Origin of the sequence: Nocardia sp. NPDC051756, assembly GCF_040681495.1 — a bacterium.
Classification (GTDB): domain Bacteria; phylum Actinomycetota; class Actinomycetes; order Mycobacteriales; family Mycobacteriaceae; genus Nocardia.
Window position 1 is genome coordinate 56,563 of the sequence record NZ_JBFAYV010000002.1, and the last position, 57,250, is coordinate 113,812.

At 68.4% G+C, this 57,250-nt stretch carries 56 protein-coding genes (2 of these 56 running past the window's edge); 25 read left to right on the plus strand and 31 right to left on the minus strand.

Translation table 11 applies throughout. From position 1 onward, the window contains the following. From AB0M22_RS06260 to mtnC, 8 genes are all read left to right on the plus strand, one after another. Positions 1 to 1,237, plus strand: the 3' portion of a protein-coding gene (locus tag AB0M22_RS06260) for an NTP transferase domain-containing protein (RefSeq protein ID WP_364721841.1). Its footprint begins 503 nt before the window's first position; 1,237 of the gene's 1,740 nt are visible here — the last part of the coding sequence; the start codon falls outside the window, past its left edge; it ends in the stop codon at positions 1,235 to 1,237. A 44-nt stretch (positions 1,238 to 1,281) separates the two neighbouring features. Continuing rightward, entirely contained in the window at positions 1,282 to 2,040 is a 759-nt protein-coding gene (locus tag AB0M22_RS06265; RefSeq protein ID WP_364721843.1) for a class I SAM-dependent methyltransferase, read from the plus strand. Between the two features lie 145 nt (positions 2,041 to 2,185). Continuing rightward, a complete protein-coding gene (locus AB0M22_RS06270; RefSeq protein WP_150402509.1) occupies positions 2,186 to 2,386 on the plus strand; it encodes a hypothetical protein in 201 nt (66 codons plus the stop codon). A gap of 128 nt (positions 2,387 to 2,514) precedes the next feature. Further along, complete coding sequence (locus tag AB0M22_RS06275; RefSeq protein WP_364721846.1) at positions 2,515 to 4,827, plus strand: arylsulfatase; 2,313 nt, start codon at positions 2,515 to 2,517, stop codon at positions 4,825 to 4,827. Positions 4,828 to 4,931: 104 nt separating this feature from the next. Further along, entirely contained in the window at positions 4,932 to 5,279 is a 348-nt protein-coding gene (locus tag AB0M22_RS06280; RefSeq protein WP_364721848.1) for a DUF1330 domain-containing protein, read from the plus strand. 91 nt (positions 5,280 to 5,370) lie between these two features. After that, the gene (gene mtnA / locus AB0M22_RS06285; protein WP_364721850.1) at positions 5,371 to 7,044 is read left to right on the plus strand and encodes an S-methyl-5-thioribose-1-phosphate isomerase; all 1,674 of its coding nucleotides are present in this window, start codon (positions 5,371 to 5,373) and stop codon (positions 7,042 to 7,044) included. Continuing rightward, entirely contained in the window at positions 7,041 to 7,616 is a 576-nt protein-coding gene (locus tag AB0M22_RS06290) for a cupin (RefSeq protein ID WP_364721852.1), read from the plus strand. The genes mtnA and AB0M22_RS06290 overlap by 4 nt, the downstream gene beginning before the upstream one ends. Beyond that, positions 7,613 to 8,302, plus strand: a complete 690-nt coding sequence (mtnC, locus tag AB0M22_RS06295; protein WP_364721854.1) for an acireductone synthase — start codon at positions 7,613 to 7,615, stop codon at positions 8,300 to 8,302. Before AB0M22_RS06290 ends, mtnC begins: the two co-directional genes overlap by 4 nt. A gap of 4 nt (positions 8,303 to 8,306) precedes the next feature. Here mtnC and AB0M22_RS06300 read toward each other — a convergent pair whose 3' ends face one another. From AB0M22_RS06300 to AB0M22_RS06320, 5 genes are all read right to left on the minus strand, one after another. Next, positions 8,307 to 8,741, minus strand: coding sequence for a YdeI/OmpD-associated family protein (locus tag AB0M22_RS06300; RefSeq protein ID WP_364721856.1), 435 nt, complete (start codon positions 8,739 to 8,741; stop codon positions 8,307 to 8,309). A 19-nt stretch (positions 8,742 to 8,760) separates the two neighbouring features. After that, a complete protein-coding gene (locus AB0M22_RS06305; RefSeq protein WP_364721858.1) occupies positions 8,761 to 9,216 on the minus strand; it encodes a VOC family protein in 456 nt (151 codons plus the stop codon). 219 nt (positions 9,217 to 9,435) lie between these two features. Then, entirely contained in the window at positions 9,436 to 9,693 is a 258-nt protein-coding gene (locus AB0M22_RS06310) for a hypothetical protein (protein ID WP_364721860.1), read from the minus strand. After that, positions 9,693 to 10,112 carry a hypothetical protein gene (locus AB0M22_RS06315; RefSeq protein WP_364721862.1) on the minus strand — a complete coding sequence of 140 codons (420 nt, stop codon included), beginning with the start codon at positions 10,110 to 10,112 and terminating at the stop codon, positions 9,693 to 9,695. Before AB0M22_RS06315 ends, AB0M22_RS06310 begins: the two co-directional genes overlap by 1 nt. Positions 10,113 to 10,298: 186 nt before the next feature. Continuing rightward, positions 10,299 to 10,745, minus strand: a complete 447-nt coding sequence (locus tag AB0M22_RS06320; protein ID WP_364721864.1) for a cupin domain-containing protein — start codon at positions 10,743 to 10,745, stop codon at positions 10,299 to 10,301. Between the two features lie 149 nt (positions 10,746 to 10,894). Between AB0M22_RS06320 and AB0M22_RS06325 the strand changes: the two genes are divergently transcribed. Continuing rightward, on the plus strand, positions 10,895 to 12,598 hold the full coding sequence (locus AB0M22_RS06325) for a metallophosphoesterase (protein ID WP_364721866.1): 1,704 nt from the start codon (positions 10,895 to 10,897) through the stop codon (positions 12,596 to 12,598). A 10-nt stretch (positions 12,599 to 12,608) separates the two neighbouring features. On the opposite strand, the gene AB0M22_RS06330 is transcribed toward AB0M22_RS06325, so the two are convergent. The 9 genes from AB0M22_RS06330 to AB0M22_RS06370 form a co-directional block, all read right to left on the minus strand. Beyond that, positions 12,609 to 12,950, minus strand: a complete 342-nt coding sequence (locus AB0M22_RS06330) for a TfoX/Sxy family protein (protein ID WP_364721868.1) — start codon at positions 12,948 to 12,950, stop codon at positions 12,609 to 12,611. Positions 12,951 to 12,986: 36 nt separating this feature from the next. Then, positions 12,987 to 13,964, minus strand: a complete 978-nt coding sequence (locus AB0M22_RS06335) for an alpha/beta hydrolase family protein (protein ID WP_364721870.1) — start codon at positions 13,962 to 13,964, stop codon at positions 12,987 to 12,989. A 40-nt stretch (positions 13,965 to 14,004) separates the two neighbouring features. Further along, positions 14,005 to 14,718 (minus strand): DUF6875 domain-containing protein, encoded by a 714-nt coding sequence (locus AB0M22_RS06340; protein ID WP_364721872.1) that lies wholly within the window; start codon positions 14,716 to 14,718, stop codon positions 14,005 to 14,007. Next, complete coding sequence (locus tag AB0M22_RS06345) at positions 14,715 to 18,917, minus strand: amino acid adenylation domain-containing protein (RefSeq protein ID WP_364721874.1); 4,203 nt, start codon at positions 18,915 to 18,917, stop codon at positions 14,715 to 14,717. Before AB0M22_RS06345 ends, AB0M22_RS06340 begins: the two co-directional genes overlap by 4 nt. Before the next feature lie 227 nt (positions 18,918 to 19,144). Beyond that, positions 19,145 to 19,906, minus strand: a complete 762-nt coding sequence (locus AB0M22_RS06350; protein WP_364721876.1) for a sirohydrochlorin chelatase — start codon at positions 19,904 to 19,906, stop codon at positions 19,145 to 19,147. After that, positions 19,903 to 21,123, minus strand: a complete 1,221-nt coding sequence (locus tag AB0M22_RS06355) for a uroporphyrinogen-III synthase (protein WP_364721878.1) — start codon at positions 21,121 to 21,123, stop codon at positions 19,903 to 19,905. Before AB0M22_RS06355 ends, AB0M22_RS06350 begins: the two co-directional genes overlap by 4 nt. A 5-nt stretch (positions 21,124 to 21,128) precedes the next feature. Next, positions 21,129 to 21,530, minus strand: coding sequence for a nitrite reductase small subunit NirD (gene nirD, locus AB0M22_RS06360; RefSeq protein WP_364721880.1), 402 nt, complete (start codon positions 21,528 to 21,530; stop codon positions 21,129 to 21,131). 64 nt (positions 21,531 to 21,594) lie between these two features. Continuing rightward, positions 21,595 to 24,141: a nitrite reductase large subunit NirB gene (nirB, locus tag AB0M22_RS06365; protein WP_364721882.1), complete on the minus strand. Its 2,547-nt coding sequence runs from the start codon at positions 24,139 to 24,141 to the stop codon at positions 21,595 to 21,597. Between the two features lie 301 nt (positions 24,142 to 24,442). Beyond that, entirely contained in the window at positions 24,443 to 25,696 is a 1,254-nt protein-coding gene (locus AB0M22_RS06370; RefSeq protein WP_364721884.1) for an MFS transporter, read from the minus strand. A 65-nt stretch (positions 25,697 to 25,761) separates the two neighbouring features. Here AB0M22_RS06370 and AB0M22_RS06375 point away from each other — a divergent pair, with 65 nt between their 5' ends. Together AB0M22_RS06375 and AB0M22_RS06380 are read left to right on the plus strand one after the other, a co-directional pair. Beyond that, positions 25,762 to 26,433 (plus strand): FCD domain-containing protein, encoded by a 672-nt coding sequence (locus tag AB0M22_RS06375; RefSeq protein ID WP_150402492.1) that lies wholly within the window; start codon positions 25,762 to 25,764, stop codon positions 26,431 to 26,433. A gap of 214 nt (positions 26,434 to 26,647) precedes the next feature. Further along, a complete protein-coding gene (locus AB0M22_RS06380) occupies positions 26,648 to 28,159 on the plus strand; it encodes an MFS transporter (RefSeq protein WP_364721887.1) in 1,512 nt (503 codons plus the stop codon). A 76-nt stretch (positions 28,160 to 28,235) separates the two neighbouring features. Here the strand turns inward: AB0M22_RS06380 and AB0M22_RS06385 are convergent, their stop codons facing one another. The 3 genes from AB0M22_RS06385 to AB0M22_RS06395 form a co-directional block, all read right to left on the minus strand. Next, positions 28,236 to 29,090 (minus strand): TIGR02569 family protein, encoded by an 855-nt coding sequence (locus AB0M22_RS06385; RefSeq protein WP_364721889.1) that lies wholly within the window; start codon positions 29,088 to 29,090, stop codon positions 28,236 to 28,238. A 96-nt stretch (positions 29,091 to 29,186) separates the two neighbouring features. Then, entirely contained in the window at positions 29,187 to 30,353 is a 1,167-nt protein-coding gene (gene moeZ / locus AB0M22_RS06390; RefSeq protein WP_364723955.1) for an adenylyltransferase/sulfurtransferase MoeZ, read from the minus strand. 114 nt (positions 30,354 to 30,467) lie between these two features. Continuing rightward, entirely contained in the window at positions 30,468 to 31,460 is a 993-nt protein-coding gene (locus AB0M22_RS06395; protein WP_364723958.1) for a DUF3152 domain-containing protein, read from the minus strand. A gap of 372 nt (positions 31,461 to 31,832) precedes the next feature. Between AB0M22_RS06395 and AB0M22_RS06400 the strand changes: the two genes are divergently transcribed. Continuing rightward, complete coding sequence (locus AB0M22_RS06400; RefSeq protein WP_150402487.1) at positions 31,833 to 32,489, plus strand: TetR/AcrR family transcriptional regulator; 657 nt, start codon at positions 31,833 to 31,835, stop codon at positions 32,487 to 32,489. Between the two features lie 73 nt (positions 32,490 to 32,562). On the opposite strand, the gene AB0M22_RS06405 is transcribed toward AB0M22_RS06400, so the two are convergent. From AB0M22_RS06405 to AB0M22_RS06415, 3 genes are all read right to left on the minus strand, one after another. After that, positions 32,563 to 32,790 (minus strand): DUF3107 domain-containing protein, encoded by a 228-nt coding sequence (locus AB0M22_RS06405; RefSeq protein WP_040738278.1) that lies wholly within the window; start codon positions 32,788 to 32,790, stop codon positions 32,563 to 32,565. A gap of 153 nt (positions 32,791 to 32,943) precedes the next feature. Continuing rightward, a complete protein-coding gene (locus AB0M22_RS06410; protein ID WP_364721892.1) occupies positions 32,944 to 33,495 on the minus strand; it encodes a YceI family protein in 552 nt (183 codons plus the stop codon). A gap of 126 nt (positions 33,496 to 33,621) precedes the next feature. Continuing rightward, positions 33,622 to 35,148: an RNA-guided endonuclease TnpB family protein gene (locus tag AB0M22_RS06415; protein WP_364721894.1), complete on the minus strand. Its 1,527-nt coding sequence runs from the start codon at positions 35,146 to 35,148 to the stop codon at positions 33,622 to 33,624. Between AB0M22_RS06415 and AB0M22_RS06420 the strand changes: the two genes are divergently transcribed. Continuing rightward, complete coding sequence (locus AB0M22_RS06420; protein ID WP_364721896.1) at positions 35,147 to 35,983, plus strand: helix-turn-helix transcriptional regulator; 837 nt, start codon at positions 35,147 to 35,149, stop codon at positions 35,981 to 35,983. The two genes, AB0M22_RS06415 and AB0M22_RS06420, sit on opposite strands and share 2 nt — an antisense overlap. A 4-nt stretch (positions 35,984 to 35,987) precedes the next feature. Here the strand turns inward: AB0M22_RS06420 and AB0M22_RS06425 are convergent, their stop codons facing one another. From AB0M22_RS06425 to AB0M22_RS06435, 3 genes are read right to left on the minus strand one after another with little or no spacing between them, the layout of a single operon-like run. Then, positions 35,988 to 36,677: a ferritin-like fold-containing protein gene (locus AB0M22_RS06425; protein ID WP_150402484.1), complete on the minus strand. Its 690-nt coding sequence runs from the start codon at positions 36,675 to 36,677 to the stop codon at positions 35,988 to 35,990. Positions 36,678 to 36,735: 58 nt separating this feature from the next. Then, the gene (locus AB0M22_RS06430; RefSeq protein WP_364721898.1) at positions 36,736 to 37,803 is read right to left on the minus strand and encodes an alpha/beta fold hydrolase; all 1,068 of its coding nucleotides are present in this window, start codon (positions 37,801 to 37,803) and stop codon (positions 36,736 to 36,738) included. Between the two features lie 56 nt (positions 37,804 to 37,859). Next, positions 37,860 to 38,717, minus strand: a complete 858-nt coding sequence (locus AB0M22_RS06435; protein ID WP_364721900.1) for a hypothetical protein — start codon at positions 38,715 to 38,717, stop codon at positions 37,860 to 37,862. Positions 38,718 to 39,082: 365 nt separating this feature from the next. Here AB0M22_RS06435 and AB0M22_RS06440 point away from each other — a divergent pair, with 365 nt between their 5' ends. The 5 genes from AB0M22_RS06440 to AB0M22_RS06460 are packed head-to-tail and all read left to right on the plus strand — an operon-like array spanning position 39,083 to position 43,947. Further along, positions 39,083 to 40,849 carry a DEAD/DEAH box helicase gene (locus tag AB0M22_RS06440; protein ID WP_364721902.1) on the plus strand — a complete coding sequence of 589 codons (1,767 nt, stop codon included), beginning with the start codon at positions 39,083 to 39,085 and terminating at the stop codon, positions 40,847 to 40,849. A 27-nt stretch (positions 40,850 to 40,876) separates the two neighbouring features. Continuing rightward, on the plus strand, positions 40,877 to 42,112 hold the full coding sequence (locus AB0M22_RS06445; protein ID WP_364721904.1) for a PQQ-binding-like beta-propeller repeat protein: 1,236 nt from the start codon (positions 40,877 to 40,879) through the stop codon (positions 42,110 to 42,112). Positions 42,113 to 42,168: 56 nt separating this feature from the next. After that, positions 42,169 to 42,780, plus strand: a complete 612-nt coding sequence (locus tag AB0M22_RS06450) for an acid phosphatase (RefSeq protein ID WP_364721906.1) — start codon at positions 42,169 to 42,171, stop codon at positions 42,778 to 42,780. Beyond that, positions 42,777 to 43,262, plus strand: coding sequence for a GNAT family N-acetyltransferase (locus AB0M22_RS06455; protein ID WP_364721908.1), 486 nt, complete (start codon positions 42,777 to 42,779; stop codon positions 43,260 to 43,262). The genes AB0M22_RS06450 and AB0M22_RS06455 overlap by 4 nt, the downstream gene beginning before the upstream one ends. A 10-nt stretch (positions 43,263 to 43,272) precedes the next feature. After that, the gene (locus AB0M22_RS06460) at positions 43,273 to 43,947 is read left to right on the plus strand and encodes an endonuclease V (RefSeq protein WP_364721910.1); all 675 of its coding nucleotides are present in this window, start codon (positions 43,273 to 43,275) and stop codon (positions 43,945 to 43,947) included. Positions 43,948 to 43,985: 38 nt separating this feature from the next. On the opposite strand, the gene AB0M22_RS06465 is transcribed toward AB0M22_RS06460, so the two are convergent. Then, positions 43,986 to 44,381, minus strand: a complete 396-nt coding sequence (locus AB0M22_RS06465) for a hypothetical protein (protein WP_364723961.1) — start codon at positions 44,379 to 44,381, stop codon at positions 43,986 to 43,988. A gap of 129 nt (positions 44,382 to 44,510) precedes the next feature. Here AB0M22_RS06465 and AB0M22_RS06470 point away from each other — a divergent pair, with 129 nt between their 5' ends. Both AB0M22_RS06470 and AB0M22_RS06475 read left to right on the plus strand, forming a co-directional pair. Then, positions 44,511 to 45,455 (plus strand): diacylglycerol kinase family protein, encoded by a 945-nt coding sequence (locus AB0M22_RS06470; RefSeq protein ID WP_364721912.1) that lies wholly within the window; start codon positions 44,511 to 44,513, stop codon positions 45,453 to 45,455. Between the two features lie 252 nt (positions 45,456 to 45,707). Beyond that, positions 45,708 to 45,962 (plus strand): WhiB family transcriptional regulator, encoded by a 255-nt coding sequence (locus tag AB0M22_RS06475; RefSeq protein ID WP_011211115.1) that lies wholly within the window; start codon positions 45,708 to 45,710, stop codon positions 45,960 to 45,962. 115 nt (positions 45,963 to 46,077) lie between these two features. Here the strand turns inward: AB0M22_RS06475 and AB0M22_RS06480 are convergent, their stop codons facing one another. The 4 genes from AB0M22_RS06480 to AB0M22_RS06495 all read right to left on the minus strand — a co-directional run bounded on the left by AB0M22_RS06480 (position 46,078) and on the right by AB0M22_RS06495 (position 49,125). Then, positions 46,078 to 47,592: a histidine kinase N-terminal domain-containing protein gene (locus tag AB0M22_RS06480; protein WP_364721914.1), complete on the minus strand. Its 1,515-nt coding sequence runs from the start codon at positions 47,590 to 47,592 to the stop codon at positions 46,078 to 46,080. 22 nt (positions 47,593 to 47,614) lie between these two features. Beyond that, entirely contained in the window at positions 47,615 to 47,830 is a 216-nt protein-coding gene (locus tag AB0M22_RS06485; protein ID WP_364721916.1) for a biotin/lipoyl-binding carrier protein, read from the minus strand. 292 nt (positions 47,831 to 48,122) lie between these two features. Next, a complete protein-coding gene (rsrA, locus tag AB0M22_RS06490) occupies positions 48,123 to 48,416 on the minus strand; it encodes a mycothiol system anti-sigma-R factor (protein WP_364721918.1) in 294 nt (97 codons plus the stop codon). Positions 48,417 to 48,489: 73 nt separating this feature from the next. Continuing rightward, entirely contained in the window at positions 48,490 to 49,125 is a 636-nt protein-coding gene (locus tag AB0M22_RS06495; protein WP_150402473.1) for a sigma-70 family RNA polymerase sigma factor, read from the minus strand. 298 nt (positions 49,126 to 49,423) lie between these two features. On the opposite strand from AB0M22_RS06495, the gene ybaK reads away from it, so the two are divergent. After that, positions 49,424 to 49,915: a Cys-tRNA(Pro) deacylase gene (gene ybaK, locus AB0M22_RS06500; RefSeq protein WP_364721921.1), complete on the plus strand. Its 492-nt coding sequence runs from the start codon at positions 49,424 to 49,426 to the stop codon at positions 49,913 to 49,915. 75 nt (positions 49,916 to 49,990) lie between these two features. Beyond that, positions 49,991 to 50,302 (plus strand): hypothetical protein, encoded by a 312-nt coding sequence (locus AB0M22_RS06505; RefSeq protein WP_364721923.1) that lies wholly within the window; start codon positions 49,991 to 49,993, stop codon positions 50,300 to 50,302. Positions 50,303 to 50,325: 23 nt separating this feature from the next. Here AB0M22_RS06505 and AB0M22_RS06510 read toward each other — a convergent pair whose 3' ends face one another. Further along, positions 50,326 to 51,108, minus strand: coding sequence for an SOS response-associated peptidase (locus AB0M22_RS06510; RefSeq protein ID WP_364721925.1), 783 nt, complete (start codon positions 51,106 to 51,108; stop codon positions 50,326 to 50,328). 206 nt (positions 51,109 to 51,314) lie between these two features. On the opposite strand from AB0M22_RS06510, the gene AB0M22_RS06515 reads away from it, so the two are divergent. The 3 genes from AB0M22_RS06515 (at position 51,315) to rsgA (ending at position 55,293) form a co-directional block, all read left to right on the plus strand. Further along, a complete protein-coding gene (locus AB0M22_RS06515) occupies positions 51,315 to 52,823 on the plus strand; it encodes an aldehyde dehydrogenase family protein (protein WP_364721927.1) in 1,509 nt (502 codons plus the stop codon). 155 nt (positions 52,824 to 52,978) lie between these two features. Further along, complete coding sequence (gene aroA / locus AB0M22_RS06520; protein ID WP_364721929.1) at positions 52,979 to 54,280, plus strand: 3-phosphoshikimate 1-carboxyvinyltransferase; 1,302 nt, start codon at positions 52,979 to 52,981, stop codon at positions 54,278 to 54,280. After that, positions 54,277 to 55,293 (plus strand): ribosome small subunit-dependent GTPase A, encoded by a 1,017-nt coding sequence (gene rsgA, locus AB0M22_RS06525; protein ID WP_364723965.1) that lies wholly within the window; start codon positions 54,277 to 54,279, stop codon positions 55,291 to 55,293. The genes aroA and rsgA overlap by 4 nt, the downstream gene beginning before the upstream one ends. Before the next feature lie 4 nt (positions 55,294 to 55,297). On the opposite strand, the gene AB0M22_RS06530 is transcribed toward rsgA, so the two are convergent. Next, on the minus strand, positions 55,298 to 55,720 hold the full coding sequence (locus tag AB0M22_RS06530) for a nuclear transport factor 2 family protein (protein ID WP_364721931.1): 423 nt from the start codon (positions 55,718 to 55,720) through the stop codon (positions 55,298 to 55,300). A gap of 124 nt (positions 55,721 to 55,844) precedes the next feature. After that, a protein-coding gene (gene secA, locus AB0M22_RS06535; RefSeq protein ID WP_364721933.1) for a preprotein translocase subunit SecA crosses the window boundary here: on the minus strand, positions 55,845 to 57,250 show its end. It continues 1,450 nt past the right edge of the window; the window shows 1,406 of its 2,856 coding nt (coding positions 1,451-2,856); its start codon lies beyond the right edge, outside the window; its stop codon occupies positions 55,845 to 55,847.

Here is a 57,250-nt window from a genome sequence, read left to right on the forward strand (position 1 = left end):
GCTGCCCGGGATCGCCGACTGCGATACCGAGGAAGAGGTGCGGCTGGCCCGCGCATCGGTTGCCGAACCGGCACCCGCGCTAGCGCTCGACGATGCGCGGAAGGTCCTGCGTGACAACCTCTCCCGGCTCACGACCTACGAGGCCGACCTGCGTTCGGTATCCGGCGCGGCGCTCGCGACGCCCCTGACGGCCGTCGGACCACTACCCCGCTTCGACGTTTCCGCGATGGACGGTTACGCGGTGGCGGGCGAGGGGCCGTGGCGGTTGCGCCGCGATATCGGTTTCGCCGGCGGTCACCGTCCGGTCGGGCTACTGTCCGGCGAGGCCGTGCGCATCGCCACCGGCGCGCACGTGCCGGACGGCACCACCGGTGTGCTTCGCGACGAATTCGTCCAGGTGACCGCGGACGACCGACTGCGTCGACTACCGGACACCCCGATCCGCGACGACGTCCGCCGCCGCGGCGAGGACCGGCAGCCCGGGGATCTCGTTGCGCCGCAGGGGACTCCGGTCACCGCCGCATTGATCTCCGCGGCGGCGAGCGTCGAGGTGACCGCGGCGCCGGTGCGCGGGCCGGTCCGGGCCAGGATCGTGATGACCGGCGACGAGATCCGCAGCGACGGCCCGCTGCACGCGGGCCAGACCCGCGACTCGATCGGGCCGATCCTGCCGGACCTGCTGTCCTGGTTCGGGATTCGCACCACCGACCGGGTACACCTGCGCGACACCCCGAACGGTTTCGACGAGGTGCTCACCGAGGCGCCCGGATGCGACCTGCTGGTGATCGTCGGCGCGACCGGCGGCGGCGCGGCCGATCAGCTGCGCGCCGCGGTCGACCGCACCCAGGCCCGAGTCCTGGTGCACCGGCTACGACTACGGCCGGGCGGCTCCACCCTCGTCGCCGAACTGGCCACGGGCACTACGGTTCTCGGCCTGCCCGGCAATCCGTTCGCCGCGGTGGCCACCCTACTGGCGCTGGCCCCCGCCCTGGTCGCGGGCCGCACCGGCGGCACCGCCCGCCGTCCGCTGCTCGGCCCGCTGCACAACGCCGCCGAGATCTCCGGGCCGGTCGCCCGCATCGTCCCCGCCCGCTTCGCCCCGCAGGGCGGCTGGCTCGGCGACCCGAACATCCGCACCGCGCACCTCGGTGGTCTGGTCGACCGCGACGGACTGGTCATCGTCCCCGCCGCGGCCGCCGACGGCGCGACCGTCGAGTTCCTGCCGCTTCCCAGTTAGAAACCCGGTTGCCGTGGCGGCAACCGCTCGGCAACAATCGGGGCATGGGACGCAGCTATGAGGATCTGGTAGCCGAGGCCGACGCGGTCTCCGTGGCCGGTTGGGATTTCGGGTGGCTCGACGGGCGGGCCAGCGAGCAGCGGCCCTCGTGGGGGTATCAGCGGGTGCTGGGTGAGCGGCTGGGGAAAGTCGCTGCGGCACTGGACATTCAGACCGGCGGCGGCGAGGTGCTGGCCGGCGCCGGGAACCTGCCGCCGCTGATGGTGGCGACCGAGTCGTGGCCGCCGAACATCGACAAGGCCACCCAACTGCTGCACCCGCTGGGCGTGGCGCTGGTCGCCGATCCCGACGAGCCGCCGTTGCCGTTCGGGGACAATGCCTTTGATCTGGTGAGCAGCAGGCACCCGGTCACCGTGTGGTGGTCCGAGATCGCCCGGGTATTGCGGCCGTCCGGCACCTATTTGGCGCAACATGTCGGTGATGCAAGTGTTTTCGAACTCGTCGAGTATTTCATCGGCGCGCAGCCGGAGGAAATTCGTAAGCGCCGCAATCCGGATGACGATCGGGCCGCGGCAATCGCCGCCGGATTGGAAATCGTCGACCTGCGCTACGAACGGTTGCGCGTCGAGTTCGGCGATATCGGCGCGGTCGTGTACTTCCTGCGGAAGGTGCCGTGGATGGTCCCGGACTTCACCGTGGACCGGTACCAGGACAAGCTCCGGGCGATGCACGACGAGATCCGAGCGAATGGTCCATTCGTCGCCCACTCGACCAGATTTCTAATCGAAGCACGTAAGCCTTAACCAGTTAATATCGCCTCTACCTGCGGAAACAACCCGGATCGCCGGTGCGACAGCCTTTTTTCACTTTCCCTTCCGGAATTGGTAGATGCTCGCTATCGTGAGTGTCGTTAGGCGAATATCAATCCCCGGAAAGGACCGAGTGGAGATGGCTGAAAAGTCGAAGAAAACGCCTAAGAAAATGCCGAGGCAGATGGATCGGCAGCAGCAACAGCAGCGCCAGGATCAAAACCAGAACCAGGGCATGAACCGCCCCGGCGCACCCTCGGACGGCCAGCGCATGCCGAACCAGCGCCAGTCGGACGACGATCGGCGTAATGCCGATCAGCGCCGGATGGGCCAGAACTAACCGATCTGCACCGCGCGCCGCCGGTTCATTGCCGAACCGGCGGCCGCGGTTGTGGTCGGGGCGCCGCGTTCCGCGCACCGTGCGCTAAACGCTGGTGACCTGGGCGGCGTCCGACGTTTACTGCAACGATGCCTGTTCCCTCCCATGCGCGCGGTTACGAGTCGTTTGCCGGCACCATCGGCCGCACCACCGCCGATTCGACCCCCGAGTGGACCTACCCGCCGACCGCGCCCGCCGACGCACCGAACATCATCGTGGTGCTGGTCGACGATATGGGCTACAGCGACATCGGGCCGTTCGGCTCCGAAATCGACACGCCGACGCTGGATCGCCTTGCGGCGCGCGGTGTTCGGCTGACCAACTACCACACCACGCCGCTGTGCTCGCCGTCGCGGGCCGCGCTGCTCACCGGAATCAACTCCCACCGTGCGGGTTTCGGCTTCGTCGCCAACGCCGACCCCGGATATCCCGGCCTGCGCCTGGAACTCGCCGACGACGTGCTGACGCTGCCGGAGATCCTGCGCGCCAACGGTTACGCGACCTACGCCGTCGGCAAGTGGCATCTGGTCCGCGATGCCACGATGAACCCTGCGGCGCACCGGGATTCGTGGCCGACCCAGCGCGGTTTCGACCGCTACTACGGCTCGCTGGAGGGCCTGAACTCCTTCTACTACCCGAATCAGCTGGTGTCGGACAGCTCCGTGGTCGACGTCGAGGAGTACCCGGAGGGCTACTACCTCACCGATGATCTGACCGACAAGGCGATCTCCTACATCAAGGATCTGCGGGCGCACGATTCGGCCAAGCCGTTCTTCCTGTACTTCGCGCACGTCGCCATGCACGGCCCGTTGCAGGCCAAGCCGGAGGACCTGGCCAAGTATCGCGGCCGCTACGCCGAGGGCTGGGACAAGTTGCGGCAGAACAGGTTCGCCGCTCAGCTCGCGCAAGGGCTGTTCCCGCCCGGCACCGAGCAGAAGCCGCGCAATACCGAGCCCGGTTACGAAGCGGCGGAATGGGATTCGCTCACCGAGGCGGAGCAGCGCCGGTTCGCCCGGTACATGGAGGTGTACGCGGGCATGGTCGACAGCATCGACCAGAGCCTCGGCCGGATCCTCGACACCCTCGAACAGCTCGGCGAACTGGACAACACCATCGTGGTGTTCACCTCCGACAACGGCGGCACCGCCGAGGGCGGACCGGAGGGAACCCGCACCTACTTCGCCGAATTCGCGCACATCGACGACCCGGACTGGGTCGGTGACGTCCCGCTGGACGAGGAGTTGATCGGCACGGCGCGGCTCGGCGTGCATTACCCGCGCGGCTGGGGGCAGGCGTCGAATACGCCGTTCCGCTTCTACAAGGGACAGACCTTCGCCGGCGGCGTGCGCGTGCCGTTGCTCGTCTCCTGGCCGAAAGGCCTGCCGCGCAACGGCGCGGACAACGGGATTCGCCACGAGTACGCCTACGTCACCGATCTCGCGCCCACCCTGCTGGAACTGGCCGGACTGAGCCGGCCGAGTGTGCGTAACGGACTGCCGGCCAAGGACTTCGACGGCGTCTCCGCGGCCGAGTTGCTGCGTGACCCGCAGGCGCGCACGACACACACCGAGCAGTACTCGGAGATGACCGGGCATCGCGGCTTCTATCGCGACGGCTGGAAGCTGTTGTCCCTGCACGAACGCGGCGCCGACGTGGACGCGCCGAACTGGCAGCTGTTCGACGTGCGCGCCGATCCGACCGAGCTGCACGATCTTTCGGCGCAGTTCCCGGAGAAGGCCGCCGAGCTGGCCGCGGCCTGGGACGAATCCGCTTGGGCCAACACCGTTTTCCCGTTGCTAACCCGGCAGGATCTGGCCCGCAGGCGACCCGAGGAGCGGCGCTTCAGCGAGCCGCTACGACTGCTGCCGGGCACCCCGACCTTGGAGCGCTACCGCTCGCAGCGGCTGATCGCCTACCGGGACTTCACCATCACCGCGGAGTTGGACAACTACCGGCCGGGCGAAGAGGGAGTCCTTGTCGCACACGGTGATCCGCTGGGCGGCTACCTGGTCTACCTCGAAGACGGCTGGCTGACGTTCGGGGTGAACAGCTACGGCAGATACGACTCGGTGTCCACCGGCCCGCTCGCGCCGGGCACCCGGCGGATCTCGGTGTCCGCGACGGTACGTCCGCGCCTGCGCTGGGATTTCGGCATCGAGGTCGACGGGACCCGCGTCGCCGAGCTCCGCGATCAGGTGCAACTGGTCGGCATGTCGCCGTGGACCGGCATTTCCGTCGGGGTCGATGCCCGTGGACCGGTCGCGTGGGACCTGCGGGAGCGGCGCGGCGCGTTCCGCTACACCGGCACGCTGCGCGCGATCACCTACTCGCCCGGTCCGATCCGCGTGCCGGCGGGCACCATCGAGGCGGTGGAGCGGGAGGCGGAATTCGTTGCGGAATAAGGCGATACACCCTTACCTCCGAGGTAATTGTCCGGCCGCGGCACGCGGCCTACGTTCGGATCGGCGTCGCGCATCGGCGACGCCGCCGAACAAGGGAACCGCTCATGTCCGCCTATGGTTTCGCCCACCTGCGCGCCCGCAGGCCGCACACCGACATCCTGGAGTACCTGGAGCGCATCCAGGACACCTTGGATCCGTTCCACGGCCGCTTCGTCATCCACGGACCGCCCGCCGAGATCGTGGAGGGCGACTGGCCGGGCAGCATGGTGCTGCTCGAATTCCCCGATCTGGAGACCGCGCGGGCCTGGTACCGCTCCCCGGCATACCAGGCGATCCTCCGCCTGCGCACCGATCACATCGACGGCGATCTGCTGCTGATCGAGGGGGTCGGGCCGGATTACGACCCGCGCGAACGGGCCGCGAAGCTGCGCGCCCAGGCCGCCGCCGGGTAGCCGGGGCGTTCGGCCGACTTTCTCCGGGCCGCTCCCGTCCGATACCGTTGACCAGGCACAACACGGCTCCACGCGATAAAGGATGCGCCTGATGGACGACAGTTCCCTGATCTGGGACGACGGTGCGCTGGTCACCATCGACCAGCGCGGGCTGCCGCACGAGGTCCGCGAACTGCGGCTCGGCACGGTCGACGCGGTCATCGACGCCATCCGCGTGCTGGCCATTCGGGGCGCGCCGGCCATCGGCATCGCGGGGGCGTTCGGCGTGGTCATCGCCACCGGCGCACACACGGTCGACGGCGTGGTGGACGAGGTTCGGGTGCAGGCCGACGCCGATCGCATCGCGGCGGCGCGGCCGACCGCGGTGAATCTCGCCTGGGCGGTGCAGCGGGTGCGGGCCAAGGTCGCGCAGGGCGCGGCAGCTGTGCTCGCCGAAACCCTGGACATGCTCGCCGAGGACGGCCGGGTGAACCGGGCCGCCGCGACGCATGCCGCCGATCTGGCGCAGCGGCTCTGTCCGGACCGGCCGCTGCGCGTGCTCACCCACTGCAACACCGGACGGCTCGCGACGAGTGCGTTCGGCACCGCGATCGGTGCGCTGCGGGTGCTATCCGAACGCGGTGCGATCGAGAACGTCCTGGTCGACGAGACCCGGCCGCTGCTGCAAGGCGCGCGGCTCACCACCTGGGAGCTGGCCGAGGCGGGCATCCCGCATCGGCTGACCATTGATTCCGCGGCGGCCTGGGCGATGGCGACCGGGCAGGTCGACTGCGTGCTGGTCGGCGCGGACCGGGTCACCGTGAACGGCGATGTGGCGAACAAGATCGGCACGTACGCGCTGGCATTGGCCGCCCGGCATCACGGCATTCCGTTCATCGTGGTGGCGCCGGAGTCGACGCGCGATCCGAACATGGCGACCGGGCGCGACATCGTCGTGGAGGAGCGGGCCGCCGCCGAGGTCATCGGATTCGGTGGTGTGGCAACGGCTCCCGAGGGGACCGAGGCGTTCAACCCGGCATTCGATGTGACGCCGGGCGATTTGGTGACCGCGGTCGTCACCGAACTCGGTGTGGTGCACAGCGCAGCGGGCGATTCGGCGTCGGGCCGAGCGGATCTGCTGCCCGGCAAGGTAATTGCCGATATCGCGCGCGGCTTGTACCAGCGCGGGTGGATGCCGGGCACCGCGGGCAATATCTCGGTGCGCACCGGCGACACGGCGGTGATCACCGGCAGCGGTTTGTCCAAAGGTGAACTGACCGAACACGATATGGTGACCGTTCTGGTCGCGGATTCGACGCCGACCGCGGGCAACAGCCGGAAACCCTCGGCGGAGACCACGATTCACACCGCGGCATATCGGACCACCTCCGCGCAGGCGGTCGTGCACATCCATCCGCCGTTCGCGACCGCGCTGGCGACCCGCTTCGGCACGCCCGACGCGGTGACCATCCTGCGCATCACCGACTACGAGCTGATCAAGGGGCTCGGCGGCACCGATCCCGCGGTCATCGACATCCCGGTCTTCCCCAATTGGGCGGACGTGCCGCGCATCGGCGCCGATATCGAGCGCTACCTGGCCGAACACCCTGCCGCACCGCCGATCCTGTGCATCACGGGCCACGGGATCACCGCGTGGGGGGACAATATTTCCCAGGCGCGCGATCGCGCCGAATGCCTGGAGGCCCTGTGCGAGCTGGTGTCTCGCACCGGGCGGCTGAACGCCTTCGGTGCGCGCGACGAGACTCTCGAGATTGGACTGACATGACCTTGCTTCAGGTGATGGCCGCCGGCAACGCGGCCGACGTGCGGGTACGGACCACCGACGACGCGGTGATCGGCACCGAATTGGCCGGGCACGGCATCACATTCGGGCGCTGGCCGGTGGTGGACGACGCCGCCGCGGTCGCCTCCGACGAGCTGCTCGCGCACTACGGCGACCAGGTCGCCGAGTTGAACGAGTCCGGGCGCTACAAGCACATCGACATCGCCCGCATCCATCCCGACGACGCCGACCCGGAGTGGCCGAAGACCGCCGCGGGGGCGCGGGCGAAGTTCCTCAACGAGCACCGGCACGCCGAGGACGAGGTTCGCTACTTCGCCGCCGGGCGCGGTTGCTTCTACCTGCATCTCGGGCACGAGGTGCTGGCCGTCGTCTGCGAGGGCGGCGATCTGCTCTCGGTGCCGGCCGGCACGCTGCACTGGTTCGACATGGGCAGCCGGCCCGACTTCATCGCCATCCGCTTCTTCGAGGAAGAGGACGGCTGGGTGGGCGATTTCAGCGGTGACCGGATCAGCGAAGGGTTCCCGACCCTCGACGAATTGCTCACCAGCTCGTGATCACCACGGTCGTCCTCGACATCGAAGGGACCACCAGCCCGACCAGTTCGGTGCGGGAGGACCTGTACGGCTATACGCGGGAACGGCTTCCGGCGTGGTTGGCCGAAAACCGCACGGGCGCGGCGGATCCCATCATTGCCGCGGTGCGGGCGCAGGCGGGGCGGCCCGAGGCCGATACCTCTGAGGTCGCGGATATTCTGCGTGGCTGGCTCGACACCGACGTCAAAGCGGAGTCGCTGAAGGCGGCGCAGGGGCTGATCTGTGCGGAGGGATTCCGCAGCGGTGCGCTGCACGGGGAGTTCTTCGCCGATGTGCCGCCCGCGCTGCGGGCTTGGCACGCGGATGGGCTTGAGCTGTACGTGTATTCGTCGGGATCGGTGCGTAACCAGCAGGATTGGTTCGCGTTCGCGCGGGGCGGGGAATTGGCCTCGCTGATCAGTGGGCATTTCGATCTGTCCACGGCGGGCGGCAAGCGGGAGCCATCGTCGTACGAGAAGATCGCAAGCGCGATCGGAGTGGCCGGGGAACGCATTCTGTTCCTGTCTGATCACCCGGACGAGGTCGACGCGGCGGTCGCGGCGGGGTGGCGGGCCATCGGGGTCGCTCGGCCCGGTGAGCCCAATCCGCCACGGCCACCGCATCGTTGGGTGGATACGTTCGCCGATATCGACCCGCGGGCGGTGTAGCGGATCAGCTCAGCGACTCGACTACCTTGGTGATCCGCCGGGCGCGGGTTTCCGCGCGCTTGGTTTCGGTGACCGCCGTGACATGTTCGCGTCGTCGTGAAAAGGACAAGTTGTCGAAGGTGGCGGTCAGACCGGCGGTGCGCAAGGCGGCCGCCAGGTCGACGGGGATATCGATGGTGCGTTCGGCGTCGTCGCGCGCGACGGTCACCACGACCCGGTCGCCGGGCTGCTTGCCCAGCTCGGTGCGGATCGCCTTGAGCACGCCGAGGCAGGGACCGGAACCCATGTCCGCGATGGAGCCGCGGTACTCGACGCCGTCGAAGGCCGCGGCGACCGGGATGCGGCCGCCGCCGCCCAGCGCCGCGACCACCTCGTCCGGCACGGCGACGTAGGCGCCGCCGCCCGCGCCGGACTCGATGGTCGCTTCGAATCGCTGCATGGGACCGACCCTAGCCTGGTCAGGCGTTGTCGTAGGCGTCCTGGAGGGTCTTGATGTCGAGCTTGGACATGCCGCGCAGCGCGGTGCCGACGGCGATGGTCCTGGCCGGATTGTCGCTGCCCATCAGGGTCGGCAGGGCCGCGGGAACGATCTGCCAGGCCAGGCCGAAGCGGTCGGTCAGCCAGCCGCACGGGCCGCCCTCGCCGCCGCCGTCGGTGAGAGCGTCCCACAGCCGGTCGATCTCCTCCTGCGTCTCGACCACGACCTGCAACGAGGCCGCGTCGGTGAGCGCGTGCCCCGGCCCGCCGTTCATCAGGGTGACCGCATGGCCGTCGAGGTCGAGCGAGACGACGAACGCCGCCCCGTCCGAGTTACGGGACACGTCGGTGATCCGCGAGTTTGGCACCACTGCCGCGTACAGCTTGGCAGCTTCTTCGGCCGCGCTGTCGAACCAGAAGAAAGTATTGACGGACATGATGGGCTCCTCGCCGATGGTGTGTGACTAGCTGTCACCCCCTGGTCGAAGCCACCCCCACCACTTCGACCTATCTCACCAAAATTCGCAAAAGTTATTTCCAACCCTCGCCGACCAGGACTTTCACCGGACCGTCAGATCTGGCGGGCCAACGAAGTCCAGGTCAGGGATCTCGAAGCCGACTTCGAAGCGGATTCGTGCCGCCTCGTAAGCGACCACCTACACCTGATCGTCGATGAAGAGGTCGGAGACGCTGGTCGCGATCACCGAACGACTGAGCCATGGAAGCACCACGTTCGGGTTTGGGTGCGACCTGATGAAAGTACGAGCATCGGGTGGTACTTCGACCTCTCGCACATACAGGACCTCGAGAACGCATTCTGCGATCGCGTTGGCTACCTTCGCTTCTCGCCGCAGTTCATGCAACCGTCGAGAAATCTCCGCCCTGGCCGCCTCGTGGATGTAGAACTCCGTCACTAGACCTCGAAAAGCTCAGCAGCAGAGGCTGCTGTCACCGCAGGACGGAGCCATGAACGCAGCACATCCTGGTCTTCGCACGATGTGATGCGAAGGTGGACGTCAGGCGAGACGTTGATCGATCGTGCATCGAGAATGTCGAGGATGCTTCTGGAGAGCGCCTTGGTCTCCCCCGCCGCCAACCCTTCCGCCAAGCCCACCGTCCGCCCCTCTTCGCGCAGGCGCTGCGAGGTCTCCGAGCGGAAGAACGACGGGTCGAGCGACATCAGGTGCCTCCAAGTTTTGGCGGCCGGGCTGTTGCCCAGGCCGAGTTCGGTGAGTTCGGCGAAGACGTGGGCGTCCTCTTCATCGATCCCTCGCAGTGCGGCGGCCAGCGATTTCAGTATCGCATCAATGTATGGGTCTTTGGCGTGCGTCATTGCGGAAAGAGTGGCCAGCGGGACGTCGGCGGCAGCTATAGCCGGATCGGTGAGAACGCACGCGCGAACATCTCTGGGTCGTGCTGGAAGATCCGGTGCAACGCTTCGTGTTGGGAACCGACCATGCCGCCGAAGATACCTCGAGATTCGAAAATATGTTCGAGTCACAATATCGATGTGAAACGGCTAGGCGCAGGGTGGGGTGGGGGCGTCTTGGAAGAGGGGTTTGCCGGTGGGTGGGGCGTAGACGACGTCGAGGATGAGGGGGTCGGGGCCTAGGTTGCGGCCTATGTGGGTGTTCCAGTCGCCTTCGGGTTCGTAGATGAAATCGCCGGGGTGGAAGACAGGGGCGACGCAGTCGGGGCCGGGGTGGGTGAGGGTGCCGGCGCGGATGATGCCGAAGACGGGGCCGTCGTGGTAGTGCCAGCCGGTGGAACCGCCTGGGGCGATGGTGATTTCGCGGACCACAAGGTCGGTGCCCGCGACGAACGGGAGAAGTCCGGCGGGGATCTGGGCTTGGGCGAGGGTGACGGCGGTGATATCGGTGCCGGGGGTCGCGCCGGCGGGGAGGCCTGCGCAGAGGGTGGCGCCGAGCATGATCGCGACAGCGGTTGCGCGGGTGAATGGCGTCATCGCGGGAGCATATCGGGGTGCGGCAGGCACCGGAATAGGCGAATTTCGCCTGGCGGGGGCGGCCGGAACGACAGTGTTCACCGAGTGTTCGCACTCGGCCCGCAGTGTCGAGTTGCCGAGCGCGCCCGACCGGCGCAGCATCGGTCGGTATGGCGTCGAATCCGCTGAATCCCGCAGGCGACATTCCGGAAACCGGAATACCGGGCGGGCGCTCCGCCGAGATGACCATGGCCGAGCAGCACGACTGGCATCGCGACTATTTACGCCGGCATTCGGTGTCGCGCCGCAATATCCTGCGCGGGGCAGCCGCCGCGGCGGCCGTGGCAGCGGTCGGCACGTCGCCGTTCGGTAAGCGCGCCTACGCCGAGGAGGCGCAGCTCGCCGTCGGCGGCCGCCATGTCGGATTCGGCCCGGACTCGGCCAGCCAGCTCCGCTTCGCCGCGCAACTGTCCAGGCAGCCCGCGGGCACCAAGGTGTTCCTCGACCACGGCCCGACGCCCGCGCTCGGCGCGACGGTGGAGGCCGAGGTGCGCAACCTGCTGACCCAGCTGCCCACCAGCGACGGCGGAGTGCTTGCGGCAGAACAGTTCTACGCGCACGCACCGGTGGACGGACTGCCCGGCCGGGTGCCGCACTTCTATCGCTGGCGCACCGCCGACGGGTTCACCGGCGACATCCGCGCGGCCGCCACCGCGATGCCCACCGCGCGCGCCGCGATCGTGCCGTTCCGTTTCACCATGATGGGCGATCAGGGCACGGACGAAACACCGGCGCTGCCATCAGGTGTCGCGCCCGGCGACTACGACGACAAGTACTACAAGGCGGACAACGAGCCGAACGCGCCGCACGCGACCAACGTGCTGCGCCAAATCGCCGCGGCCAGACCGGATTTCCACATCCTGGCGGGTGACATCGCCTATGCCGACCCGTCCGGCGCGGGCAAGCCGGCCCAATTCGTCGCGCACGGTGGCCACCTCCCGGACGGCTTCGACAAGTTCAACCCGTACGTGTGGGACGTCTACTTCGGCGCCATCGAGGCGAGCGCCGCGCAGACGCCGTGGATGTTCGCGACCGGCAACCACGACATGGAGGCGACCTACGGCGCCCTCGGCTACGGCGGGCACGCGGCGCGACTCGACTTCCCCGGCAACGGCCCGGCCGGCTGTCCGTCGGCGTATTCGTTCACCTACGGCAATGTCGCGGTGCTCTCCCTCGACGCCAACGACGTCTCCTACGAGATCCGCGCCAACACCGGGTATTCCGCTGGGGCACAGACGAGTTGGGTGGAGCGCACGCTGGCCGCCTACCGGGCGGACCCCGGCATCGACTTCCTGGTCTGCTTCTTCCACCACTGCGCCTATTCGACGACCGACGCGCATGCCAGCGACGGCGGCGTGCGCGACGCCTGGGTGGCGCTGTTCGACCGCTACCAGGTGGATCTGGTGCTGCAAGGGCACAATCACGTGTTCGAACGCACCGACCCGATCCGCGGCAATGCCGCGACGAAGGTGGCCGGCGACAACTCGGTGGTCTACCCGGAGACCGACGGCACCGTCTACTACACGGTCGGCGGCGGCGGTCGCCCCCGCTACGACTTCCAGCCGGGTTCGCGAGAGTCCTACCGCGGCAACGAGTTACCGGATACCACGGTGCCCAACAGCTACGTCTGGGGTTCCGGCGGCAACAAGCAGGACGAGGCGGCCCCCTGGTCGCGGGTGCGGTTCCGCAACTACTCGTTCCTGCGCGTCGACGTCCGCCCCGGCATCTTCGCCAGCGAAATGGACGTGACCGCCGTGGACGAGTACGGCCGCGAGTTCGACCGCGTCACCTACCGCAGGCAGGTCCGCGGCTGACCCGCGCGGGCTACTTCTTCTTTTTCGGCGGCAGCGAGCGCGCGTAGCCGACGCCGCGGTCGACCCACTCGCGCAGCACCGCGTCGTCGTCGGCCGCGTCGGGGGTGACCCGCAGCCAACCGGTCACGTCCCGGCCGCCCATCACCATCGACTCCACGAAGTCGAGCGCGAGCAGCTCGTCGCTGTCCCGCGGATCGACCCGGACCAGCAGCCCACCCTGCCCGCTGGCGGCCACGGCCATATTGCCGCCGATCAGGAAGGCGAGCCCGCCGAACATCTTCCGCTCGGACAGCTCCGGCCCCGGTTTGATGTGCAGCCGGATGCGGTCGGCCAGTTCCTCGTCATATGCCATGGCGAAATTGTCGACCCAGGCACCGACATTTTCCGCTCAGGCGCCGATCGCCGCGGCGAACAGCGGCCAGGACTGGTGCACGTCGTCCTGCCAGTAGGTCCAGGCGTGGGTGCCCGCGGGGCGCAGGTTCGCGGTGACCGGGATGCCGAGCGCGTGCAGCCGGTCGACGAACGGCCTGGTGCAGCTGCCGACAAACGTCTCCATCGCACCGCCGACCAGCACCCGGTCGGCCAGCCGAGCCGGGTTGCCGTCGATGCCCTGATCGGCGATATTGTCGTGCTCGCCCGGCGCGCCGGTGCCCGACGAGACATACAGCGCCAACCCGCGCAGACGTTCGGTCTGCACCATCGGGTCGTTCGCCGCCCAGGCCGGATTGTCCGGCGCGCCCCACATGTTGGCCGGGTTCGCACCGAACACGCCGAGTTGCGACGCGACCAGCGCCTGCGCCACCGGATCACTGGTGCGCGGGCAGCCGCTGTAGGCGCCGACCGCTTGGTAGAGGCCGGGTGCGCCGATCGCGAGATTCAACGCCGAGGTGGCCGACATGGACAGTCCCGCAATGGCATTGCGTCCCGTCATGCCGAACTTGGCTTCCAGCAGCGGCGGCAGTTCCTTGGTCAGGAAGGTGGTCCACTGGTTGCGGCCCAGTGCCGGATCATCACGCAGCCAGTCGGTGTAGTAGCTGGCTCGGCCGCCCATCGGCACGATCACGTTGACGTTCTTGTCCGCGAAGAACTCCGCGACATCGGTGCGCCGCGTCCACGGCCCGCCGTCCTCGCCGCCGTCCACCGCGTTGAGCAGGTACAGCGCGGGCGCACCGGCGCCGGGATGCGACATCCACAGCGTGATGGGCCTGTTCATGGCCGCCGAGTGCACGACGACCTCCATTTCCCGCCCGCCGAGCGGCCGCACATCCAGGATGCGGGAATCGGGATCGGCGGCGGCCGTGGTGGCCGGGAGGATCGCGGCGGCAACCGCGAGAAGTGGAACCAGGCATCGCATCAGCCGGCGCATGGCGTCGAGTATCCATCAGCGGCGGCGGCGCGCCCGGCATTCACCGGGCGTGTTCGCCGAACGAATGAACGCGCAGGTCGGTGATGGCATCGTCGGTGACGTCGGCCATCCGCAGTCGCTCAGCTATCGACCAGCGCAGGCGCCGCGGGAGATCGGGCGCGACCTGGGTCAGGTAGGCGTACAGCCATTCCGTGCGTCCGACCAGGAAGGGGAAGTCGGTGTTCATCATCTTCCGGATCACCAGCATCGGCAGCGGGGCGTCGAGCGGGCGGAAGTCCTTGTTCCACAGGCCGGATACGCCGCAGCCGGGATAGAACTGGCCGAGCATCAGGCCCTGCTCCACCACCGCGGTCTTGCCGGCCAGGTGCACGGCGTCGATCAGTTCGTGGCGGGTGAGGCCGGGAAAGACGGTGGCGGAGGCCAGCATTCGGGCGTCCGCGTCGGTGCGCAGGCCACGGTAGATCTCGAAGGCGTCGTCCAGCGCGGCGGTCATGGTCTCGGCGGTCAGGTCGTCGCCGCCCGGCACGACGGCCACCCACAGGCTGTGGTGCGTGATCGTATGGCGGACAAAGGGACACACCGGTCCGTCCCGGCCCAGTTTCGGATGCGGGTGGACCAGGTAGTCGCCGATGTAGCGAATCAGTTTGGCGGCGTGTGGGTTCTGCCGCGACCACTCCCCCGGATCGTCGTAGACGTTGCACCACTCGAATCCCGTGCGGGTACCGACCTGCCTGCGCGCGGTCGAGGCGGTCACGGCGCGGTCCGGGCCGTGACGGGCACGGCGGTCCGCTCGAGGTGCCTGGCCAGCATCGGGCCGATGACAGCGACGACGGCCGGGTTGGTGAGCTGGGCGTGGGTGGCGGCCACCGGGTGTTCGATGAGATCGCCGGTGACGAAGGGTCGCCACAGATCAGCGCCGAATAGTTCGGTCATGCCCCGGGTGGCCGAAAAGTACAGCAGGTCACCGTCGAAGACGCCAGGACGGTAGTTGTGTGAGAGGGCGACGCCGTCGACGTAACCGCGGTGCAGGCGTTCGAGTTGGTCCGCCGACAGTCCGGTGCCGAATGACGCACCCGCGCCGGCCAATTCGGCGGCGGCCTCGGCGGCGGTCACCTCGGGCAGGGTGTCGGCATCGATCGGTTCGTCACCGAGCAAGTGGGTCAACAGATCTCGCATCCGCGGCACCGGCGGCGGGTCGACGCCGTCGGGGAAGACGATGCTGTCCAGCATGGCCAGTACGGCGACCGAGGCGCCACGGGCGCGCAGCCGGACCGCGATCGCGTGCGCGATCTGACCGCCGAGGGACCAGCCGAGCAGGTGGTACGGGCCGTCGGGTTGGACACGGATCATCGCCTCGACGTAGCTGTCGGCGAGCTCGTCGATGGTGCTGATCGCTCCGGCTCGACCGGTGAGTCCTGGCGCTTGCAGGCCGTACACCGGGCGGTCGGTGATGTATCGGGCCAGACCGGCATAGCACCAGGCCAGCGGGACGGCAGAGTGGACGCAGAACAGGGGCGGGCGGGTTCCCTTGCGGCGCAGGGTGAGTAGGACGCCGAGGGCGTCGTCGTCGACGCTGTCCGCACCTTCGTAGCCGGTGATGCGGTCGGCCAGTGCCTCGACCGTCGGCGTCGTATAGAGCCAGCGCACCGTCACCGGAACATCCGTCGCGGCGGCCAGTTCGGCCGAGACCGATACGCCCAGTAGGGAATTCCCGCCCAGTTCGAAGAAGTCGTCGTCCAGGCCGACCTGCGATTGTGCTGTCGCCCGGCCGATGTGCTCGGCGACCAGCTGCTGCGTGGCGGTCTCTGGAGCGCGATAGGGACGCGGCGCGACCACCGGGGAGGGTAATGCCGCGCGATCGAGTTTGCCGTTGCCGGACACCGGTAGTCGGTCGAGTTCGATCAGCGCCGACGGGACCAGCGCCGCGGGCAAGGTGTCGCGCAGTCTGCGCAAGGTGTCGGCGGCATCGAACCGAATCCCGGCTGCCGCCACCACATAACCGACCAGGCGGGCTTCCGGGTGCCCGGCATCGGCGACGGTGACCACCGCGTGCGCGATCCCCGGTTCCGCGAGCAGAGCCGATTCGACCTCCGCCGGTTCGATGCGCCGCCCGCGCACCTCGACCTGCCCGTCCACCCGGCCGAGGAATTCGAACGCGCCGTCCGGACCGGCGCTGACCAGATCGCCGGTGCGATAGAGCCGTCGCCCGATGCCGAACGGATCGGCGATGAAGCGGACGGCGGTGCCCGCGGGGTTGCGGAGATAGCCGTCCGCGACGCCGAGACCGCCCAGATACAGCTCTCCCCGAGCACCCGGCGGGACCTGAACCAGGCGCGAATCGAACACCACCGCAAGCACTCCCGGCAGTGCCGCACCGATGGTGATCGGCTCGCCGGGTGCCATGGCCGCGGTTTGGGTTGCCATGACGGTGGTTTCGGTCGGTCCGTAACCATTGAACAGGCGGACGTGCGGTGCCCATTCGCGAACCAACTCCGCCGGGCAGGCTTCACCGCCGACCACGACGGCTTGCAGGCCGGGGAGGTCGGCCGGTTTCAGGGTGGCGAGCACCGCTGGGGTGGTGAGGAAGTGGGTGCCGCCGGTGTCGGCGATCAGCCGGGACAGCGCGGCGCCCGCGACGACCGATGTCGGCTCGACCACCAAGCGGGCGCCGGCCGCGAAGCAGGCGAGGAGTTCGAGGAGATGCGCGTCGAACGACGGGGCATGCGCATGCAGAACCACCGAATCCCGTTCGACCCCATAGTGTTCGGTGATGTAGTCGGTCAGCGAGCCGAGACCGCGATGGGTGACCAGCACACCCTTCGGTAGCCCGGTGGTGCCCGATGTGTAGATCAGGTAGGCCGGATGGTCGGGCCGTAGTGACCTCGGCCGTTCCTCGTCGTCGATCGGTGTGCTCGCCCGGCGATCGGCCTCCGCCAATGTTCGGGAGTCGTCGAGCGTCAGCCAGTGAATGCTGCACCTGGCGGAACCCTTACGGCCGTCGGCCCGCGCGATCGGCCGCTGCGCACCGTCCCCCGCGGGGATCGGTTCGACCTCGCGAGTCCCGAAGGCCGTGTCACACGGCAGGTTGTCGCGCACCGCGTTGACCGTAAGTCCTTGTCGTGCTCCGGAATCCGCTATCACCCTGGCGATCCGGTCGACGGGGTCGTTCGGGTCGACCGGCACGAAACACGCTCCGGTCTTGGCGACCGCCCACAGCGCGAGGACCGATTCGAGCGATCGTGCGATGGCGACCACGACGAACTCACCGGGCCGGGCACCGCCGGCCATCAGCTCGCGGGCCCAGCGCGATGCGGCTTCGTCCAGCTCGCGGTAGGTCATCGTGCGAGCGCCGTCCTGCATTGCGACGGCGTCCGGCACCAGGCCGGCGCGGAGTAGGTCGGGCAGCACCCGGATCGGACCCGCGGGATCCGTTGCCACCGGAGCAGGCGGCACGAGATCCAAAGCCGGTATCGGGCAGTCGGATTCGGCGGCGAGGAAGCGGGCGAAGTAGTCGAGGAACATGCGGTGGTGCCAGGCGAGCAGGTCGGGCCGGTAGCGGGCCGGGTTGGCGTGGAAGTCGATGCTGATCGAGCGTTCGTCGGGACCTGCCTGGTAGCCGTTGATCAGCAGGTCCTCGACCGGGCCGAGGGACAGCAGGCGCACCTGCCCGGTCAGCGCGCCGAGACCGAACGGCTCGGTGAAGCCGAGGACGTTGACGACGGGTCCGAAGCCCCCGCGCACCACGTGTTGCTGGCCGCGGTCGTGCTGCATGTCCTCGTAGCGGTAGCGCTGATGACGCAGCGCGCCGATCACCCGGGATCGGACCTGGGCGATGACGGTGTCGACGGTGCCGGTGTCGAAGCCGTTGAGCCGCAGCGGCACCACGTTCGACATCGAACCGGCGGAGCGGCGCAGGGCCGCGGTGGGGCGCGCGGTGACCGGCAGCGTGAGCGTGACCTCGCTGCGGCCGGTCATCCGGGCCAGGTAGCAGGCGAAGGCGGTGACGGCCAGTTCGGGGAAGGTCGCGCCGTGGCGAGCGCGGGCGGCGGTGACCAGTTCGGCCGTCGCGGCATCCAGGGTCGCGGTGACTCGAAGTGGTTGCGGCTGCGGTGCGGTGGGACGCCCGGCCAGGCCGAGTGGTTCGCCGAGTGTTTCCAGCTGATCGTGCCAGTAGGCGCGGTCGGTCGCGGCGCGTGCTGAATCTTGGTATTTGCGTTCGTCTTCCAGCAGCTCTGGCACGGACAGTGCCCCGATCGCCTTCGATCGGGCCTTATCCGGCATCGCGGAACTCCACAACACCCGCGCGGTCGGACGGCGATGACCACTGCCGGACTCGCGGGCGACGCGAACAGAAGTAGGGCCCGAACCGTCCTGTATCGACGGGCCGAGCCCCTGTCCCGCAACGATTTCCGCGCGATATAGCTCGCCGGTGCGGCGGAGCACCGCCGCGGCCCCCACGCCGTCGACCACGATGTGATGGCTGCGCAGGTACAGCAGATGATGATCCGGCGCTATCCGGAACACCGTCGCCACGGTCAGATCGTCGGTGAGCGGATCGAGCGGCGCGCTGTAGTCGCGTTCCATCGCATCCTGTGCCGCGGCGATCGGGTCGGCCTGACCGGTCACATCCACGATCTCCATCGACAGCTCCGCCGTGGCATCGACGTACTGCTGCGGATATCCGTCGACGAGGCGGAAGCGCAGATTCGGCGATTGCAGTTCGCGGGCCGCGCGACGGGCGCAGCGCGACATCAGCGCGACGTCGAGCGGGCCGGCCAGATCCAGATACATGGCGACCGTGATCGGCACCGCCGGCTGCAATTGCTGGGCCACCCACCAGCGCAGCTGCGCCGTCGACAGCGGATACACCGACTGTGCCGTGGCGTCCGTCCGGTCGATCGACACCGTGTCGTCGGCTCCGGTCAACACGCCTCCCTCGGATTCGGAAGCCACCGCTGAATCATCCATCGGCAAACTTACGGCATCCACGCTCGAACGAGCCGTAATTCCAGCACGATCGGCGCGTGCCGAGGCTGCTGTCAGCGCATATGGAGGAGGTAGAGCCGTTCGGTGCCGCTCAGCCAGGCGCGATAAGACCGTCGCACGCACCTCGCGCTACCCAACCGCGAGCCGATAGACGGACTACAGGGGGAACCCGTTGATCGCCGCCGCCGAATCGGTCAGACGACGCGCGTCCGCACCAAATCTCGCGCGGCGACGCGGTAACGGTCGGCGATGAGCCGGACCACCGCAGGGTGCACACCGATAGGTTCGGCAACCCCGTCGGCTCCCGCATCGTGCAGACGTTGCTGAAACAGACCGTGCGCCAACAGATACGACGCGACGAACACCCGTTCCGCACCGGACTCACGAAGCTCCGCAACAACTTCAGGAACCCGAGGCGTACCGGTGGCGATATAACCGAGCCGCACCGGCGTACCGAGCCGCTCGGCGAGCATCGCGGCCGCGCGGCGAACATCTTGGCGGGCACGGGGATCCGAGGACCCGGCCGCCGCGAAGACGACCGCGTCGCCGGGACGCCAGCCCGCGGCGCGCAGCCGCATGGTCATGATCCGCGCCAGCGCCGGGTCCGGACCCATCGCCGGAGTCACCGCCACCGCGGGATGCGCGCTCTGCGCCACTTCCCGCGGAACGTCCTGATACACGTGATACCCGGAGGCAAGGAACGCCGGAACCACAACGGCGGGAACGGATTCCCCCGTCGCATCGACCAGATCGCGCAACACCTCGGCGGGCGACGGACCGAGCACATCGACGAAAGCGGTCCGCACCGCCGGAGCCGTCCCGGGTAGCTCGGCATCGCGCCCCGAAACCGCGACGCCGAGCTCCCTGGCCACCGCCTCGGCCAGCGCGGCGATCATCTGGACCCCTCGGGTGCTCCTGGTGCCGTGTGCCACCAGCACCAGGGCAGGATCCGTCATGGCGTCCCCAAGGTCTGCACGTACCGCGTCGGCATGGCCGCGCCGGACGCCGCCAGCTCGGGTCGCGGGTTGTTGTCGATGCATTCGGCCGCGTCCAGCGCCAGCCGGTAGCCGCGCTTGACCACGGTCTGAATCGCTTTGGGCGCACCGAGCCCAGCCCGCAGCCTGGCGATCGCGGTTTCGACGGCGTGGGTGTCGTCACCGCCACCGGGCAGCGCGGCGAGCAGGTTCTCCCGGGAGACGACCCGGCCGGGCTGGCGAGCCAGCGACCGCATCAACGCCATCGGCGCGGGCGCGAGCTGACGTACCTCACCGTCGACCACGACGCAGCCGCCGCGCACGCTGAGCGTGTGCCCCGCGGCGTAGATCCGGTTGGCCCGCCGCGGCAGTTCCTCGGCGACGTGCCGGGCGAGCGCACCGAGCCGAGCCCGTCCGGGCATCGAGGTGGCCACGCCGAGTTCTTCCAGCGGCGCCGCGGTGATCGGGCCGACGCACGCGGCGAGCACCCGCCCGCGCAGCGCGTGCAGCACGCCTTCGAGCAGCCCGGTTTCCTTGGCGCGCATCAACATCGACGCCACGGCGGGCGCGCTGGTGAAGGTCACACAGTCCAGGTTCGACGTCACGATGGCTTCGATCAGCTGATCCATCGGACCCTGATCCTCCGGCGGCACCCACCGATACACCGGCACCGGCACGACATCCGCACCGGCACAACGCAATACCTCACAGAAGTCGGGCACCGGCTCCCACTCGGTGGTGGCGCCGTGCAGCTGCACGGCGATCCGCACGCCCTCCACGCCCTCGGCGAGCAGGTGATCGAGCACCTCGGCCGACGACTCCGACGCGGGCGACCATTCCTCGCGCAGTTCGGCAGCGCGGATGGCGCCCTTGGCCTTCGGCCCACGCGCCAGCATCCGGGCGGCACCGAGCGTCTCGCGCAGATCCTCCGCGACACCCCAGCCTTCGGCCGCCTCCATCCAGCCGCGGAAGCCGATCCCGGTGGTGGCCACCGCGATCCGCGGCGGATCGGTGATGAGCTGGCGGGTGACCCGCTCCAGCTCGGTGTCGTCGGCTAACGGGATGATCCGGATGGCCGGGGCCGAGACGATGTCGGCGCCGCGCCGCTGCAGCAGCGTGGCGAACTCCTCGGCCCGCCTGGCCGCCGTGATGCCGATGGTGAAACCGGCAAGGCAAGGGCCTGCGTCGATGGTTGTCATGCGGTTTACCCGTCCGAGGAAGCGAGCCCGGAAAGTACCGGCTCGTTGGAGATCGAAACGATGCCGTCGGTTACGCGGACCGCGTACACCGGCAGCAGCGCCGATTCGTCGTCCAGGCAGCGCCCGTCGACCAGGGAGAACGCCTGCTTCAGCAACGGCGAGGCGACGACCGGGACGCCGCCGCGGTCACCGACGATGCCGCGCGACATGACCGCGGCGCGGCCGATCGGGTCGATGTTGCCCACGGCGTAGAGCATGCCGTCGGCCAGCAGGAACAGGGCGGCTTGGCGGCCGCCTTTGAGCAGCACCGCGACGCCGCGGCCGGGAATAAGGTAGTCGAGCCGGCACGCCTGGGTCCAACCGGTGGCGGTAACTGCGGCGATGCCGGGGGTATCGATCACGGTCATGGGTGTCATCCTCCAAACGCCTTACCCATTGGTACAGGCGCCCTGTTTCTGTGGGGTTAAGCCGTCATTTCCCGTGCGTGCCGACCGGAATGTCCGGCATCCCGAGCAGGACCGGTACCTTGCGTTCCCCGGTTTCGTCGAACGAGATTGTGGGATCGGTCTCATCCGGGGCGTTCACGAAGGAAACGAAGCGCGACAGCTTCTCCTCGTCCTCGAGCACGGCGGCCCATTCGTCGCGGTAGCCGGCGACATGCTGGGCCATCGCCGCCTCGAGTTCCGCGGCGATGCCGAGGCTGTCTTCGCAGACGACCTGCTTGAGATAGTCGATGCCGCCCTCGAGGGCCTCCTGCCAGGGCGCGGTGCGCTGCAACCGGTCGGCGGTGCGGACGTAGAACATCAGGTACCGGTCGATGTATTTGATCAGCGTCTCGTCGTCGAGGTCGCCGGCCAGCAGCACCGCGTGCTTCGGCGTGAGGCCGCCGTTGCCGCCGACGTAGAGGTTCCAGCCATGTTCGGTGGCGATCACGCCGACGTCCTTGCCGCGCGCCTCGGCGCATTCGCGGGCGCAGCCGGACACGGCCAGCTTCAGCTTGTGCGGGGAACGCAGTCCGCGGTAACGCTTTTCGAGCAGCACGGCCATGCCGACCGAGTCCTGCTGGCCGTAGCGGCACCAAGTGGAGCCGACGCAGCTCTTCACCGTGCGCAGCGACTTGCCGTACGCGTGACCGGATTCCATGCCGACGTCGACCAGGCGCTGCCAGATCTGCGGCAGCTGTTCCACTCGCGCGCCGAACAGGTCGATCCGCTGGCCGCCGGTGACCTTCACGTAGAGGTCGAATTCCTTGGCGATCTGGCCGATGGTGATGAGCTGATCGGGGGTGACCTCGCCGCCGGGCATCCGGGGCACCACCGAGTAGGTGCCGTTCTTCTGCAGGTTGGCCAGGAAGTGATCGTTGGTGTCCTGGAGTGCGGCCTGCTCGCCGTCGAGGATGTGCTCGCTGGAGGTCGAGGCGAGGATGGAGGCGACGGTCGGCTTGCAGATGTCGCAGCCGGTTCCCTTGCCGTACTTGGTGATCAGGCCGGAGAAGGTGCGGATGCCGGTGACCTGGACGATCTGGAACAGCTCGGCGCGCGACTGGCCGAAGTGCTCGCACAGCGCCTTGGACATCTCCACGCCGGACTGCTCCAGCAGCTTCTTGAGCATGGGAACGCAACCGCCGCAGGAGGTTCCGGCGGACGTGCACTGCTTGATGCCGGGGATGTCGCACGCGCCCTCGGCGATGGCGCCGCAGATCGCGCCCTTGGAAACGTTGTTGCAGGAACAGATCTGGGCGTCGTCGGGCAATGCGTCGGCGCCCAGTTCCGCGCCGGCGGGCGAGATCAGCGCGGCGGGCTCGGCCGGCAGCGGCCGTCCGACCAGCGGGCGCAGCGCCGCGTAGGCGGTGGCGTCGCCGACCAGGATGCCGCCGAGCAGGATCTGCGCGTCATCGGAGACAACGAGTTTCGCGTAGGTGCCCTTCGCGGCGTCGTGCAGCACCACCGACAGCGCGCCCTCGGTGACACCGTGCGCGTCGCCGAAGCTGGCGACGTCGACACCCATCAGCTTGAGCTTGGTCGACATATCCGCGCCGGGGAATTCGCCCGCGCCGCCGAGCAATCGGTCGGCGACGATCTCCGCGGTGGTGTAGCCGGGGGCGACCAGGCCGTAGCAGGTGCCCTCGACCGCGGCGCATTCACCGATGGCCCAGATGCTCGGATCCGAGGTCTGCAGGCCGAGATCGGTGATGATGCCGCCGCGCGGGCCGACCTCGAGTCCGCTGTCGCGAGCGATCTGGTCGCGCGGGCGCACGCCGGCGGAGAAGACGACGAGCGAGGCGTCGATCACCGAGTCGTCGGACAGGCTGACCCGAATGCCGTTGCCGGCCGCGTCGATCGAGGCCGTGCCGACGCCGGTGTGCACGAACAGGCCGAGATCGGTGACCAGGCGTTCCAGGATCGCGCCGCCGCCCTCGTCCACCTGGGCGGGCATCAGCCGTTGGTTGTACTCGACCACGTGCGGCGTGAGGCCGAGCAGCCGAAGCGCGTTCGCGGCTTCGAGACCGAGCAGGCCGCCGCCGACCACCACGCCGACAGCACCGGGCCCGGCGGCCTCGGCGGCCGCCCGGATGCCGTCCAGATCGTCGATGGTGCGGTAAACGAAGCACTCCGGGCGGTCATGTCCCGGAACCGGCGGAACGAACGGGTACGAGCCCGTGGCGAGCACCAGCGCGTCGTAGGCGATGGTGTCGCCGGCCGACGTGGTGACCTTGCGGGCGTCCCGGTCGATCGTCTCGGCGCGTTGGCCGAGCCGCAGGTCGACCAGCGCGTCACCGGCGTACTCGTTGCCGGGCAGCGCCAGCGCGGCGGTGTCCCAGGCCCCCACGTACGCGGACAGGCCGACGCGGTCGTAGGCGGGCAGCCGCTCCTCGCTCAGCACGACCACCTGCCACTGCCCCACCTCGTCCCGCGAGCGCAGCGCCTCCACGAAACGGTGCCCGACCATGCCGTGGCCAACGACCACGGCGGTCTTGCGCGGGGCAGGTGCGACTGGGTGATTCGTCGGGGTGCTCAAGAAGGGCCTCCAATGATCCGGTTGGCCCCACGGTAGGAAACAGGTATTGCCGCCATGCTGCGCGCGATGACCGGAGCATCAACGGTTGCTCACGGATCGGCGAAGGCCTACGTGAGCACGGCGCTATGTTGCGCGGATGTGACGCAACGGTTTCCGCGCGTCACCAAATGCCGACCTCGCAAAAAACAGCCGGTGAGGTGTGACGCGAACAGCATGAGCGCCACCGTGCCGCCCCGCAACCCGAACGGTGAGGTCATCCGATTCGGACAACCTCACCGTCGATACCGGGCCGGCGCTCAGTTCACCAGGTGTCCTCGAGCATGCGCGGCTTGCACGCCTGCCAGGCACCGGCGAGCAACACCAGGACGGCGACACCGAGCAGGATGAACGGTGCGAGCCAGCCGTCGGTGGCCGAGTGCAGGACGCCGAACAGCAGCGGGCCGACGCAGGCGACCGCGTAGCCGACGCCCTGGGTGAAGCCGGACAGCGCGGCGGAGCCACCGGGGGTGTTGGTGCGCAGGTTGATCAGGGTCAGCGCCATCGGGAAGGTGCTCGGGCCGAGGCCGAGCAGCACCACCCAGAGGATGGGCGCGCTCATCGGGGCGACCAGCAGGCCGACGAAGGCGGCGATGAAGAAGGCCGCGCAGCCGACCACCACGGGGAACGGATTGCGGAACCGCGTGACGACCGTCGGCGCGCTGAGCGCCGCGGCCAGGCCGACCACCGCGAACAGACCGAGCATCGACCCGCCGAAGCCGGCGCTTGCTCCGGCGTCGCTGAGGATCTTGGGCAGCCAGGTGAACATCGCGTAGGTGATCAAGGAGGTCATGCCGAACATGCCCGCCATGCCCCAGGCGACCGGCGAACGCCAGACCCGGCCCGCGCGCGGCGCGTCGGTGGGCAGCGCGGTGGTGTCGTTGACGTCGCGACCGCGGCGGTCGCGCAGCACGCCGAGCCACGGCAGCACGGCGGCGAAGCCGAGCACCGACCACAGGCCGAGGGAGATCCGCCAGCCGTGCGCGTCCGCGATCGGGACCGCGATGAACGCGGGCACCACGGTGCCGAGCTGCACCATCATGATGTAGAGCGAGCTGACCACCGCGAGCCGATCGGCGAAGTAGCGCTTCACCAGCGGCGGGATCACCACGTTGCCGATGCCCATGCCCGCGAGGGCCAGGGCGGAGAAGACGAGGAGTTCGCCGGTGCCGGACAGCAACACCCGGACCAGCTGGCCGAGGCCGGCCATCAGCATGGCGACCAGGGCGGTGCGCTCGAGTCCGAGGCGGCGCACGAGCACCGGGGTGAGCAGACCGGACACCGCGAACATCGCGGTCGGGATCATGCCGAAGACGCCGACGACCGCGGTGCCGTAGCCCACGTCGTTGCCGATCCGTTCGGCCAGTGGGCTGAACGCGGTGACCGCGACGCGGAGGGTGAGCGCGGACATAACGATGGCGGCGAGAACAAGCAGACGGCCCTCCGTCAGCGCGCGCCGACGCCGCTCGACCTGCGGTGATTCCTGCTCGGTCGAGGTTTTCTGGAGGGTTGCAGTCACTGCGAAATCATAGGATGACCGGATGATAGGAGGCAATGATTTGTGATGAGCGGTACTCTATGCAAGTGCAACCAGTCCGGCGCACCAGCCTCATCGCCCAGGTCACCGAGCAGCTGCGTGCCGAAATCCGTTCCAGCCGTTGGCCCATCGGCTCCCGTATCCCTACCGAACCGGAGCTGACCGAGCTCACCGGAACGGGTCGAAACACCGTGCGGGAGGCCGTCCAGGCACTCGTGCACGCGGGGATGCTGGAGCGACGCCAAGGTTCGGGAACCTATGTGATCGCCTCCTCCGACCTCGGCGGCACACTCGGCAAGTACTTCGCCGACGCCGAAGAACGTGATGTCCTCGAACTACGCCTCGCGCTCGACACCACGGCGGCCGCGCTCGCCGCGCGCCGCCGCGACGACGGCGATATCGCGAACCTACTCCAGCTGCTCAGCGAGCGGGACAAGGCCTACAACGACGACAACCCGACCGCGATCGAGTCCGACGTCGAGTTGCACCGCGCCATCGTGGTGGCCAGCCACAACGCCGTCTATCTCGAGTTCTACGACTCGCTGCTGCCGATCATCGAACAGGTGATCCGGGCCAGGACGTTGAAATCCGACGATTCCTTCCCCGAGGAGCACGCCGAGCTGGTGCACGCCGTGATCGACGGCGATCCCCAGCGCGCGGCCGAGGCGGCCCGCTGCTTCCTCAACACGCTGATCGCCGAATATCCAGACGTGCGCTGAACCGCGCCCTGCCACCGCCCGGACGCCGAGTGAGCGACTCTCACTCGGCGTCCGTCGCGTATGTGAGTCGGAATTGCCTCGAACGTCACGCGAAGCCACGGTGCCGCAACAACCGGCCCCTACGTTGTGAAACGACCGTAGCTAGGCAACTCGACTCCGCCGGCGGCGCCAGTGCCGCGATGAGGGCCGGTCGAGTGCGAACGAGAGGACGCCGATGACTGCCATCGCAGCCGCAACCGGCACCGAGTCGGACACCGCGACTGACGCTCCATCGGACACCACCCCGGCCTTCCAGCACCAGACCCGCGGACGCTGGCTGGAGCAGTGGGAGCCGGACAACCTGAAATTCTGGGAGTCCGGCGGCGCGCAGACCGCCCGCAAGAACCTGATCTTCTCGGTGTTCGCCGAGAATCTCGGCTTCAGCATCTGGGTCATCTGGGGCACCGTGGTCACCAGCATGGGCGCGGCGGGCTTCGGCTTCCTGGCCGGGCTCGGCAAGGGCGACCCGACGGCGGTGAGCAACGCGCTGCTGTTGTCGTCCACCCCGACCCTGGTCGGTGCGGCCCTGCGCATTCCGTACACCTTCGCCATCCCGAAGTTCGGCGGGCGGGCGTTCACCGCGTTCAGCGCGGCGATGCTGCTCATCCCGACGCTCGGGCTGGTGTACTTCATCAACCAGCCAGGCACGCCCATGTGGGTGTTCATGATCCTGGCCGCGCTGGCAGGGGTCGGCGGCGGCAACTTCTCCTCGTCGATGTCGAACATCAACTTCTTCTTCCCCGAGGGCAAGAAGGGTGCGGCGCTCGGCATCAACGCGGCCGGCGGCAATCTCGGTGTGGCACAGACCCAGTTGGTGCTGCCGCTGCTGATCACCCTCGGCACGCACATCATGGCCAAGGACGCGGCGGGCTACCGGTTCGGCATCACGCTGTCGGTCCTGGTGTGGGTGCCGTTCATCCTGCTGGCGGTGTTCGGGGCGCTGCGCTACATGGACAGCATCGCGACGGCGAAGTCCGACGGGAAGTCCTACAAACTGGCGCTGACCAACCAGCACACCTGGGTGATGGCGCTGCTCTACGTCGGCACGTTCGGCTCGTTCATCGGGTTCTCCTTCGCCTTCCCGACCTTGATCAAGGCCAACTTCCCGAGCCTGGCCAGCATCGGCTGGATCAGCACCATCGGCAACCTCGCCTTCCTCGGCGCGTTCGTCGGCTCGTTCAGCCGTCCGTTCGGCGGCTGGGTGTCGGACAAGATCGGCGGCGCGAAGATCACCCTGTTCGTGTTCGGCGGCATGGCCGTCTCGGTCGGCCTGATCATGGCCTCGCTGGAGCTGAAAAGCTTTCCGCTGTACCTGATCTCGTTCCTGGTGCTGTTCGTGATGACCGGCATCGGCAACGGCTCGACCTACCGGATGATCCCGACCATCTTCAGCGCGATCTCCAAGAAGTACGCCGCCGAGCACGGCCTTGACCTCAGCGAGTCGACCGCCTCGGCCCGGCGGCAGGCGGGCGCGGCGATCGGCGTGATCGGCGCGGTGGGCGCCTCCGGCGGCTGGCTGTTGCAACAGGCGCTGCGGCTGTCCAACACGCACTATCACACGATGGCGCCGGCCTTTTGGGGTTACGCGGTGGCGTTCCTGCTGATGGGCGCGGTCACCTGGTGGTTCTACCTGCGGTCCTCGTTCGCCGTGGAGCGGGTGCCGTCGCTGGCCTACGCCAAGGTGTAACCGGCACAACGCATCACACTCGTCGGTCGTCGAAAGTCTCTGCTGCACAGGACTTTCGGCGGCCGACTTTTGCGTGCTAGAGCATCAAGCGGACCATGTCCGCCGTGCGCGCCAGACCGGGGAACGCCTCCGGCGTCGACCGCGGATGCAGGGCGTGCACGGCGAGCCGGAACATGACCGCGCGCAACAACATCTGCGGCCACTCCGGCAGATCCCGCCACCGCTCCAGCAGCCCGTCGTCGGCGCCGCCCCAGGCGAGCGCGTCCACCACGATCACCCCGGCCGCCCACGGCGCGGGCCGCCAGTACGGCGTGATGTCGGTGAGCCCGGGGGTGAACGTTCCGGCGAACAGCACCGTGCCGAACAGGTCGCCGTGCACGAGTTGCGCCGGCGTCTTGACCGGCTTGCGCAGGGTGGCCAGCTGGCCGATGAGTTCCATGCTGCGCTGCCCGTCCGGCGAATCCGCCGAGGGCAGCGTGCCGCCCGCGCGCAGGCTGCGCAGCGGCACCGCCTCCCAGGCGGCCCGGTCGGCGGCGACGAACACGTCCACGTCGACCCACGGGGCCACCGGCGGCTGCACCAGGAACCGGGGCCGCTCGAGGTGGGTGGTCGCCTGATGCAGGCGCAGGGACACCGAGACCACCTCGTCGTGGCGGGGTTCCGGGATGCCTTCCAGATAGGTGTCGGCGCGCCAGCCGGAGACCACGTAGCGGCCGTCGGTCGCGCGCACCGGGCGGGCCAGGCGTAACCCGTCCACCTTCAGCGTCTCGCGCACTTTGGCCGACCATGCCGCGCGCGCGTGATCGGCGACCGGGCTGAGCACCACGTCGCCGAACCGCCAGCCGCCTTCCCAGTCGCCCGTGGTGACCGGGGAAACCTCGCGCAGACCGAACGTGGCACGCACGTGCTCGGGGGGTTCCACAGAAGTCACGGCCGTACCGTACCGCCGGGGTGGACGCTGTACAGGACGCCGCGCCGATGTGCAACCCCGACCGCTCTGGCCGGGGTCACAGCGTGCTTCGGCGGATCAGTAGACCGGCAGCGACGGGTCGATCTGCCGCGCCCAGGCGATGACTCCGCCCTGCAGGTGCGTGGCGTCGGAGAAGCCGGCCCGCTTGAGCGCGGCCAGCGCCTCCGCCGAGCGCACACCGGTCTTGCAGTGCAACACGATCGGCCGGTTCTGCGGCAGCTCGGACAGCGCCTCGCCGGACAGGATGCGGTCCTTCGGAATGAGTTTCGCGCCCTCGATGTGCACGATGTCCCACTCCACCGGCTCGCGCACGTCGATCAGCTCGATCTCCTTGCCCGCGTCCAGCAGATCCTTCAGCTCGCGCGCGGTGACCGTCGAGTCGGCCGCGGCGGCCTGGCCCTCCTCGGACACCACCCCGCAGAAAGCCTCGTAGTCGATCAGCTCGGTGATCGGCTGGCGCTCCGGGTCGCGGCGCAGCTTGATCGTGCGGTAGTTCATGTCCAGTGCGTCGTAGACCATCAGGCGGCCGAGCAGCGGCTCACCGATCCCGGTGATCAGCTTGATCGCCTCGGTCACCATCACCGAACCGATGGACGCGCACAGCACGCCCAGCACGCCGCCCTCGGCGCAGGAGGGCACCATGCCCGGCGGCGGGGCCTCCGGGTAGAGGTCGCGGTAGTTGAGGCCGCGCCCGTCCGGTGCGTCCTCCCAGAAGACCGAGACCTGGCCCTCGAAGCGGTAGATCGAGCCCCACACGTAGGGCTTGTGCGCCAGCACCGCGGCGTCGTTGACCAGGTAGCGGGTGGCGAAGTTGTCGGTGCCGTCGACGATCAGGTCGTACTCGGCGAACAGCTCGACGGCGTTCTCCGGCTCCAGCCGGATCTTGTGCAGCCGCACGTCGATGCCGGAGTTGATCTCCAGGATGGAGTCGCGCGCGCTGTCCGCCTTCGGGCGGCCGATGTCGGACTCGCCGTGGATGATCTGGCGCTGCAGGTTGGAGGCGTCCACCTCGTCGAACTCGACGATGCCGAGCGTGCCGACACCCGCGGCGGCCAGGTAGAGCAGCGCCGGGGAGCCGAGCCCGCCCGCGCCGATCACCAGGACCTTGGCGTTTTTCAACCGCTTCTGCCCGTCCACGCCCAGGTCGGGAATGATCAGGTGGCGGCTGTAGCGGGCGACCTCGTCCTTGGTCAGCTCCGCGGCAGGCTCGACCAGCGGCGGCAGGGACTTAGGTGATGACACGTCCAGGACTCCTCGCATCGAATGGGTCGATCTCGTTGTGCAACACCCGCGACCGGACCGTTCTTCCCGACCTATCGTCGCGCACCGGATGTCGCGTCAACCGCGGGGGTACGGCCAGGGGTTGAAGCGGCAGCGCTTGCCGTCCATCGGGACGACGCCGTCCGGCTCGAGCGTGGCGATGTCGTTGTTCTTGGTGCCGAAGGTCTGCTGCATCATCACCGGGGCCAGGCCGCCGTCGGTCTCGCACGGCTGGTGCTGGTGGTAGCCGATGGCGTGGCCGACCTCGTGATTGATCTGGTACTGCCGGTAGGAACCGATGTCGCCCTCGAACGCGATCGCGCCGCGCACCCAGCGGACCTCGGAGAGCACCACCCGGCCGAGATCGGCGTTGTAGCAGGAGGAGTCGATCGGGATCTCGAAACCGCAGGCCTTGCGGCTGGATTCGCGCGAGGTGAGGGAGACGCGGAAGTCGGTGTCGCCCTGGTCGACTCGGCGGAAGGCGAACTTCTGGTCATGCGTCCAGCTCTTCGGGTTGGCCAGGGTGGACTCGATCAGCTTCGCCACCGACTCGTCCCCGCCGAATGCCGAGGTGTCCACGCCGTCTTCGACTTCCACGGTGTACTTGAACACCGAGTCGGCGCCGGTGCCCACCTGCGCGGTCGAACCAGGCACCACATGCCAACTGCCCGTGCCGGTTTCGGCGAAGCTGCCGCCCTGCGGGAGGGCGCCGGAGGGCAGGTCGGTGGGAAAGTGGCCGTCGCCGGTCGGGCCGCCGATGATGCCGTTGTTGGCGGCGCGCGGGCTCAGATGCCCGAGACCGGGCACACCGCCCACCGTGGTCGCCGGGTCGGAGCCGCGGACCGCGTCGACCACGACCAAGACGGTGACCGCGAACAGCACCGGCAGGGCATAGGCGCGCCAACCGTAGGTGGAGACGAATCGTCCTAGGGCGCTTTGCTTTTTGACGCTGCGCTCCGGACGGTCCCGGGTTCGGCCCTCGGTCGCGGCGGTGGGATCCCAACTGGCGCGCAATGGTTGATGCGAACGATCCCCTTGACCGTAGAGGCCGAGCGGATCGTAGATCTCCACGCCGTTGCGATCACGTCGCGGCGCGGTCGAATCCGGCTTTGCTTCCTGGCCTGACCTTGCCACGGGTTCCGACCCTACGGAACCGGGCGCGCCGGGGCCAGCACGGCGGCGCGAATCCCGCCCGCCGCCGGACGTCACCGGCGCATCGGCATGCCGCTCCCCGGGTCGGTCGGCGCGGAAAGTCACGAACACCAGGTTCTCACAGGGCGCGAGCGGCCCGGTCGGGCACGCCACATCCGCCGCGGGGTGCGACATTTCTCACCGCGTTCCACCAGTTCCCCGGGGCCGGTCTGCGGGCAGGCAACAACCGAGTATCGTTCTTGGGATACCCGGTGCTTACCCCTTGCCGGGGAATCAACTGGGAGAGCAGAAATGACTGACCTCGTGGACCGGATGGCGTCCCGTAGATCGTCGTCCGAGCCCGCCAAACGCGGCACCCGGCTGCCGCGCGACGAGCGTCGTCTGCAACTACTCGCGGCGGCCAGCGAAGTCTTCGTGCAGCGCGGCTATCACGCGGCCGGCATGGACGAGATCTCGCAGTGCGCCGGGGTGAGCAAGCCGGTGCTGTACCAGCACTTCACCAGCAAGCTGGAGCTGTATCTGGCCGTGCTGCAGAACTACGTGGACATGCTGGTGTCCAGCGTGCGGCAGGCGCTGCGGTCGACCACCGACAACCGCCAGCGCGTGCGCGCGGCCGTGCAGGCCTACTTCGATTTCGTGGACAACGAGATGCAGGGCTTCCGGCTCGTCTTCGAATCCGACCTGACCAGCGAGCCGCAGGTGCAGCGCCGGGTCGAGCAGGCCACCGAGGCCTGTGTGGACGCGGTCTTCGACGTAGTGGCCCACGACTCCGGCCTGGACCCGTACCGGGCGCGAATCCTCGCGGTCGGGCTGGTCGGCGCGAGCCAATTCACCGCGCGCTACTGGCTGGAGGCCGACCGGCCGATCCCGAAGGAAGAGGCGATCGACACGACCGTCTCCCTCGCCTGGGGTGGTCTGTCCCGAGTGCCGCTGCACCCGATCGACTGAGTTTAAGAACGAAGCGAGCCCCTGCATCCGATGGTTGCAGGGGCTCGTTGCTGTCGGCCCTCGGGCCGAGAAATCACACAGTCGCGAAGCCGACGCGGCCGCTGGTCACGGTGCCGATCTCGACGTAGGCGACCTTCGAGGCCTGGATCAGGAACTTGCGACCCTTGTCGTCGGTCAGGGACACGACGCCGCCGCTGCCGTTCAGCGCACCGGACACCAGCGCCTCGACCTCTTCCGGGGTCTGCGAGCTGTTGATCAAAAGCTCGCGCGGGCTATCCGAAATACCGATCTTGACCTCCACGGCCAACCTCCGAACGTAAGAGTCCTGTGCTGTCGATCCCAGGCTAGTGCAGGGCAACGCCGTGCTGGCAGACGCATGCCTGCGCCCTCAGCGAACAGGCGGACATGACGGCGCCCCGCACACCGTTGTGCGGGGCTGCGGATTGCGGTGGTCTTACTTCGGCTCGATCAGCTGGATCTCGAGCTCGATGTTGACCTTGTCGCTCAGCATGCCGGGCAGCGGGCCGCCGACGCCGAAGTCGGTGCGCTTGATCGTGCCGGTGGCGGAGAATCCGGCGTGCCGGTCGCCGGTCGCGCCGAACTCCTGCACGCCACCCCACTCGACGTCCAGGGTGACCGGCTTGGTGATGCCGCCGAGCGTGGCCTCGCCCTCGACCTCGAAGCTCTCCGCGATCTGCACCGGCTCGGTGGCGCGGAAGGTCAGCGTCGGGCGGTTCGCGGCGTCGAGGAAGTCGGCGGTGCGGATGTGCGCGTCGCGGTCGGCGTTGCCGGTGTCGAACGACTCGAGGTGGATGGTCGCGCCGAGGGTGGCGGCGCCGGACTCATCGACCACGAATTCGGTCTCGAACTTGGTGAATCCGCCGCGCACCTTGGAGATGCCGAGGTGGCGAATGGTGAAGGCCACCGACGAGTGCGCGGCGTCCAGGGTCCAGGAGCCAGGCTTGAGCGACTGGGCGGTCGTGGTGGATTCGGAGGAAGTTGTCATACCAACTACCTTTGCCGGACCGCGGTCCGTTAACCAGACCGCCGTTATCCTGGACCTGACAGGGCGAGGCTAACAGCGTGACTCCCAATCTGGGAGATTGGCAGTCACCGTCGTTCTCCGACGTCCTCAGCTCACGCTAGTACAGCGCGTGGGCGTTGGTTTCCGCGTCATCCGGGCTGGTTGACCCACACTGGCGTGCAGGTCAGTGCCTTCCCGTCGGCGGACGTTGGTGACCGGGGCTCGTGCTTCGGGCTCCCGAACCTGGGATAGATGATGCTGTTCGCCCCAGGCGGCGAGGTTGACCGCGGCATTGCGATCGCGGTCGAGTTCGTGTCCACACTCACACCGGAACACCCGGTCGATGAGAGTCAGGGTGCTGTTGCGAGTGCCGCAGTGGGAACACAGCTGGCTCGACGGATACCAGCGGTCAGCCAAAACCACTGTCCCGCCGCGCCACGCCTGCTTATAGGTGACCATGCGAGCGAATTCGGCCCAGCCCGCGTCGCTGATCGCCCGCGCCAGACACCGGTTGCGCAGCATCCCCGCGATGTTCAGGTCTTCCAGAACGAGCCGGTCGTGGGTTTTGACCAACTCGGTGGAGATCTGATGCAGAAAATGCTGACGAATACTGCGGACACGTGCATGATGACGACCCAACCGGGCCACCGCCGCACGTCTGTTGCTGGAGCCCTTCACCTTCCGCGACACCGCCCGCGCGAGACGACGCTGCTTGCCAAGCCCCGCTGCCAACGCTTTCGGCGGATCAACGATCCGGGCAACCTCACGACCGCCGCCAGTCGCGGCGACCAAGAAGGACGACAATCCTCGATCGACCCCAACCCAGCCACCGCGATCGGAGACTTCGCGCGTCGGGTGACACATGCGGGGGTGTAGCTCGGCAGCTTCGACATTCAATGACACCCACCATCGCCCGGCCCGCTGACTGATCGTGGCGAACAAGATCCTCGCCCGACCCGAACCCAGCATCCGCCGTAACCGGCGAGTGTCGTCATGGACTCTGACCGGCCCGATGCCGGGCAAGGCCACCGAACGCGCACAGCCGTTGTCACCGACCCGGATCGAGACCCGTCTGCCCTGAGAACCCTTGTTACGCAATCGGAACGAGCGGCCTGTCGTCGCTTTCTTTTTGAACCGGGGAAACCCGACCCGACGCCCCTTACGGGTGCCGCGACGTGAGTCCGACCATGCCGCCAAGGCACGCCCGCAATCGACTGCAGCTTCCTCGAACACCTGCTGGCACACCTGACTCCGCCAGACGAGCCCGGTCACTCCGACGACGACCGTACCCGCCCTATCGACGGTGAAGACTCGTCCGGCGTCCTCGGTCTTCTTCCACCGATTGAAATGATTGATCAGATCGAACCCTGACCACGGCACTGACACCGCCGGATCGGCTTTACGGGCAGTCAACGCCGACCGCACTGCGCCCAGACACTGATTGAATGCGAACCTTGCCGCCCCTGCATGACGTGACAGCACCACCTGCTGCTCGACCGTGGGGTCCAAGCAGAACCGGAATGATGTGTGCCGCACCACACCCAGCAGCATCCCATCAACCACCGACAACAACGGGGAGCGCAACAGCAGGCATCGGAAGACACGACCTAACCGACGAGGCACGATGGAACTCATGGCAGGTAAAGCATTCGCGGAATTCCTCATCGCACGGCGCGCTGAACTGCGGCCCGCCGACGTCGGGATGCCTGAGGGCAGGCGACGCCGGACGCCGGGGCTACGCCGTGAAGAAGTGGCCGTCCGGGCTGGAATGAGTGCGGACTATCTGGCTCGGCTCGAACAGGGCCGCGATACCAATCCCTCGGTCGCGGTGATCGACGCACTCGCCGACGCACTGTTGCTGCGCGGCAATGAGCGTCATCACTTCAGCCTGCTCGCCCTCGCTTCCGGCAACGAATCGCGTTGCCCAGGTAGCGAATCCGCGGAGGAGAAGATCGCCGATACGATTCAGTCGATCCTGCGCGCGTTGCAGCCGACCCCCGCGTTCGTGGTCGGCCGCCGGCTCAATGTGCTCGGCTGGAACGCGGCCTGGGCGGACTTCGTCACCCCGCTCGGCCTGCTGGACAACGAGGGCCAGCCGAACTTGGCCTGGTACACCTTCCACGATCCGGCCGCGCGCCAGGTGCTGCGGAACTGGTCCGAGGCGGCGGACATGTTCACCGCCGCGCTCTCGCGCGCCAAGCTGCGCTGGCCGGGCGACAACTCACTGCTGGAAACGATCGACGCGCTGCGCCGCCACCCGGATTTCGCGGCCCGCTGGAAGCCGCACCACGTCGGGGCGCGCGTGTCCGGGATGCTGCACATCGATCATCCGGCGCACGGCCTGGTGCAGGTTCCGTTCGAGACGCTCGAGGCCGATCGCGATCAGAGCATCATCGTGTGGCTCACCGATCAGGCCCAGGCGCAGACACACGGCCTGCGACTGGTCCGACCGACGGCCGTCAACGAATAGAAGTTCAGATGCCGAGCTTCGCCATGCGCTCGGCGTGGCTGGCCTGCATGCGCTCGAACAGCGCGGCGATGCCGTTGAGGTCGCCCGCGGCGCCGAGCACCAGTTCGGTCAGCTCGTCGCGCTGCGCCATGACGTACTGGGCCTGGGTGATGGCCTCGCCGAGCAGGCGCCGGCCCCACAGGGTGAGCCGGTCGCGTTCGGAGCGGCTGGTCGCGACCGCGCGCCGCACCTCCTCGACGACGAACTCGGAGTGGCTGGTCTCGGCGAGCACGTCGCGGACCACCTCGGCGACCTCGGGCGGCAGCGCGCCGGCGATCTCGTTGTAGAAGTCCGCGGCGATGCCGTCGCCGACGTAGAACTTCACCATCGACTCGAGCCAGGTCGAGGGGTCGGTGGACGCGTGGTAGGCGTCCAGGGCGCGCACGAACGGCGCCATCGCGTCGAAGATGTCCACGCCGCGCTCGGCCAGCGCCGATTCGAGGGCGTTGAAGTGGCCCATCTCGGCGGAGGCCATCTTCGCCACCGCAACCTTGCCGCGCAGCGACGGCGACAGCTTGGCTTCCTCGGCCAGCCGGTAGAACGCGGAGATCTCACCGTAGGCGAGCACCGCGAACAGATCTATGACGCCGGGATGATCGGCGGAGACGGAATCGGTCGACGAAACACCCAGCGCGGCAGGTGACTGTGCTCCCATGGCCCCAGCCTAGTACTCGAAAACAGTCGCGCCGCCGGGGAGCGAAAGTTGTCCGAATTCAGGCGTTCTCCCCGAGGAACTTGTCCAGATACGACCACGTCGTATCGCGGGCTTCGGGCCCGGTGAGGATGCCGAGGTGGCTGCCGGGGGCGGTCTCGTAGCGGACCGAGGCGGCGCCGGTGAGCGTGCGGGTGCCCGCCTCGACGGCGGCGGCCGCGGTGATCACGTCCGACGGACCGCCGACCAGCAGCACGGGCGCGCTCACCTGAGCCAGCTCGATGCGCCGCGTGCCCAGCCGCACGACGCCGCGGCCGATGTCGTTGTTCAGGATCAACCGGCCCCACAGCTGGTTGTAGAAGCGACCCGGATAGCCGGGCATCTCGGCCATGAAGCGGTCGATGGTTTCCATCCGGGCCAGCGTCTCGGTGCGCGCGATATTGCTCGCGACGAACCACGGGCGGGTCAGCTCGCGGTCCCAGGAGGTGACCTTGTACGCGATCCGGGTCAGCGGCGCGGGCACGCCGCCGGCCGCGCGGATCAGGGTCGAGGTGCCGATCCCGCCGGTGAGCCTGGCGACCGAGCGCAGCTGCGGGATGCCGGTCATCTTGTCGTAGTCCAGCGGGGCGCCGACCGCGGTGATCGAGCGGATCGGCAGCTCGGGATGCGCGGCCGCGGTGAGCAGCGCCAGCGTGCCGCCGAGCGACCAGCCGACCAGGTCGACCAGCTTGCCGTCGCGGTCGGCGGAGGTGCGCAGCACCGCCTCGGGCAGGATCTCGTCGATCCAGTCCTCGAAGCCCATCCGCCGGTCGCCGAAGGTGATCTCGCCGTAGTCGATCACGTACGGCGAACGACCGGTCGCCAGCAGGAACCCGGCCAGGCTCTGATCGGGGCGCAGATCGAAGCAGGTGGCAGGCGCGGCCAGCGGCGGCACCAGCAGCACCGCGGAATCCGTTGCGGCCGAGGCCGTTACGGCGGCACCGGCGCGCTGCTCGAACCGGCGCAACTGCCGGTGCGGTTCGTCCCACAGCACCGTCGACGGGGTGGGATCAGGTGCCTCGACGCCCGAACCGAAGGTCAACGCCCACGCGTTGCGGGCGGCGGTCGTGACGGTGTCCGCGATATTCACCCCGAAAATGTCTCACATATCGGTACCGGCGGTAACAGGCAAGTCCGGTTTCGCGGCTACCGCTTGCCCATGGCGAGCGGATTCGCCCGCGGCACGATGGCGGCGTGCACCCGGTCGGCCAGCGGCGCGAGCGAGGTGCGCAACTCGGTGACCGAGTCGGCGGACAGCACCGCCAGCGCGCCGTTCCAGGCCGCGTCGTCCGTGCTCGCCTCGACCCGGCCGAGCAATTCGGCGCCGCTGCCGGTCAGTGCCGGATTGACCGGTTCCCCCTCGACCACTCCCCTGGCCCGCAATTCGTCGAACGCGTCCGCCCATTCCCGCTCGGACACCCCGCGCGCCCCGCGCAACACCGATTCGGTCGCCTTGCCCGCCGCCGCCTGCATGACCATCGCCTGCCGCCCGGTCAGGCCGTGCGTCACCAGCGCCGCCACGTGCCCGTCGCCGCGATGTTCGCGCAACGCGGTGGTCAGCTGCCACAGCGCGCCCACCGGGTCCGCGGCCAGCGGTAGCGCCGCGTTCGCCGCGAACAGCGGCCTGCCGGTCGGATCGGCCTGCTCCAGCACCGGCGCGAGCAACGAGACCGCGCGGGCACACTCCGCCTCACCGGCCCCGAGGCCGCGTAGTAGTGCCGTGGATAGGTCGAGCCGGACCGCTAGACACTGCTCCGGCGTGGCCCGCGACCAGGCCCCAGGCAGCGCTTTGCGCACCATTTCCGGATGAAATCCGGCGAAGACCGCCTCCACTGTGGCGGGGGTCACCGCACCGAGCGGCGCGGCCCGAAATGCGAAGTAAGTTTGCCAGTAACCGCGCAGTCCGATCGCGACTCCTGCCTCCTTGACACCGGCCCCGAAATAGACCACGTCATGGAGTGGTTCGAGAGTCGTCCAGATTTGCCGCGCGGGATGAATTGCCATGTCGCGCAGCGTACGTCGATGAACGGCGGCGCGAGACCGGAGTTCGATTTCCGAATATGCGCCGACGGCAATTCGAGCCGCGCACAATATCACGCTACAATCGCACCGGACAACGAAAAGTTTCACTCGCTCGAGTTGCCGGATCTGTGCGTGCACCGCCCCGCGGTACCGGCATTGGCATAACGGGCAGAGGTTTCGTCGTTCAGGAAAATGTGCGCGCACCAGCTCCGCATCACCAGTGCGCCGCGCCGATGTCTCCCGAGGTAGCCGCCCAGTCGCAGCACCCGAAGACATCTCGAGCGTGGCCGGGTGAGTATCACAGGCGGAGACGTGGTCGTCGCGGGCCGACCGGTCCGCCCCACCTCGTGCGCGCGGGACGCGATTACGAGGAAGGCACGAACCTGAGCAAGATCACTGTCGAACAGGAACCCGGGGTAGCGGAGACGCTGTTGACCGCCGAACTGGACGCCACACATACCGCACCCACATTTGCCGAATTGGGCGTTCGCGACGAAATCGTCCGTGCGCTCGACGAGATCGGCATCGAACGTACTTTCGCTATTCAGGAACTCACCCTGCCGTTGGCGCTCGCCGGTGAAGATCTCATCGGACAGGCCCGCACCGGTATGGGTAAGACCTTCGGTTTCGGCGTGCCGCTGCTGCATCGCATCGCCACCGCCGACACCGGCACCACGCCGCTGGACGGCACCCCGCGCGCGTTGGTCATCGTGCCCACCCGCGAGCTGTGCATCCAGGTCACCTCCGACCTGGAGAACGCGAGCAAGTACCTGACCAATCACCAGGGCCCGCTGAAGGTCGCCTCGATCTACGGCGGCCGCCCCTACGAGTCGCAGATCGCGGCGCTGCGCACCGGCGTCGACGTGGTCGTCGGCACCCCGGGCCGGCTGCTGGACCTGGCGAACCAGAACCACCTGATCCTCGGCAAGGTCGGCGTGCTGGTGCTGGACGAGGCCGACGAGATGCTCGACCTCGGCTTCCTGCCGGACATCGAGCGCATCCTGACCATGGTCCCGGACAAGCGCCAGACCATGCTGTTCTCGGCGACCATGCCGGGCCCGATCATCACCCTGGCCCGCACGTTCCTGAGCCGCCCGACGCACATCCGGGCCGAGGAAGCGCACGAGACCGCCATCCACGAGCGCACCGCGCAGTTCGTCTACCGGGCGCACGCGCTGGACAAGAGCGAGCTGGTGGCCAAGATCCTGCAGGCCGAGGGCCGGGGCGCGACGATGATCTTCACCCGGACCAAGCGCACCGCGCAGAAGGTCGCCGACGATCTGGCCGAGCGCGGCTTCTCGGTCGGCGCCGTGCACGGTGACCTCGGGCAGATCGCCCGCGAGAAGGCGCTCAACAAGTTCCGCAAAGGCGGCATCGACGTGCTGGTCGCGACCGACGTCGCGGCCCGTGGCATCGACATCGATGACATCACCCACGTGATCAACTACCAGTGCCCCGAGGACGAGAAGACCTACGTCCACCGGATCGGCCGCACCGGCCGGGCCGGGCGCACCGGCATCGCGGTGACCCTGATCGACTGGGACGAGCTGGGCCGCTGGGCCGGCATCGACAAGGCGCTCGGCCTCGGCATGGCCGAGCCGGTGGAGACCTACTCGCGTTCGCCGCACCTGTTCGCCGAGCTCGGCATCCCCGAGGGCGTCACCGGCACGGTCCGCACGGCCAAGCCGGAGCGCGACGAGGACGCGGTCGTGGTGGAGCGCCCGGCGCGCGCCCCGCGAAAGCGCAACCGCAAGCGCACCGTGCGCGGTCAGCCGATCGACGAGTCCGAGACCAACGGCAACGGCGCGAGCAATGGCGTCGCGGACTCGGCGAACGGCAACGGCACGCACCCGGCCGAGGACGCACCGGCCGACGAGAACGGCGATCAGCCGGCCCGTCGCCGCCGCCGTCGGCGCAAGCCCGAGGGCGAGGGCGAGAACGGCACGGACAACGGTGGCGACGCCACCGCCGACGCCGCGACCGACAACGGAAACGACGACGCCGACTCGGGCGACCAGCCCGCGCGTCGCCGCCGCCGGCGGCGCAAGCCCGCCGGTGACAACGCGAACGAAGACAGTGGTAGCGCGGTAGAGCCCGCCACGGCTTCGGTCTGACCGACCGGATCCGCTACTCTCGCAACCGTGCTCGCACCCGAGCGGCGAACGCGCGCCGACGTCATCTCCGCTGCCGCGATCGCCGTACTCGTGGTGATCGCGGCGGTGGTGGTGTGGGTGCGCGGCGATGCGAACGGCACCGAGTCGGTGACCGCCAGCTCGCCCGTGCCGACCCCCGTCGCCGCCGACCAGCTGCCCACCACGCTGCGCGAGCTGTGGCACGCGCCGGACACGGCGAGCAGTAGGGCGCTGACCTCCGCGGGCGTCGCCGTCACCGGCGACGACGGCACGGTCACCGGCCACGACCCGCGCACCGGCCAGGACCTCTGGCATTACCGGCGCGACATGCCGCTCTGCGGGATCGAAGGCCAGTTCAGCACCGTGGTCGCGGTCTATCGCGACGAACGCGGTTGCAGCCAGGCCACTCTGCTGGCCGGCGAAAGCGGTGCCCGGCGCACCGCGCGCAGCAGTTACATGGATCCGTCCGTGCGGCTGTCCGTCGACGGCACCTACGTGCTGGCGCAGGGCCCGAAGCGGCTGGAGATGTGGCGCTCGGACCTGGTGCGCACCATCGAATACGGGTTCGTCGACGCGCCGGTGAACGTGAAAACCCAACCGCGCAAGGGCTGCACGCTGCTGTCCTCGGGCTCCAGCCCGTCCCGGCTCGGCGTGCTGGAACGCTGCCCCGAGGATGCCGCCGACCGGCTGACCATGCTGAACCCCGCGCCCAAGGACAACACGGTGCCGGAGGAATTCGGCTCGCACGTGCTGACCGGCGCCGGATCGGACTCCCCCGACGCGCGGGTACTCGCGGTGTCGGACAACCGAATCGTGCTCTACCTGCCCGGCGCCCCCGCCGCGGCCGGCGTGGAAGCCGCGGCGCCGCGCCTGGCGGTCTTCGACGCGACCGGCAATCCGATTGTCGTACACCAGCTTTCGGCGCCGCTCAGCGACAAGACGACGACCACCCGAATCGGTTCGGCCTACCTGGTTTTCACCGGCAACAGCGTAATCGCGTTGAACGGCAGCACCTTCGACCCGATCTGGACCGCCGCGGGCGCGCTCGGCTCACCCGGCATGATGGCGGGTCGGCTGCTCATGCCGACCGCGGGCGCGATCGCCGCCCTCGATCCCACCACCGGCGCCGAGGTCGGCCGCATCCCGGTCGAGCGCCCCGGCTACACCGGCGCGCCCATCTCGCTCGCGGTGCTCGGCACCATCGTGCTCGAGCGGCGCGGCACCGAGCTCTACGCGCTCGGCTGACGCGCGAGTACCCGGCCGGGCGGTACGGTTCGGCACGGGTGAACCATGATGGATCCATGTCAGTACTCGATGACGCTCGACTAGTGCTGCTGCGCCACGGCGAGACCAGCTGGTCGACGCAGCGCCGCCATACCGGACGCACCGACCTGCCGCTCACCGAGCACGGCGAGGAGCAGGCCAAGGCCGCGGGCCCGCTGCTGACCGCGCTGAAGTTGCGCGATCCGCTGGTGTTCGTCAGCCCCCGCCTGCGCGCGGCGCAGACCGCGGAACTGGCCGGACTCACCGACGTCACCGTCGACGAGGACCTGGCCGAGTGGGACTACGGCGACTACGAGGGCCTGACCACCCCGCAGATCCGGGAGACCGCGCCGAACTGGACCATCTGGACCGGCGCCGTGCCGGGCGGCGAATCCGAGGACCAGGTGCGGGCCAGGGCCGACCGGGTGCTCGACGCGGTGGCCCCGCGCCTGCCCGAGCGGGATATCGTGCTCGTCGGGCACGGACACTTCTCCCGGGCGCTGATCGCCCGCTGGGCCGAATTCGAGCTGCGGGAGGGCCGCCGGTTCGCCATGTCGACCGGCGCGCTGACCGTGCTCGGCTTCGAACACGACGTGCGAACCATCCTGGCGCACAACCTGGTTCCGACCGCCAATGGAGTGACACTGTGACTGCACAACTACGCCGCGCCGTCCCCGCCGACGTGCCCGGACTGGTCGGCCTCGTGCACGACCTCGCCGAATACGAGAAGGCCAGCGACGAATGCACGGTCACCACCGCGCAATTGGATACCGCCCTGTTCGGTCCCGAGCCCAAGGTCTTCGCGCACGTGGTCGAGGAGGACGGCGACCTGGTCGGCTGCGCGATCTGGTTCCTGAACTTCTCCACCTGGAACGGCGTGCACGGCATCTACCTGGAAGACCTCTACGTCAAGCCGGAGACGCGCGGCAAGGGCTACGGCAAGGCGCTGCTCGCCGCGCTGGCCAAGGAGGCCGTCGACCACGGCTACAGCCGGCTCGACTGGGCCGTGCTGACCTGGAACAAGCCGTCCATCGATTTCTACGAATCCCTCGGCGCCGCAGCCCAAGACGAGTGGGTCGGCTACCGCCTCACCGGCGAACCGCTCGGCAAGCTGGCCAAGGAAGCGCAGTAATCCCCCGACGATGACGTGGCTCGCACCGATCGAGGAGAGCTCCTGGCCGACCACGCCCGATGCGGCGATGGCGATCCAGGACGAATTACGGCCGAAGGTCGAAATAACCGGACCGGCACGGGAATTCGGCACCGTCGCCGGCATCGACTGCGCCTACTCCGAAACCGGGGCGGTCGCCGCGGCCGTCGTGGTGCTGAACGCGATCACCCTGGAAACCGTCGATTCCGCTGTCGCACACGGCACTACGGAGTTCCCTTACTTCCCCGGTCTGCTCGCGTTCCGTGAATTGCCCACGACCATGCGGGTATTGGCGCAACTCGACGCCGCACCCGACCTACTGGTCTGCGACGCACAGGGTTTGGCGCACCCGCGCCGCTTCGGCTTCGCCTGCCACCTCGGCGTGCTCACCGGCCTGCCGTCGATCGGCGTCGCCAAATCCGTCTGGGGCGACTACCGCGAACCCGCACCCGAACGCGGCGCCCGCACCGACATCACCATCGACGGCGAGGTCGTCGGCGCGGCCCTGCGCACCAGTGCCGGGGTGAAACCGGTCTTCGTCTCGATCGGCCACCGCATCGACTTGGACACCGCGTGCGCCCAGGTCCTCGCGCTCACGCCGAAATACCGGCTCCCCGAAACCACCCGGCGCGCCGACTCCCTCTGCCGGACAGCGCTCGTCGGCTAACTGTCAACGGGGCGAGACACCCGGTCAAGTCCCGTTGATCAAGGTTTCTCCGGCTCGATCGCGTAATCCTCGGCCATCCAGCGGGTGGACGCCGGCGCGAACAGCAGCACCAGCGTCGCGATGACCACCACCCCGAGCAGCGCGCCGTACACCGGCTGATGCGAATCGGTGAGCAGCGACCAGGTGACCGGCAGCAGCAGCAACTGCGCGATCACCGCGATCGCCCGCCCCCACCGCTTGCCCAGCAGCAGGCCGATGCCCGCGGCCAGCACCGCCCCGCCGAGGATGCCGAACCACGCGGCCGTGCCGTACCCGCTGGTCTTCGACTGATCGTGACCGAGTAACCCGCGCACGATCAACACCAGCGCGACGACCACCGCGACGGCGCCCTCCAGCGTCACCAGCCCGCCTGCGCCACGCACCGTCCTCGGCACGCCACCGGAAACGTCACCCTTACGTTCAGCCACCCGGCAAGCCTACGACCCGCCGTAGTCGACGTCGCCGCGACCGTTGCGGTTCAGCGGCTTTTCGGACCGGCTCCGGCGACGATTAGGCTGCGGGACGTGCGGACGCTGCTGATCGTGAATCCGAATGCCACCTCGACCACTCCGGCGACTCGGGACCTGCTGGCGCACGCGCTGGAGAGCCGCACCCAGCTGACCGTCGCGCATACCCAGCACCGCGGCCACGCCGCCGAGCTCGCGCAGTGGGCGGCCACCAACGAGATGGATCTGATCGTCGTGCACGGCGGCGACGGGACGGTCAACGAGACCATCAACGGCTTCCTGCCGCTGCCCGAGCTCAACGACGGGCAGGCCTGGCTGCCCCGGCTCGGCGTGATCCCCGGCGGCTCGGCGAACGTCTTCGCGCGGGCGCTCGGGATCTCGCCGGATCCGGTCACCGCTACCAACCAGCTCATCGATCTGCTGACCCTGGACCGGGACCGCCGGATCGGCCTCGGCCTGGCCGACGACCGGTGGTTCACCTTCAGCGCAGGCGTCGGGCTGGACGCGGACGTCTGCGAGGCGATCGACGAGAGCCGCGCCCGCGGCAAGACCGCCACCCCGGCCCGCTACCTGCGCACGACGGTGCGGCAGTTCTTCCGGGCCAAGCGCAAGGAGCCGAGTGTCCGGATCGAGGTCCCCGGGCACGAAACCATCACCGACGTGCATTACGCCTTCGTAACGAACACGACCCCCTGGACCTACCTCGACTCCACCCCGGTGCACACCAACCCCGGCACAAGGTTCGAGGACGGACTCGGCGTGTTTGCCGTGCGTTCCATGGCGGTACTGCCTACACTGCTGCTTGCCAGGCAGCTCTTGGCAGTCGACGGAAACCCCAAGTCTCGCAATTTGTTTCGCGAAGACAACGTTCCGTCCGTGCGCATCGAGACGAAGGAACCCATCGGTCTGCAAATCGATGGCGACTTTATCGGGAAGCGCAACGTGGTGGATTTCACGGCCGTGCCCGCCGTCTTGGATGTCGTGGCGCCGCGACCAGAGTGATGCACGAAACGCACGAAAAACATCGTGGTAGTGCTGCGAAAACTGGGTAGAGCGAGTACAAAGGACCGGGCAGGTTCCCCTAGCGGGGGCCGATAGAGCGTGAGCTTCCCCACGGTGCACCAGATACCTATTGACATCTACGGTGTTCGTGAAAGCATTCACAAGCAACCGTGCGGAAACATTCGAGTCGCACAAGTGAACGATCCACAAACCGTCGGCGCCATTTGCGGCGCCCAGCAAAGGAGCAGAGGAATGGACTGGCGCCACAAGGCCATCTGTCGCGACGAGGACCCCGAACTGTTTTTCCCGGTGGGTAACAGTGGTCCTGCGCTCGCGCAGATTGCCGATGCCAAGCTGGTCTGCGCTCGCTGCCCCGTTACCGCTGACTGCCTGTCCTGGGCCCTGAAGTCCGGACAGGATGCCGGCGTGTGGGGCGGTATGAGTGAAGACGAGCGCCGGGCGCTCAAGCGTCGCAACGCACGCACGCGCACCCGCACCGTCGTCTAGCAGACGATCGGATTTACCGGACCATTCAGCCCCGGTCCGGTAAACGCATTTAAGCCCGGCACCCTAGAGGTGCCGGGCTCTCTTGTACCCCAACGCATATAACGAAACGACTTACTCAACGCCCCGAGCGACGGCCCAATGGAACCCGCAGTACCGCATCGGTACCGATGTCGGCACCCGGATGCAGGCCGATCGAACCACCGAGTTCGGCGGTCACCAGGGTCCGCACGATTTGCAGGCCGAGGCGGTCGGAGGATTCCAGGCTGAAACCGGTGGGCAGGCCGCGGCCGTCGTCGCTGATGATGACGTCGAGCCAGCGCGCCGAACGCTCGGAACGGATTGTCACCGTGCCGTTCTCGCCGGAATCGAAGGCGTGCTCGATCGCGTTCTGCACCAGTTCGGTGAGCACCATCACCAGCGGCGTGGCGCGTTCGGCGGAGAACACGCCGAGCGAGCCGGCCCGGCGGACCTTGATCCGCGCGGTGTGCACGGTGGCCACGTCGGCCATGATCGGCAGCAGCCGGTCCACGACCTCGTCCAGGTCGACCTCTTCGTCCACCGACATCGACAGCATCTCGTGCACCGAGGCGATCGAGGTGACCCGGCGCACCGACTCGGTGAGCGCGACCTGCGCCTCCTCGTTCTCGGTGCGGCGTGCCTGTAACCGCAGCAGCGCGGCGACGGTCTGCAGGTTGTTCTTCACCCGGTGGTGGATCTCCCGGATGGTGGCGTCCTTGCTGAGCAGCGCCCGATCCCGGCGTTTGACCTCGGTGACATCGCGCACAAGTACTGCGGCACCGGCCAATTCGCCGTGCGGACGCAGCACCAGGGTGCGCAGCAGCACGGTCGCGCCGCGCGCCTCCACCTCCATCCGGCGCCCGGTGCGCCCGGCCAGCGCGGCCTGGATGTCGCCGACCACCTCCTGCGCGTCGAACGGATCGGTGATCAGCGAGCGGGTCAGCACCGCGAGATCCTGGCCGGCGAGGTCGGCCTGCAAGCCCATCCGGTGATAGGCGGACAACGCGTTCGGGCTGGCGTAGACGACGATGCCCTCGGTGTCGAGGCGGATGAAACCGTCACCGGCGCGCGGGCTGGAGTGCGTGGCCGCGCGGTCCTCGGTGGTAGGGAAGGTGCCGTCGGCAATCATCTGGCACAGATCGTCGGCGCATGCGACATAGGCGATTTCGAGCGTGCTGCGCACGCGGGAGCGCTGCACGTCGGTGTCGCGGCTCAGCACCGCGATCACGTCGTCGCCGCAGCGCACCGGGATGGCCTCGCGCACCGCGTGCACCGGCGTCGGGTGATAGACGCCTGCGGTTTCCACGTCGCGATCGGCGCGCACGATCTTGCCGGACATCAACGCCTCGAACACCTGCGGATGATCGGCCTGCAAGGCCAGGGTGCCGACCAGGTCCTCGTGATGCACGGTGGAGGCGGTGGTCGGCCGGCATTGCGCGACACACACGATGTCCGCGCCCGCCGCGATCGGGCCAGCGCCGACCCAGAGCTGCAGGTCGGCGAAGGACAGATCGGCGAGCAGCTGCCAATCCCCCACCACGCGCTGCAGGTGGTCCACGGCGACGCCGGGTAGGTCGGTGTGTTCGGCTAATAGCTCGCTCAGCGTCGCCATGAAGATCTACCGCTATTCGCTTCTAGGAGATGACGGCAATGAGATGCCCGGCCTTGATCGCGTCGCCCTCTTTGACGCCGATCGAGGTCACGGTGCCGCCGACCTCGGCGAGCACCGGGATCTCCATCTTCATCGACTCGAGGATCACCAGGGTGTCGCCTTCTTTGACCGTGTCGCCCTCTTTGACCACGACCTGGAAGACGACCGAAACCAGCTCGGCGAGCACTTCCTCAGCCATCTGACACCCCATTCGTTCGGTTGGTACACCGCAGCTCACCCGGCGAGTCCGGGCGATCGAGCCGCCCGGTCTGCATCCGCTGAAGGTATAGCCAACCACACGTGAAAGAATGGCCTTCAATCAGAAGGGAGACTACTCATGGGCAAGCGCGGACGTAAGAAGCGTAGTCGCAAGGGCAACGCGGCCAACCACGGCAAGCGGCCAAACGCCTGAGCGAGAGCTCGGCCGAAAAACGCAGAGCGGCACGCACTTCCGCAGGGAAGGCGTGCCGCTCAGTTGTTTTCGGGGTGACCTAGGAGTCGGCGGAGTCGATCTTGGTCTCCACCACGGTCACCGTCCGGCGAATCTCGAAGGTCAGTCGCTCGCGCAACGCGTCGGGCGCGCGGTCGCCGCCGCACTTGCGGCTGAGCAGACCCTTGATCTTCTCCTCGACGCCGTACGCCTCGATGCAGGGCGAGCAATGATCGATGTGGTGCTGCAACCGAGCACGGGTCTCGTCATTGCACTCACCGTCGAGCATCAGCCAGATATCGGTGAGTACCGCCGTGCAGTCCAGGTCCATATCGGGGTCCCGCTCCGCGTTCATGCCTCCACCTCGCTGGCGCTCGGCTCCGCCATGACCGCGTAGGCGGCTGCGCCTATGCGCTCGCTGCGCTCGCTCACTGCTTGACCTCCTGGCGTTCCCCCGAACGATTGAAACCACGTTCGCGCGCCACATCGGCGAGCAAACCCTTGAGCTGCTTGCGACCACGGTGCAGCCGGGACATCACGGTACCGATGGGGGTACCCATGATGTCGGCGATTTCCTTATATGGGAAGCCTTCGACATCCGCGTAATACACGGCCATCCGGAATTCCTCCGGAAGCTCCTGCAACGCGGCCTTGATGTCGTCGTCGGGGAGGGCGTCCAGCGCCTCGACCTCGGCCGAACGCAGACCCTGCGAGGTGTGCTCGGCGGTTGCCGCGAGCTGCCAGTCGGTGATCTCGTCGGTCGGGTACTGCGCGGGCTGGCGCTGCTTCTTGCGGTAGGAGTTGATGTAAGTGTTGGTCAGGATCCGGTACAGCCACGCGCGCAGGTTGGTGCCCTCCTTGAAGGACTTGAATCCCTGGAACGCCTTGACATAGGTCTCCTGCACCAGGTCCTCGGCGTCGGCCGGGTTCCTGGTCATCCGCAGCGCGGCACCGTAGAGCTGGTCGAGCAGCGGGAGCGCGTCCCGCTCGAACCGCTGGGCCAGCTCGGTTTCGTCGACCGCGGCACCGACACCGTCGGTCACCACGTGATCGTCGCTTGTCACACCTGTCCCTTCGATCGCCGTACCTGCCAAATCTACCGGCACTGGCAATTCGAATGAGAATCCGGCTTCCGTCGGTGACGTCTTCGTCCAGATCGGACGTTCGTCGAGCAGCACTGGCACCGACATCTCCTTCACGTCATTTACTGGGCTGATCAGTGGCGACGGCGAGACCCTCGGTCCCGTCCGTGCGCTGTGTATTCGCTTCCAACATGCGGGACACGTCCTGTGTTCCCGTGACGAAACACCAGCCGCACAATTCCGTTGCGGGCCGGGCGGGTCTCGTCGTTAAGGTCTTCGCATGGCAGGAGCCTCGACCCCGGCGATCCGCACGCTCACCCAGGCGAAGGTCGCCCATCGGGTGCACGCTTACAAGCACGATCCGCGCGCCGATTCCTACGGCACCGAGGCGGTGGACGCGCTGGCCGGCGAGTTGGGCCTGACCGCGGCCCAGATCTTCAAGACGCTGGTGCTCGAACTGTCCACCGGATCGCTCGCCGTCGCGGTGCTGCCGGTGCCGAATACGTTGTCGCTCAAGGCCGCGGCGGCCGCGCTCGGCGTGCCGAAGGCGAGCATGGCGGACAAGGCGAAGGCCGAACGGACGACCGGTTACGTGCTCGGCGGCATCTCCCCGCTCGGTCAGCGCAAACTGCTGCCGACCGTGGTCGACGACTCCGCGCTGACCTGGGATCGCGTGCTGTGCAGCGCAGGCAGGCGCGGGCTGGAGATCGAGGTGGCGCCCGCCGACCTGATCCGGCTGACCGCGGCGGTGACCGCAACTGTGAGGACCTGACAATCCACTTGATTCGACACAATCTGTGCGTCAATGGACGGGCCAGATTCGCCCGACTCGAGGATGTGATGCGAAATGCCCGCGCACCAGCGTGTACGCACCGTGATCGTCGCCCTGCTCGGCGCCTTCGCCGTCGCCCTCGGCGCGGTCACCCTGGCCGCCCCGGCGGCGGTGGCCACACCGATCGTGACCCAGGTCGACTTCCCGTTCGACGGCCTGGGCACCGACGACGCCCCGAGCACACCGAGTGCGCCGAAGGCGGACGACAAGGGTAAGAAGGCCGAAAACCTCGGCGGCACCGTCACCAACAAGGTCATCGACCTGGTCACGGGCATCGTCAAGTGCGGGCTGAATATCGCCAGCCCGGCGGTGAAGTGCTCGCTCTGAGCTAGTTCCGTGGAGCCGGGCGGTCAGAGCAGACTGATCTGCCCGGCTTCTGCTTCCGACAGCTGGTCGAGCAGTTCCGGCCCGTTGTTCTTCACGCTGTTGACCAGCGACGGCACCGGCCGCGCCACAATCCCCGCGATGGCCGCCTCGCTCGGCGTCTGCAGCAGTTCCGCCGGCGCCGGGTGGTCCGGGTCCAACCAGGCGTCCCAGTGCTCCGGCGGCATCGGCAGCGGCATCCGATCATGGATGCGGGTCAGGTCGCCGACCGCGTCGGTGGTCAGGATGGTGCAGGACAGCAGCGGTTCGCTCTGCTCCAGCGACTTGTCCCGCCAGACCGACCACAGGCCGGCCATGTACAGCCGGGAGCCGTCGGCCTGGGCCATGAAGAACGGCTGCTTGACCGCCTTGCCCTTGGCGTTCGGGTCCGGCTCGACCACCCACTCGTACCAGCCGTCCATCGGGATCAGGCAGCGCCGGTACTTCACCGCGTCGCGGAACGACGGGGTGCTGGCCGCCTTGTCGGCGCGGGCGTTGAACAGCGGTTTGCCCTTCACCGGAACGCCCGGTTCGGCGGCCTTGGTCCACAGCGGGATCAGGCCCCAGCGCATCCGGCGCAGGCGCAGCTTGGGGTCGTCGTCCTTGTGACCGTGCTCGTGCCGCTCCACCACGGTCAGGATCTGGGTGGTCGGCGCGACGTTGTAGTTGGTGAAAGTGCCCGCGCCCGCAGGGGATTCGGTTTCATCGATGGCATCCAGTTCGGCCGCCAGCCGACCCGGATCTGTCGTGGTCGCATATCGTCCGCACATATCTCGATACTTCCACCTGCCACCGACATTCTCATGGACAATTGATCCATAGCTGGTGACCATTTGAGAGTTTTGACCTACCATTCTCTCAGAGGATGGGTGGTCTGTGCCCGTCCACCGACGCATGCGCACCGACCGGCCACCGCCAGGACTATCCGGGATCGACGTCGTCCCGAGCAGCCATCCGGCAAGAGGAGAAACTCACCGTGACATCCACCGACACCAAACCGGCCGACCACGACACGGCACTCACGTCGGTCAATCCCGCCACCGGCGAGGTGATCGGCACCCATCCGATCGCGGACGACGACGCCGTGCTCGCGGCGGTGGCGAAGGCCCGCACGGCCGCCGCCACCTGGGGCGCGTTGAGCTACGACGAGCGCAAGACGCACCTGCTGCGCTGGTCGAGCCAGTTGGTCAAGGATTCCGACGAGTTCTGCAAGCTGATCCACGCGGAGAACGGCAAGCCGCTCGACGACGCGTTCCTCGAACTGATGCTCGCGCTCGAGCACATCGCCTGGGCGGCCAAGAACGCCAAGAAGGTGCTCGCGCCGAAGAAGGTCTCCCCCGGCGCGTTCATGTCCAACTTCGCCGCCCGGGTCGAGCAGCGCCCGCTCGGCGTGGTCGGCGTGATCGGCCCGTGGAACTACCCGGTCTACACCCCGAACGGCTCCATCGGCTACGCGCTCGCCGCGGGCAACACCGTCGTGTTCAAGCCCAGTGAGTTCTCCACCAGCATCGGCAATTTCCTGTCCGACGCGTTCGCCAAGGCCAACCCGGACCTGCCCGAGGGCGTGTTCATCACCGTCAACGGCTACGGCGCGACCGGCGCCGCGCTGGTCAAGGCGGGCGTCGACAAGCTCGCGTTCACCGGCTCCACCGCGACCGGCAAGCGGATCATGGCCGCCGCCGCGGAGAACCTCACCCCGGTGCTGCTCGAATGCGGCGGCAAGGACGCGGTGATCGTCGCGGGTGACGCCGACGTGAAGGCCGCCGCCGACGCGGTCGCCTGGGGCGCCACCGCGAACAGCGGCCAGACCTGCGCGGGCGTCGAGCGGGTCTACGTCGACCGGTCGGTGCGCGACGAGTTCGTCGCCGAGGTGAAGAAGATCCTGGAGAAGGTCGGCCCCGGTTCGGGCGCCGAGGCGTCCTACGGCCCGATGACCATGCCCAGCCAGGTCGACATCGTGCGCCGCCACATCGAGTCCGCGCTGAAGAACGGCGGCACCGCCGTGCTCGGCGGCCCGGAATCGGTGAAGGCGCCGTTCATCGAGCCGGTCGTGCTGGTCGACGTGGACGAGAAGTCCGAGGCGGTGCAGGAGGAGACCTTCGGCCCGACCGTCACCATCCGCACCGTCGACGGCGTGGACGAAGCGGTCGAGCTGGCCAACAGCTCCAAGTACGGGCTCTCCTCGGCGGTCTACTCGAAGAAGAACGGCCTGGAGATCGCGCGCCGCCTGCACGTCGGGGCCACCTCGGTGAACTCGGTGCTCGCCTTCGCCGCCATCCCCGGCCTGCCGTTCGGCGGCGTCGGCGATTCCGGCATCGGCCGCATCCACGGCGAGCCGGGGCTGCGCGAATTCGCCCGCCCGCACTCGATCGCGGTGCAGCGCTTCGCGATTCCCGGCATGGCCCTGCTCAGCTACTCGCGCACCCAGTCCACGATGAAGCTGCTGCGCAAGCTGGTCCCGTTCATTCACGGGCGGCACAAGTAAGCGGGAAATTCGTTGCGCCCCACAGATCTCCTCGCCGGCACACCGTAGGAACCAGCACGGTCGACCGGCAGCCGGATCTGTGGGGCGGCTGCGTTCGGGCGAATTGCATTGCATTCGGGCGACCGCCCGTGTGTCCGGTTGGGTGATGGGTGAAGATGGAACACGTGAGTTTCTGGCCAGCGCCCTATGTCGACGTCCCCGTACATGCGACCGTGACCCTGCCTGGATCGAAGTCGATCACGAACCGGGCATTGATCTTGGCCGCACTGGCCGACGGTCCGTCGACGCTGTCCGGCGCGTTGCGCAGTCGCGATACCAACCTGATGATCGCGGCACTGCGCGCGCTCGGCACGAGTATCGAGGGCGAGGCCGACACGCTGACCGTCACCCCTGCCCCGCTGCAAGGCGGCACGGTGGATTGCGGGCTCGCGGGCACCGTGATGCGCTTCCTGCCGTCGGTGGCCGCGCTGGCCGCGGGCGATGTCGCGTTCGATGGTGACGCGCAGGCCCGGGTCCGCCCGCTCAGCACCATTTTGGACGCGCTGCGCACCCTCGGCGCCGACATCGACGGCGACGCGCTGCCGTTCACCGTGCACGGCAAGGGCGCGCTGCGCGGCGGCACGGTGACCATCGATGCCTCCGGTTCCTCGCAGTTCGTGTCCGGCCTGCTGCTCTCGGCGGCCCGGTTCGACGAGGGCCTGGTCGTGCATCACGACGGCAAGGCGCTGCCCTCGATGCCGCACATCGAGATGACCGTGGAGATGCTGCGCCGCGCCGACGTGCAGGTGCAGGCGCCCGAACACAGCAAGCTGGCCCAGACCTGGCAGGTCGCGCCCGGCCCGATCCGCGCGGTGGACTGGGAGGTCGAGCCGGACCTGTCCAACGCGACGCCGTTCCTGGCCGCCGCCGCGGTCACCGGCGGCGAGGTCAAGATCCCGCACTGGCCGCGGCTGACCACCCAGCCCGGCGACGTGATCCGGGAGATCCTGGTCCGGATGGGCGCCGAGGCGCGGGTCTTCGACGGCGTGCTGACCGTGCACGGCCCCGATCGCCTGGCCGGCATCGATATCGACCTGCACGACGTCGGCGAGCTGACCCCGACCGTCGCCGCCTTGGCCGCGCTCGCCGATTCGCCGTCGCACCTGCGCGGCATCGCGCACCTGCGCGGGCACGAGACCGACCGGCTGGCCGCGCTGTCCACCGAGATCAACCGGCTCGGCGGCAAGGTCACCGAGACCGAGGACGGCCTGGAGATCGAGCCCGCCGAATTGCACAGTGGCCGTTGGCATTCCTACGCCGACCACCGAATGGCAACGGCCGGAGCGATTCTCGGCCTGCGAGTGCCGGGCATCGAGATCGAGGACATCGGCACCACGGCCAAGACCCTGCCGAATTTCGTTGCGCTGTGGGAGCGGATGCTCGATCCGACGCTCTCCGATCAAGGGGCGGCGCACTGAGAAAGCGCGAGTACGACGAGACCGACGTCCGGGTACGCCCGGGCAAGAGTTCGCGTCCGCGCACGAAAACCCGTCCGCAGCACAATGATGCGGAATCCGCCATGGTGGTGTCGGTGGACCGCGGCCGCTGGGGCTGTGTGCTCGGCGACGATCCGGACCGGCACATCGTCGCCATGCGCGCCAGGGAACTCGGCCGCACCCCGATCGTGGTCGGCGATCAGGTGGACGTGGTCGGCGATCTGTCCGGCCGGCCGGACTCGCTGGCCCGCATCGTGCGGGTCACCGAACGCCGAACGGTGTTGCGGCGCACCGCCGATGACACCGATCCGTTCGAGCGGATCGTGGTCGGCAATGCCGAGCAGCTGTTCATGGTGGTCGCGCTGGCCGACCCGCCGCCGCGCACCGGATTCGTCGAGCGCTGCATGGTCGCCGCGTACGCCGGCGGGCTGCATCCGGTGCTGTGCCTGACCAAGCACGATCTGGACGCCGAGTCCGAATTCGCTTCCGCCTTCGAGGATCTCGACCTCACCATCGTCTACGGCGGGGTCGACGATCCGCTCGACCCGGTGCTCGAATTGCTCACCGGTCGACTCACCGCGTTCATCGGCCACTCCGGTGTCGGCAAGTCGACCTTGGTGAATCGTCTTGTGCCGGATGCGTATCGGGCCGTCGGCGAGGTGTCCGGCGTCGGCAAGGGCAAGCACACCTCCACCCAATCCGTCGCGCTACCGCTGCCCGGCGGCGGGTGGGTCATCGATACGCCGGGCATCCGGTCTTTCGGCCTGGCCCACATCACCCCCGACGACGTGGTCGCCGCGTTCAGCGATCTCGCCGCCGCCATCGAGGACTGCCCGCGCGGCTGCACGCACCTGGGCCCGCCCGCCGACCCCGAGTGCGCACTGGACAAACTGCCGGGCAAGGAACGCCGAGTGGCCGCCATTCGCCTGCTGCTCACCGCGCTGAACTCCAACGAGCACTGGCAGAACAACAGCGGCCCCCGGCCCGTCGACTAGCTGATCACGGCTGGGGACTTTCCCCACTGGCGTTCGATGCCGCGGTGGATCGGTCCTGCCCGTCGGGCTGACCTGGGGTGAACGGCCACTCCTCGAACCAGGTGCAGCGGCCGTCGTCGTCGAAGCGCAGCACCCATAGGTCGCGCCAGCGCGCGGGCTGGTCCGGGTATTCGACCTCCGCCCGGACCACGGCGGTAAGCCCGTCCACGGCAACGACTTCGGGCTCCATGGTGAACGACTCGTCCGGGCTGTCGCGTCCGGTCTCCCAGAACTTCGCCAGCGCCGGTAATCCCGTGAGCGGTTCCGCCCAGGGCGAGACCTGATATCCGATTCCGGGGGCGAAGAGGTCGCCTAGCTTGTCGGTGCCCGGCGCTCGCCAGGCCCGCTCGTATTCGCCGACCCACGCCTCAACTGTGCTGCGGTCCACGACGGGCAAAGCTACGCCTGTTCTGGAACCTACGGGCGAGTTCCCGCCCAAAGACGACCCCACCCGGCCCCGAACACAACAGCGCCCGAGGACCGGTAGTCCTCGGGCGCTGCCACTTCACATCTCAGTGCCGGCGACGCGGCTTCGGCGCGCGCTTGGGCTTCTCCTGCGCGCGGGCGGCCTCGCGGCGCTCGCGGCGGGTGGTGCCGTCGCCGTACTCCTCGGCGTCGCTGTGCACCTCGCGATGCCCACCCTCGTCCGGTCCCGAGTAGCTCAGGCCACGCCGGGCGGAGTCGTCGATTCCCTTGGCGCGCAACGCCGCCGGGGCGGCGCCGCTGCCGTTGGGCAGGGGCGCCTCGTCGGTGGGCAGCGGGCGCGGCGCGGCCATCGCACCGACCGGCGAACGCAGGCCCTGATCGACCGAGACGCCTTCCGGCTGCGGCTGCTGCACCTCGACCTGCAGGTTGAACAGGAAGCCGACCGACTCTTCCTTCAGGCCCTCGAGCATCGCCGAGAACATGTCGAAGCCCTCGCGCTGGTACTCGACCAGCGGGTCGCGCTGCGCCATCGCCCGCAGACCGATGCCCTCCTTGAGGTAGTCCATCTCGTAGAGGTGCTCGCGCCACTTGCGGTCGAGCACCGACAGCAGCACCTGCCGTTCGAGATTGCGCATGCTGCCCTGGCCGGCCAGCCCGTCGATCTCGGCCTCGCGCCGCTCGTAGGCCTCGTGCGCGTCGTCCAGCAGCGCCTCGAGCAGTTCCTCGCGGCTCAGGTCGCCGGCCTCGCCGACCGCGGTCTCGCCGGTCAGATCCTTGTAGCTGACCTTCACCGGGTACAGCGTCTTGAGCGCCGTCCACAGCTTGTCCAGATCCCAGTCCTCGACGTAGCCCTCGGCGGTCGCGCCGTTGACGTATGCGGTGACCACGTCCGTGATCATGCTCTGGACCTGGCCCTCCATGTCCTCGCCGCGCAGGATCCGATTGCGCTCGCCGTAGATGATGGTGCGCTGCTGGTTCATCACCTCGTCGTACTTGAGCACGTTCTTGCGGATCTCGAAGTTCTGCTGCTCGACCTGGGTCTGCGCGCTCTTGATCGCCTTGGAGACCATCTTGGCCTCGATCGGCACATCGTCGGGCAGGTTGAGCCGGGTCATGATCGCCTCGAGCGCGGCGCCGTTGAACCGGCGCATCAGCTCGTCGCCCAGCGACAGGTAGAACCGCGACTCGCCGGGGTCACCCTGGCGGCCGGAACGACCACGCAGCTGGTTGTCGATGCGCCGCGACTCGTGCCGCTCGGTGCCGAGCACGTAGAGCCCGCCGGCGTCGCGCACGATCTCCGCGTCCGCCGAGGTCTGCGCCTTGACCTGCTCCAGCGTCGGCAGCCAGGCCTGCTGGTAGGCGTCCGGCGTCTCGACCGGGTCCAGGCCCTCGCGGCGCAGGATGAGGTCGGCGATGATGTCCGGGTTGCCGCCGAGCACGACGTCGGTACCACGACCGGCCATGTTGGTCGCCACGGTCACCGCGCCCGGCC

Coding starts and splice junctions, on each gene's coding strand:
- AB0M22_RS06335 (WP_364721870.1), bottom strand. CDS start 13,964: ATGCGCCGGCTGATGCGATGCCTGGTTCCACTTCTCGCGGTTGCCGCC.
- mtnA (WP_364721850.1), top strand. CDS start 5,371: ATGGACGACAGTTCCCTGATCTGGGACGACGGTGCGCTGGTCACCATC.
- AB0M22_RS06380 (WP_364721887.1), top strand. CDS start 26,648: ATGACTGCCATCGCAGCCGCAACCGGCACCGAGTCGGACACCGCGACT.
- AB0M22_RS06315 (WP_364721862.1), bottom strand. CDS start 10,112: ATGACGCACGCCAAAGACCCATACATTGATGCGATACTGAAATCGCTG.
- AB0M22_RS06330 (WP_364721868.1), bottom strand. CDS start 12,950: ATGGCATATGACGAGGAACTGGCCGACCGCATCCGGCTGCACATCAAA.
- AB0M22_RS06270 (WP_150402509.1), top strand. CDS start 2,186: ATGGCTGAAAAGTCGAAGAAAACGCCTAAGAAAATGCCGAGGCAGATG.
- AB0M22_RS06410 (WP_364721892.1), bottom strand. CDS start 33,495: ATGACAACTTCCTCCGAATCCACCACGACCGCCCAGTCGCTCAAGCCT.
- AB0M22_RS06325 (WP_364721866.1), top strand. CDS start 10,895: ATGGCGTCGAATCCGCTGAATCCCGCAGGCGACATTCCGGAAACCGGA.
- AB0M22_RS06420 (WP_364721896.1), top strand. CDS start 35,147: ATGGCAGGTAAAGCATTCGCGGAATTCCTCATCGCACGGCGCGCTGAA.
- AB0M22_RS06265 (WP_364721843.1), top strand. CDS start 1,282: ATGGGACGCAGCTATGAGGATCTGGTAGCCGAGGCCGACGCGGTCTCC.
- AB0M22_RS06305 (WP_364721858.1), bottom strand. CDS start 9,216: ATGTCCGTCAATACTTTCTTCTGGTTCGACAGCGCGGCCGAAGAAGCT.
- aroA (WP_364721929.1), top strand. CDS start 52,979: ATGGAACACGTGAGTTTCTGGCCAGCGCCCTATGTCGACGTCCCCGTA.
- AB0M22_RS06505 (WP_364721923.1), top strand. CDS start 49,991: ATGCCCGCGCACCAGCGTGTACGCACCGTGATCGTCGCCCTGCTCGGC.
- AB0M22_RS06280 (WP_364721848.1), top strand. CDS start 4,932: ATGTCCGCCTATGGTTTCGCCCACCTGCGCGCCCGCAGGCCGCACACC.
- AB0M22_RS06475 (WP_011211115.1), top strand. CDS start 45,708: ATGGACTGGCGCCACAAGGCCATCTGTCGCGACGAGGACCCCGAACTG.
- AB0M22_RS06435 (WP_364721900.1), bottom strand. CDS start 38,717: ATGGCAATTCATCCCGCGCGGCAAATCTGGACGACTCTCGAACCACTC.
- AB0M22_RS06290 (WP_364721852.1), top strand. CDS start 7,041: ATGACCTTGCTTCAGGTGATGGCCGCCGGCAACGCGGCCGACGTGCGG.
- AB0M22_RS06485 (WP_364721916.1), bottom strand. CDS start 47,830: ATGGCTGAGGAAGTGCTCGCCGAGCTGGTTTCGGTCGTCTTCCAGGTC.
- ybaK (WP_364721921.1), top strand. CDS start 49,424: ATGGCAGGAGCCTCGACCCCGGCGATCCGCACGCTCACCCAGGCGAAG.
- AB0M22_RS06300 (WP_364721856.1), bottom strand. CDS start 8,741: ATGCAGCGATTCGAAGCGACCATCGAGTCCGGCGCGGGCGGCGGCGCC.
- AB0M22_RS06275 (WP_364721846.1), top strand. CDS start 2,515: ATGCCTGTTCCCTCCCATGCGCGCGGTTACGAGTCGTTTGCCGGCACC.
- AB0M22_RS06400 (WP_150402487.1), top strand. CDS start 31,833: ATGACTGACCTCGTGGACCGGATGGCGTCCCGTAGATCGTCGTCCGAG.
- nirD (WP_364721880.1), bottom strand. CDS start 21,530: ATGACCGTGATCGATACCCCCGGCATCGCCGCAGTTACCGCCACCGGT.
- AB0M22_RS06350 (WP_364721876.1), bottom strand. CDS start 19,906: ATGACGGATCCTGCCCTGGTGCTGGTGGCACACGGCACCAGGAGCACC.
- AB0M22_RS06510 (WP_364721925.1), bottom strand. CDS start 51,108: ATGTGCGGACGATATGCGACCACGACAGATCCGGGTCGGCTGGCGGCC.
- AB0M22_RS06415 (WP_364721894.1), bottom strand. CDS start 35,148: ATGAGTTCCATCGTGCCTCGTCGGTTAGGTCGTGTCTTCCGATGCCTG.
- AB0M22_RS06355 (WP_364721878.1), bottom strand. CDS start 21,123: ATGACAACCATCGACGCAGGCCCTTGCCTTGCCGGTTTCACCATCGGC.
- AB0M22_RS06450 (WP_364721906.1), top strand. CDS start 42,169: ATGTCAGTACTCGATGACGCTCGACTAGTGCTGCTGCGCCACGGCGAG.
- AB0M22_RS06425 (WP_150402484.1), bottom strand. CDS start 36,677: ATGGGAGCACAGTCACCTGCCGCGCTGGGTGTTTCGTCGACCGATTCC.
- AB0M22_RS06320 (WP_364721864.1), bottom strand. CDS start 10,745: ATGACGCCATTCACCCGCGCAACCGCTGTCGCGATCATGCTCGGCGCC.
- AB0M22_RS06460 (WP_364721910.1), top strand. CDS start 43,273: ATGACGTGGCTCGCACCGATCGAGGAGAGCTCCTGGCCGACCACGCCC.
- rsrA (WP_364721918.1), bottom strand. CDS start 48,416: ATGAACGCGGAGCGGGACCCCGATATGGACCTGGACTGCACGGCGGTA.
- AB0M22_RS06480 (WP_364721914.1), bottom strand. CDS start 47,592: ATGGCGACGCTGAGCGAGCTATTAGCCGAACACACCGACCTACCCGGC.